Below are 57,671 nucleotides of genomic sequence, written 5' to 3' on the forward strand. Positions count from 1 at the left end.
GTTCTGCCGGAGCCGCCTGCTTCTCAAGAACGGGCGGGAGGCGAATCTCAAAGCTGGAGCGCTTCGTCTACCGGCCAGACGAGCTGGAAGGCATGTGGCGGGAGAAGAACCCGGGAATAACTTACGGCACGTCATCTATCCTGACGGCCGCCATCGCAAGACATAGACTCGACGAAGACACGTATCCGCTATTCATGGCGCTGTCTCGCGGGCTGGGTGCTGCTCACACAAACCACAGGATTGGCGGCGGAGATCAGGCGGAGTTCAAGCCGGACGCCGGGGAAGCCGACATAGCCAAGGACCTTTGTGGAAAGGGCAAGACTGACCCGATCAACGAGTATTCCTCTTCGTTTGACCCGTCGATTCTGACCTACCCCCCTAGACGCCAGCGCGGCAAGTCCGACCTCCTGCTTGACCTCACCGGGGTCGGGTTTGAGTATGTCGCGGCCAAGGCGGTCGAGGTCGTGATGTGGGGCACGGAGAATGCACTACGCCACGCGCCACAGGTCCGTTATGGGAAGTTCTACACCGTAGACCGCGATGAGATTGAACGCATCAATGGCGTGCGCAACCTGATGTTGTCCTACAAGAGGAATCCCAAAGACACAAACCCGCTGGCCATCGCTGTGTTCGGCCTGCCGGGTTCAGGCAAGTCGTTCGCGATAAAACAGTTGGCCCGAGGCATATTCGCCAATGACAGAAAGGCACTCAGCGGCGAGAGAAAGGTGTTCTTCGAGTACAATCTGTCACAGATGGCTGACGTAGGGGAACTGCACCGGGCCTTCCATCAGGTTCGTGATGCGTCAGTGCAAGGGCAGATTCCAATCGTCATCTGGGACGAGTTCGACTGCCGTGGTCTCGAATGGCTACAGTACTTCCTCGAACCGGTGCAGGATGCGCAGTTTCGTGCCGCCGGCGACGTCCACCCGTTCGGCAAAGCAGTGTTCGTTTTCGCAGGCGGTACATCTCGCTGCTTCGAGGACTTCGATCTCTCGAAGGGCGGGGAATCCGCCGCCAAGGTCAGGCACTTCAAAGACCAAAAAGGCCCGGACTTCGTCAGCCGCCTCCGCGGGTTTGTCAACATCAAGGGACCCGACAAGATCGTGCCTGACCGCAAACGGAAGCGACTGGGAAACAAGTCGAAAGCGGCCACCGACTCTGCGTATATCCTAAGGCGCGCCATCGTCCTGAGGGACAAGCTTGCCAAGTATCACCCCCAGCTGATCGATACGAAGGGCCGTGCGCTCGTCAGTCCGGGCATAATAAGCGCATTCCTGCGGGTCAAGAACTTCGAGCACGGAAACAGGTCGATAGACGCTCTGGTCAGTATGAGCTCTGTAGACCAGGAACGGCACTTCGGTCCGGCCCAATTGCCGTCCGAGGACCTGCTGAACCTACACGTCAAAGATGGGTTCCTCAAACAAGTGAGAAGATGTGAGTTCAGCGCTGACTCAATCGAAGCCCTTGCCCAAGCATGGCACGAGGCGTGGTGCAAGTGCAAGAGAGACATGGGCTACACGCCCGGGCCTGACGACGACGAGAAGAAAACCAACCACCTGCTCAAACCGTATGCGGACCTGACCGAGGATGAGAAGGAGGCCAACCGAACCACGGCGCGCGTCCTGCCTGCAAAACTGTTGGATGTTGGGCTGGAGCTGACCAGAAAGTCCGCGAAGAAACACCTCCGCCTGTTCACGCCCAGGGAACTCAAGAAGCTGGCACGGCTCGAGCATGATCGGTGGCTGAGGGAGAAACTGGTGAGCGGTTTCACATGGGCCAAAGACACCGAGAGAGAGCTACGGCTTCATCGTGACGTAACGCGGTTCAGCAAGGTGCCCAAGCAAGACCAGAAGCTCGATTACGAGACAACCAAGACCCTACCACAGAAGCTGTGGGACTTAGGCTACGTGTTGGCAAGGAAAAGGAAACGTACCACGAAGGCCGCCCGCACAACACCCAAGAAACGTATCAGAGCGCCAAGGGGCAAGCCTGCCCGCGCCGCCAACAGATAGCCGATGGCATCATTGCGCAAGGTCGGTGATCCTGCAACTGCAGCCGAGAGCACTCGCGGCACCAAGACCGTCGTCGTAGCGGGCGACCTAGTCTGGAACCACTACATTGTTCAACACGAATCCGCGCTCAGACCTCATCGGGAGACTCCCGCATCCACGGTTGTCCGACAACACTGTGGTGGTGCTTGGCATACAGCCGAGTTGGTATCGTTAGCCTGTAGCGATCTCAGAGAGGGAATCAGCATGCGGACTGCGCCGCACGACGGCAACTTTCGGCCCGCAGCAGACGCCTTGGTCAATGACGCGTACGAAGTGTGCGCGCAGTTCGCCAACGAGTCAGGCAACGCCAGAACAAGGTCCTGGCGGATCCGAGACTTCCTTGGTTGTTCGCTACCTGAGACGGCAGTTCGGCCACTGGCTGTAGACCAGGACACTCCGAACCCGGACGTGCTGGTCATTGATGACACAAACCTTGGTTTCAATGCGAAGGAAGACCTCTGGCCGCTTGCGCTGACAGACAAAGGCAACCCGAAGAGCATCGTGTACAAGACGTCGGCATTCCCGCATAGCCTGCTATGGAAGTTGCTACTCGGGCGGTTCGCCGACCGGATGACCGTCGTCCTGGCTGTGGAGACGCTACGGTCACAATCCGCCAGGATAGAGTGTGCCAAGTCCTGGGACCAGACCATCGAAGACGTGGTCTGCGAGTTCGATCACGGTGCCTGCACCGCAGAGCTTGGTCGTTGCCAACGGGTAATCGTCCACTTCGGTCCGGCTGGTGCCGCCTGCCTGAGCCGAGTTCCGCTCCACGGAGTACCCATTCAGCCACCAGACAGCACCAACGACGAGACAGGTCTCCGAACTGGCAACGTGAAGCTGGAGCGACTCATCTATCGACCCGACGAACTCGAGGGCGCATGGTATGGCCAACACCCGGGTCTGACATACGGTGTTACGCCTCTTGTAGCGGCCGCCATCGCGCGCCACGAACTCGCACGAGCGACCTACCCGCTGTTCATTGCGGTCTCGCGCGCGCTTGGCGCGGCCCGCAAGGACCACGAGATTGGCGGCGGCTCAGGACCCAGTTTCGAAGTAAGTGCCTCGATACCGGCTGTCGAGGAAGCCTATCATCCTCGGGCCTCGGTCGAGCGCCGGTTCATTCACACCGACCCTGCAGACGAATACTTCTCCTCCATCCCGCATGAACTGCTGTCCTGTCCACCTCTCAGAGACCAGCCAGCAAGCGAGTCAGATTTACTGCGCGACCTGACCGGCGCGACCGACGAGTACGTTGCGGCCAAGGCCATCGAGGTGGTGATGTGGGGTCCTGAGAGGGCACTCGACGCCGCGCCCAAAGCTAGGTACGGTGACTACCTGACCGTCGACCGCGATGAAATAGAGCGCATCAACGCTATCCGCAGCCTGGTCCTAGCATACCGCGACAAGAAAGAGGACAAGAAACCACTGTCCATCGCGGTCTTCGGCCCGCCCGGCTCGGGCAAGTCATTCGCTGTCAGGGAGCTTGCCCGTGAGCTACTCGGTTACAAGCAGCGGGTGCTGGAGTTCAACCTCTCACAGCTCAATACCATCGTCGACCTCCACCATGCGCTGCACGAGGTCAGCGATGCAACCGTAAGAAGCGAGATGCCGCTCGTCTTCTGGGATGAGTTCGATGCCACGCTCAACGACGAGAAGTTATTCTGGCTTCGACATTTCCTTGAGCCGATGCAGGACGGCAGCTTCCGCTTGGATGGCGTCTCACACCCGTTAGGCAAAGCCATCTTCGTCTTCGCCGGTGGCACGTGTCACAACTACTAGGAGTTCACCGTCGGCAGCAGAGCGGCGCAACACGATACCAAAGAAGAGGCGAACTTCGTGGTGCGCAAGGGGCCCGACTTCGTCAGTCGCCTGCGTGGGTACGTCAATATCAAAGGCCCAAACCGAGACGAGGCCGACCCGGACGGCGACGCGGAGTTCCTCATCCGACGAGCACTGCTTCTCAGGGCACAGCTACAGCGACACCACAAGCACCTTCTGAAGAAGCAGCCGGCCCAGATAAGCCCCGGCGTCATCAGCGCTTTCCTGCGAGTCGCGAAATACCGCCACGGCGCGCGGTCGCTCGAAGCCATCGTCAGCATGAGCCCGGTGGGCACTGACCGCTTCTACGGTCCAGCCCACATGCCGCCGACGCACATCCTTGATATGCACATCGAAGGCAATTTCATGGGATTGGTAGGCAAGGGTGAATCGAGCAGTGACCTGTTGGACAAACTAGCCCGCGTGCTTCACGCGGCATACACCGAGTCCACCGGTGCCAGGCCTGGCGATTACGACACGCTCAGCAGCGAGGAGATGGACAACAACCTTGGCGCCGCCAGGCTCACCCGTGCCAAGCTCCTTGACGTCGGCATCCGTATAGAGCCACGACTTGCCAGCGGGCCCGCGCAGAAGTTCTCTTTCACGGAATCAGAACTAGACCGGCTTGCTAGAGTCGAGCACGACCGGTGGCTACGTGAGAAACTGCTCAGAGGATTCGCCTATGCCCCAGAGAGCGACAAGAGGCTGAAGCTGAACCTTTGTGCGGTTCCATTTGACAGAGTTCCCGCCGAGATGCGGCGAATCGACTACGATATGACCAGGGCGCTACCAGTTGGGCTGTGGGAGCTAGGCTACACGCTCGTGCGGGTGAAAAGCCTCCGACCTCGCTCCCCGGCCCTCTCCGAGGCGCCCGTCGAGCAGCCATTGGAAACAAACAGAACCCGAACAGTCAAAGCAGCGGCACGCAGCGCTTTCATTAGCTACCGTAGAGACACGAGCATTGAAGCGGCCCGCCTCATCCGTGAGAGGCTGCGTGGGCTCGGGTATCGAGTCTTCCTTGACGTCGACGACCTAGGATCCCACTACTTCGACGAGAGGCTGCTGGCCGCCATAGAGAGGGCCCCCAACTTCATCGTGGTTCTCGTGCCGGGAAGCCTGAACCGCTGCAGCGACGCTGAAGATTGGCTGAGGCGAGAAATCGTGCATGCCATCAAGACTGGACGTAACATCGTTCCGGTGCTGAAAGACGGGTTTCGCTTCCCAAGAGCCGACGGACTCCCGGCCGACATGCGAGACCTACTGAGGCATAACGGAGTCGTTTACGACCCCGTGTACTTTGATGCTGTACTGAACAAGCTGATTGACTTCCTGTGCACCGAGGAAGAACTGAAGCAAAGACAATCCAAGGTTCAATGACCCAGTGCCTGAGTCTCGGCGCCCACGAAACTCCGCTGGTCGCCATCGCTGCCCTAGGCGTGAGCGCGACCGGGTTGGACCCGGGCAGGTCCTGCAAGGCAGCACTCGCCGTGGTCCGCGCCGCCCTCAACAAATCCCCAGGCAGAGGCAGGTTCAGATCGGCAATGACGAGCATCCACTGAAACTGGTTCCCCCACTGCGTGGTCAGGAACGCGCGATGATGGACTCGCCCTCCCTGCCCGTCGACGCGGGTCGAGCCGTCCAGCGTGACAAGACACCGAGCAACTCACAACCCGACCACGCACACGTCGGGCTCTCAGCCAGTCGCTCGATGCGCCCAGCGGGAGCGGGACGCGCTATTTTGCCGGAACGTCGAGTGGAATCGCTGCGAGGCAAGGAAAGTGGTCGGAGTCCTCGATTCTATGCTCAACAAGGCCACGCTCAACGGCCTGCTGTGCGATGACGGGGTTGAACGAAATGAACTTCGGCCCGGCGAAGATATAGTCAAGCGTTGTCGTGGCCACAGACCCGACGCCGCGCGACTTTGTACCGCCGTGCTTGTCCGGTATGGCATCCAGGAAGTTCATCCTTCCAATCCACTCATACTCCTCTGATGACTCGGTGAAATTGAAGTCGCCCACCAGTATCCACACTGGATTACACCTGTTGAGAGTCTCGTGACGTTCGGGCCGGCGTTTCTTCCCACGGTCCGTGAATCCCTCGCGCGCCCATGTGTTGTACCTCGAAACGATGCCGTCGAAGACAACTCTGAGTTGCGCCAGTCGGATCTGGGACGCTCTTACGTCGATTTCGGGTATGCCCTCCCGTTCCATAGTTAGTGTCGTGAGGTGAAGATTGACGACAAACACGTCCAGCGGCTTGCCCCCGCAGCCGGTTGAGTCAAGGATGAAGTGCGCGACTAGCGCCGCCCGCGGTTCGGTGTCACGTGTCCCGAAGTACAGCCCAGACTGCAAATCGACCTGCTCGATGTAATGGCGTGGGCGTTCTGGGCCGTCTGCCCTCCTTGGCCACCGCCCGGGTCTTGATAGATCCCACACTGGGCAATGAGGCGTGTCGTTCCTGACTAGGAAGGCGTTGCCCTGTGCGAAATACGTCCCCTTGCGCCAGCCGCCGAGTTTCTGGACCTTGTTCCATTTTCCCTTTGATGACAGTCGGTCGCTGTCTATCAGGGGAAAAGGGTAGTAGTTGTATCTAGGAAACAACTTCGTGTCTATGAGATCCACCAGCTCCATGCCAGGTTCTCTGTACTGCACTATCTCCTGTAGTGCGATCACGTGCGGAAGGCCATGGTGGCCTCGTTCCTCGCTATGTATTAGACTCTGGAGATCCTGATTCAGATGGCGACGCACGTCGTCACGATCGTCGGCCTTCTCCAGATACCGTGCTCCACCGATGTTCCAGTCGATAATCGAGAACCTGTTCATCAAGCCTCCGTCTGAAGCGGCAGATTCACTAGCTCGTGCCCCTTCCGTCTTATCTTGAACCTGATGCTGTGGAAATGGCCATTCGTGACTAGGTCTTTCTGAGCGTCGTCCAAACATTTTGTCTCCTTTCCGAAGACAAGCACGCCTCCACCTCCACCAGCCCCCAGGGGGAACCCCGTACAGCCGTGATGCTCGGCGCACCCCACGATCTGGGTCGAGCCCTCCATGTAGGCGGGACAGATCCGGGTGCGCACGCTCCGATAGCGAGTAATGGCATCGTGCACCTGATCCCAATCCCGCCTTCTGATGCCTTCCCTGTATTGATAGGCTATCTCAAGTTTCGTTCGGTGATGCGCATACCCGTCTGATGTGGCAAGTGCCTTCCGCCATTCGCTGTTCACCGACGAACTGGCTCTCTCTTTCCCGGAGTGGAATACGACCATCCTCTGCTCGAGATCCTCGTAGAACTCCGGAGGCAGCAGTTCAAACCGGAGCGACTCGCCGTAGCCGCCCTCCCGCCACCCCGGAATCCCCCAAGGGAACCAGACGTAGTCCCGTACGCCACCAAAGACCACGTTGGATTGCTCTTGGGTCCCTGTGATGCTCACGCCCAGATCCTGCTCGAGCAATGACGCCATCGCCACGAGCTGCGCATCGGAGAATGGTCGCCCTGCGAGCTCGTTCGCCAGGATGCAAACACCGGTAGCGGCCGTGGCGGAACCGCCAAGCCCGGCGGAGTGGGTGCCAGCGTGCAAATTGTGCAGGTCGAACATCACGCCAGACAATCCGAACAGGTCCACGATCTTGAGCAACCAGTTGCCCTTGGTAGGAGGAATCGCGCCGGGCTCTCCGTCGGTTTCTTCTGCCAAGTACTCAGCCGAACGGACACCAATTCTGCCTGGCCCCTCAGGATGCGGCTTTGCGTCGACGCGGGTACCGGTGCTTATTGTGATACCGACGGTCCTCGGCAGGTTCTTGCTCCAAGTGGCCGCTGGATCCTCCCTCAGATTACGCGGTATGAAAGGAAGCCTCCAGAAGGCCTCTTGGAACTCACGCAGATCCAAACTCGAGCCGGGGCCGTCGATCCGGTTGTACGCGACCACGCCCGGAAGCGCATTGCGTCTTGATGCCTCGGACAGCCGTTCAAATAGCGACATGATTCCTCCAGTGGGATGCAGAGCGGCCGCCGGAGTTGTCCACCGAGTGGCCGTACCCGGTCTGGAGTCCGACTGCCACCTGCCCCGGTCCAAATGTATGTCAAATGCAGTCCGGAGTCAAGTCCGCGGCCCTCGGTGGGCAACCCACACCGAAGTGACGGGAGCAAGTTCCTGGTTGACTAGCCTTGGACATTGGATAGCCTTACAGCATAGCCACTGTGCAGAATCCATGACTACCATCGACGTCTTTGTCAGTCATGCTAGCGAAGATTCCAGTACTGCCATACAGCTAGCTTCGCACCTTGAGAGCAGCGGCTATCGCACATGGTACTATGAGCGGGACGCGGTCGCCGGAGTATCCCCACTGCTGCAGATCAGATGGGCAATCATCAACTGTCACGTGGTCGTGGTAGTCGTTTCGCCGAGCACGGTTCGCTCCCACTACGTTGTAAGAGAAGTCGTCCGGGCTATGGAGTTGGGCAAGGATTTCATCCCGTTCCTTGTTGGTTTGACTCGTAACGATTTGGATCAGCGGCAGGAACTGGTATATGAGGCCTTGGTACTGGCAACAGCAATCGAAGTTGAGCCCTCGAACGCCGCATCTGCCTTCCCGAAGGTGCTTGGCGGCCTAGCGCTGCTCAACATCCTGCCGGCTACTGGCGGCAGCACACGTCCAGTTGGCCAACCACACGCAATCACGCCGATCGGTCCTCCCTCGAACCAAGCACCCGTAGAAACTGGTCCGAAACACACCAAGGCCCAACCTCCACGGCATACCAGCGTCAAAGGGGACGGGTCTTCGAGGGCGGCCACGAGGAACCGACACGAGAGCATCTCGGACCTCCGTGCACGCGAAAGGTCATGCCGAGAGAACGGCAACATCCATGAACTGAAGCACGTGCTCATCGATCTGGCGCGAGCGCTCCGAGAGAGAGGCGATGCAGAGCGCGCATTGCCTCACCTAGAAGAAGCCGAGCGTCACTCTCGAGACACGGAGGATGGGGCCAGTCTGTCGGCATCTCTGAGTGAGCAGGCCTCAGCCTATGTCGACCTCGACGTCGTACCCGCAGCGATGTCGAAACTGAAGGAGCACCAAAGGGTATGCTTGGAACTTGGAATCGACAGTGCGCTGCAGTGGAACCTCGGCATGCAGGGTCTCCTCTTCCATGACCACGGTGATTTGTACCGAGCCTGGGAGTACTACGCTCGGCAGGAACGAATCTGCCGCGTCATGGGCGACCACCGCGGATTGACAGTGTCCCTAGTGAGCCGGGCGGTCTTGCTTGCTGAGTCTGCCAATCGACTTGAGGACGCGGTCCGTCTTGCTCAAGAGGCCAGAACCGAGGTCGCTCAGCACAGACTCAGCGACGTTGCGGATTGGGTTGAGGAGGTTCTAGCATCAGTCGCTACCGTCCAAACAAGCGAACGCATGAGTCCCATGTGCCGACCGCCTATTGTCGACGATGCTCCCGTAGACTGAAAGGTGCCGCATTCACGGCAACGACACAGACGGCGTTCCCTGCCGCTTGCCGACGAGCCGTACGGGCTCACATCGGAACACGGCCACGCGCCGCTTGTCCAGCAATTCAGAGGAATTCTGGACTCCATTCTAGCAAAGCGGATCTGACGCATGACAGCCGGAGCTGACCGTGGCCAGAGAACGAGCCGTCCGCGTGTTCATCTCCTCGACATTCCGCGACTGTTCCGGGAGCGGGATATCCTGGTCAAGCGCATCTTCTCGCAGTCGCGCAAGATGTGCGAAGAACGCGGAGTGTCGTGGGGCGAGGTGGACCTGCGCTGGGGCGTCACAGAGAAACACTACGGCTGGGCAAGCCCCGGAAACGCTGAAAGCGATTCACGACGCACGGGGCCTCGGCGAGTGGCGTCTACCTCGTATGGGAAGCGTCTGGCGTGAAGCGTGAGGCGTGACACGTCACCAAGATCGTGATGGCGCGGGAGATTGAAGTAGCCGCAGGGCAAGTAGGCCCGGACGTCAGTGCAAGACGCCCGGACTGGCCGTCTTCCGAGTGCGAGATCTGGTGGCACAAGCCGTGAAGGACAGTCGCAGAGCCGGGACGATCCCGAACTGACCTAAATGGCCGAAATATAATCTGTTAGGCACGTCAATCCTCGCCAAGAACGACACCCAGCGAACCACAGGGGGAACCGTTCCCGGAACGGTTCCCGGGGCGATTCCCAAAGGGAGTCTCGCCAGGGTTTGCGGATGGGTCTTCCCAGCGATTCCGCGGCCGACCTGCACCGTGACGCCCGGGCTCTCTTGGATGGTGACTCGCAGGCGGACTCTTGCGGCGACCTGGAATCCGACTCTCCGGCCGGTTCGCATCGAGACTCGACGACCGGTTCGCGGAGTAATTTGCAGAGGGACTTTCGGGGGGACCTCCGCCGCGGTTTGGACCACGACTCGTAGCCCGAGGCTCAGGCTTCGATAGACACCGAGTACGCGGTTGAAGAGGTGATGGACGTCTGGATGCGCGAGTAACGGGATCACGAGATCTGTGCCAGAAGCCGCCACTCCGAGTTCTACGTCAGGCGTCAGGACTACTGCCACCGGCTCGACGAAGCGCCGGCGGAAACCTGGTCCGGCTAGCGACATGTCTTGTCGGGCTTGGTCGGCGCTGCGACGGTAATCCCAGCGGTTAGAACCTGGCCGGACGCGTAGTACGACACCGGGACCATGTACGAGAGTTCGGCGCGGAATTCCACCGGGCATGCGTTGTACCCGATGAACGCGACCGGCCCGGCGTCATACTCGCTGGCACGTCCGCCGAATGAGAAGTTCAGCCCTCGCGCGTGGTATCCGTTCCCCACAAGCATCGACACTTGCCCCAGCGGAGTTACGTCCGCGCCGGGCTTGTGTTCGTCGTCGAAGTAGACATCAAGCAGATAGAGGCTCGGGCGAAACATCACGCTTATCTTCCGGTCATCGTATCCGAGGCCGAACTCGCCTCCGAACAAGGCGGAGAATCCCCCCGCAGTCTTCATGGCGGAAGTCAATCCCAGTTCGGCGTTCAGTCGCTTGCGGTCCATGCCCACGCGGACGCCCGGGGTGAGGTAGCCGACGTTGAAGCGTGAACTGGTAGACTGCGTACCAAGGAAGTCGAAGGAATCGGCACCGAAAGTGGAGAGGTGCTGATATCCCACCCGCCACTCGATTCCTCTCGGGGCCAGAGACCAGGCCGGCAGTCCGTCGTGAAAAGCGGCCGGCGGCACGCAGGCGGCTCCTGCCAGTAATGCAGCCCCAACGAGTAACAGAGGAAGACGGGCGCCCCGGCGAGATTCCAGAACTGACGTCGTCACAGCGAGGTCCGAGGCAACTCCGCTAGATTCTTCGCCGACTCGCCACGTGTATCGCGTGGATGACGACCACCGAGCAAAGGACGAGCAGCGCCATCGGGTTCGGGACCTCCGGGTTTATCCGGACGCCATACGTGTCGCGTATCGCCCAGAGCGTGCGCGATATGTCCGCAATCTCCTTGCCATCCTGCACGATGCCGTAGGTCAGTCCTATCAGGTCGCCCTGCACCTCAAACAGCCGCGTGCCGTCAGGCTTTTCGAACCAGTAGCTCGGCCCGACCGAAATTATCCTCTTCACCAGCGCGCCCTCGTAGGCGGCGTTGTCCGGCTGGTCGTTGTCGTTGCCCGTGTAGAACTTGTACGTGGGCCGGACCGCCAGGAGTTTCTGCTGTACAATCATCTCGTTTAGCAGTCCCCGGTTGTAGAGGCAATAGAGCGCCGGGATGCTGAGCAGCTTCCTCTGGAAGAACCCCACTGTATCCTGGTTCAAGGGGTTCATGATCTCCACCTTGTCCTGAATCGAGAGGAACTTCTCGCGCACCAGGAAATCGCGCTGGGTCGCCAGTAGCAGCTCATTCATCGGGGAATCTCGGGGACAGTCTACTGAACTCCGTGACGGTCCAGGGCAGAGGTGGGATGCCCGCGGCTGGTGCTTGCATCAAAGGCGTGATGAATATCGGTTCCACAGTGGTGGAATTCTAATACCCGTCAGGGCCTTGTCAAACTGCAGAGCGTGGCGTCATTCGCTGCGTCAAAGCAGGGGGCAACGGACTGGGGATTAGGTGGATTGGACGTGTGCAGTTTGAGAGCCGCAGCTTCATGCGCCAGCGTTGGGAAGGAGTGACGATGTTGACCGTGCAGGGATTGGACCAGTCGCCGTACCTGGTTTCGGTCACGAACCAGTCCATGTGTTCCCGCATGTACTCAAACCGGCACTTCACCACGTACCTGCCCACGCCCGAGTACACATGTTCGCAAGGGGAGCCTACGGAGTACGCACCGTTTACGCTGTTGTCGCCCCAGTCAAAGTAGGCCACTGCCTCAATGTCGGGGTTCTGTAACACCGGCTGTGTTGCCTGAAACGCGGTCGGCTGACCCGTCCAACCCGTGTCCGGGCCAATAAGGGTCGGAGTCGGCGGCTCGGGCAGGGAATTGCAGCCCGGCAGCGCGGTCAGCAGTAGACCGGCCAATACCAAGAAGCGCGTCCTCATTTCCGATATGCAGGCCGGCGCGGGCGCGGCGTCAAACCAGCGGACAGGGTCGGTGCGTGGCTCGACGTCTTTGACTTCGTTGCCGGATGGAGATCCACTCCTTCCATCCAGCTACCAAAGCGAAGGTGCTTCTTCACACCACGGACTCCAAGGGCCGGGGAGTCCCAGGAACGGACTGCGCCACCTGACCCATACCGGAGGCAGAGGCAGGCGTTCATACCAAAGCCAGCGCCCCTCTTCGTACGAGAGCGCAGCGACGTTCCGTGGGTATCTCAAGACGAAAACTCTCACCAGCGAGTCGGCGGTCTGGCGCATTTGGTTCAACTCGTACATGCGCGGGAGGTACCCGCCGAGGTCCTCAGCGAGCGTCCCGGGAGGATGACGAGCGATGATGGACTCGCAGATGGCGGGGGCCTCAGTCCAGTGACCTCCGTACTCTGCAAGGTCGGCCAACTGATAGCCGACGGTGAGCAGGGCGGAATCCGCATCAACCGGCAGGGACTGCATGGCTGTCAGCAGGGTCTCGCCGGCCGCCTTCTTTTGTTTCCAATCTGCCCGGGTTCGACTTCTGTAGAACCACCTATCCAGGAGGCCTTGGTAGGCTCCAAGATATCCCGGACCTGAGTCCGACACGATGGACACGGGAATCGACTCCGATGGCATGAACGGCATTCTTGCCCACGTGCTGTCTTTGAGTACCCAAAACTGCCATGCTCCTCCGATGAGGCGGTAAGACCCCGCACATAACATGGACATGGTTGTGTCGCTGCGGTGAAAGAAACGCCGCGGCCACAGCGCGCAGTGCTCGTAGACGCTGTCGTGAGGCCTGACTCCAAAAAACGGGGGCGGTCCGCCTACGCCCCAGCGGCCTTCGACCCAGTCATAGGGTCGGTAATCCCATGTGTCGCCTCTGAGCCCGACCAGCTGGAATCCTGAAAGGGCCACGTAGCCCCAGATGCAAACGGTGTCCGTCGTATTGTGCATGGCTACAGTGACCAGGAAGGGCTCGCCTGCTCGCACCAGCTGCTTCTGGATGCTCATTGAGAGTCGGAGCTCAGTAGGCCCCGACGTCGGCGGAAACATGTGTTCGGACTTTTCGTAATGGAGCGTGCAGCCGGACACAGCAAGGCACAGCACGGCCGTGAGTGCCGCACATCCTGAGCGAAGCAGCCTCTGCCCAAGCTGTACTGCTGCTCTGGAAACTGCCTGACAGTCAAGGTGAAATCGGGGCGCGGCCCGATGCCATTGCCGCGCCTCGGGTTTGGATGAGAGTGCCATCGAAACTCCACGACACGTCGGTCCCGGGTAACTCGGACACACCTTACTTTGTTCCGTGGCCGTCAAGGGGAGATGCCGCGTTCTTGCTCGGAGTCTCCGTCAATACGGTGGGGGAGTCAAATCCCACGCTGGAATTCTAGACTGGCCTTGCTCCTGTGTCAAGTCAGGACTCGTCGCGGCAGGTGCGGACGAGGCGTCCAGGCCCGAGAGTCCCCTGAAGAAGATCCCTTCGGAGACGCAGATGGATGGTCAGCCAGAGGCCCGGCCAGAGACTCGGGGAGAGGTTTGTACGGGGTTTTCGCGTCGGTCGTCGTCGCAGCATGTGGTGGTGGCACAGGCCGGAACTCAATCCGCGGGTAAGGTCCGAGACGCGAGCTGCGGGTTAGAGGATGCGGCTCGGGCTCCAGGTCTGGCCCGCGTCGGCGGTGAAGAGGAGCGTTTGTTCGTCGCCGGCGATGATGCCGTTCCGGCCGTCGGCGAAGAAGCGGATGCTGAACAGGTCGGCGGTCGTGTCGACGTTCAGGCGCTGCCAGGTTTCGCCGCCGTCATTGGTATGCAGCAGCGTTCCCTGCGCGCCGCCTACGAAACCCTCCATTGTATCGGACCGGAAGTCAAGGGAGTAGAGGGCGGGTGGCATGAAGTCGAACTTGAGAGGCCGCCATTCTTCACCGCCGTCGGGCGTGAACAGGACCCCGGCGTTGGCAGTTGTTGCGAACCCGACCGAGTCCCCGTTCGGAAAGAAGACCGCGGTGATATTGGTCGAGGGCATCGCCCCCTGGAGGTTGCCGGCCTGGGAGAACCAGACACGGCCCCCGGTGGTGGTTTTGAGAATGGTGCCGTTAGGACCGACTGCGTAGCCGGTCGTCTCGTCCGATGGGAAGTCCATGTCCATGATTTTCTGGTCCGTGGCGGTAACGAGCTTGACCCAGGTCTCGCCCGCGTCGACCGTGCGCAAGACCGTGCCTGCGTCACCCGCGACAAAGCCCGTCTGCGGGCTGAGCCGGAATTTGATGACTCGCAGATCTACGTGGACGCCGGTATCGAGCAGACGCCAGGTATTGCCTCCGTTCTCGGATTTGAGCACGGCGCCGAGGTCGCCGCAGGCGTAGCCTATGTCCCCCTGGCCGGGGAAGGAGATGGTGTACAGGTTGCCGCAGTGCGGGAGCACGAGCTTGCGCCACGTCGCGCCGCCGTCCTCGGACGCCAGGGCGAGGCCGTGGTCGCCGACCGCGTAGGCGAGGAATGTGTCCTCAACGGTAAAGATGGAGTTGATACGATTTGCCACGTCGGTTGTTTGTATCTTGCCTTACGGCCGGCCGAAGTCAAGCGGGGCGACCACGGGCCGGCCGAAGACGAGGCGGGTTTGTCGAGCGGGCGGCGTTTGACTTCGCTTCGTTTTCGTATAGAACTTGAGACACGTGATTGGCGCGCTGATATCGAGTCTGAGGCCCAAGCAGTGGCCGAAGAACCTGCTTGTGTTCGCCGGGCTGGTCTTTTCGCTTCACCTCTTCAACCTGACTTACCTGCTGCTTTCGGTCGGCGGGTTTGTTGTATTCTGCCTGCTGGCCGGTGCCGTCTACCTGGTAAACGACCTGGTGGACGTGGAGCACGACCGGCTGCATCCGAGGAAGCGGCTCCGGCCGATCGCATCCGGTCGCCTCAAGCCCGGCGTTGCCAAGGTGGCGGCGGTCGTGGCTGCGCTGGTCGGCCTCGGCGGCAGCTTCGCGCTCAAGTGGCAGTTCGGAATTGTCGGCCTGGCCTACCTACTGCTCGAACTTGCCTATTCCTTCTACCTCAAGCGTCTGGTGGTGCTGGACGTGATGACGGTCGCGGCCGGGTTCGCGCTGCGCGCCATCGCGGGTACGGTGCTGGTCCACGTCACGCTCTCGTCGTGGCTATTTGTCTGTACTATCCTCTTCGCCCTGTTCATATCTCTGGCCAAGCGCAGACACGAACTGGTCACGCTGGAGGACGGCGGAGCAGGCCACCGAGCCGTGCTCGAGAATTACTCCGAGGCACTGCTCGACCAGATGACGGCGGTCGCGACTTCGGCGACCGTCATAGCCTACTGCCTGTACACGATTGCGCCGGAGACCATCTCGAAATTCGGCACGCATAACCTGATGCTCACCGTGCCGTTCGTGCTATACGGAGTCTACCGTTACCTGTATCTCGTCTACCGGAAAGACATGGGGGGAGCGCCGGAGCAGGCGCTGCTGACTGATATCCCACTGCTGGTCGACGTGCTGCTCTGGATGGCCAGCATCGTCGTCGTTATCTACTTCAAAATCTAGGCGGGCAGGGGCGAGCACTCGGCAAGTTTCGACTTGCCGCAGGCAGCTTTGCTGCCGAAAGGCCCTTTGCGGATGGCGCAGAGTTCGGCCTGCGACTCAGTGATGACCTTCACGGCCTCCGGGCTCAGGCCCACGACTTGAGCCGCGGCGTGTGCGCCCGCGACTCGGCCCTCCAGCATGGCGGTCGATGCCTCTTCAATACCGGATACGTCACCGGCGAGATAGATGCTGCAGATGCTGGTCTGCATGTTGTCGTTGTGCCAGGCCACATGTCCGCCCAGCTCCGGGACATAGACCATCCTGCACCCGGACTGCCAGAGTAGCTCTGAGAGTGGTGTGAGGCCAACGGCGAGGCAGATGGTGTCGACCTTCAACCTGCGAGTTGTTCGAGGAACGGGCTGAAACTTCTTGTCCACGCGGCAGATAACAGCACCATCGACTTCTTCCTCGCCGAGAGCCGAGAGCACCGTGTGCGATGTGAGAATCGGAACGCCGAGACGCGCCAGCTTCGCAGAATGTACGTGATAGCCGCCGATTCTCGGTAGGGCCTCGACCACTGCCGCGACTTCGATGCCGGCTTGGATGAGCTGATACGATACGATCAACCCGATGTTGCCCGAGCCAACCATGAGGACCCGACTGCCGGGCCTGACTCCGTGCACGTTCATCAAGGTTTGAACCGCGCCGGCGCCGTAGACGCCGGGCAGGTCGTTGTTCTGGAACAGCAGGTTGTTCTCGGCCGCGCCGGTCGCTACTATCAGACACTTGAACTCGAGCTTGGTCAACCGCTCGCGGCTCGCCAATCCAAGTACTTTCCCACCGTACAAACCTACGACCGAGGTCCCGGGCAGGACTTCCGCCGGCAGGGCACGGAGTTCCTGTTCGAGAATCGTCGCTATGTCCATGCCGCGCGTGCCACAATAGTGGGCCTTGGAACCGAAGAATTTGTGGGTCTGCTTGACAAGCTGGCCGCCGAGCCGGTCGTTGTCCTCGATGAGCACGACCTTGGCGCCGAGCCTGGCCGCGACCACGGCGGCAGAAAGCCCGGCGGGACCTCCGCCGACGATGGCAATATCAGTCTGTTTCATGACAGTTCAGAGTCCAGAATCCAGGGTCTAGAGTTATCGGACTCTCTGAATTCTGGTTTCTGAGTTCTTGATTCTGCATTGTCCGATGCCTACGTTAGTTTCCCTCTGCCACTCTGACGTTCGACCTTCACGCCTTCGCGCAGCGGTTCCATGCAAACCATGGTGTTGGGTTGGCCATCGACGACCATCAGGCAAGAAGAGCACTTTCCGACTGCGCAGAAGAAGCCGCGGGGCCGGCCGGTCTTCTCGGCGTGGCGGAACAGCCTGATGCCGTTCGCCGCAAGCGCGGCCGCAATGGTCTCGCCCTGACGGCCGGTCATTGTTCGGCCATCGAAGATGAAGTTGACCGGGCCGCGGTCCTCGAACGTGAGGATCGGATGCCGTTCAATTCGCCGGCCCGGAGAAAGCGACGAGCGACGAGCGCCGAACGACGAATTCCGGAATTCGGAATTCGGACTTCGAACTTCGGACTTTCGCCTAGAGGTTCTTGCGCGCATATTCCACCGCGTTCCGGAATATTGCAATGCCGTCCGGTTCGTCAATTCGTTCCCGATGCCAGCGGGGATGCTGTTCGCGCCGCACGAATCGCTCCGGGTGCGGCATCAGACCAAAGACGCGGCCGGTCCGGTCGCAGATGCCGGCGATGTTGTCTTCGGAGCCGTTGGGATTGTCCGGGAAAGTCACCGGCTCGTCCGTCAGTGTGGTGTAGCGCAGGCAGACCTGACGGTTGTCGTTGAGGCAGCGCAGGACTCTTGCTGACTTCGCTAGAAACTTGCCCTCGGCGTGCGCCACCGGCAGGTAGATGGGTGACTCGATGTTGCGGGTGAAGATGCCGGGAGAGTCTTCGACCTTGAGATAGACCCAGCGGTCTTCGTATCGGCCGGTGTCGTTGGTGTCGAGCGTCACCGTTTGCGGTTCAAAGGGCCGCTCGAAGGCAGGTAGGAGACCGCACTTGACCAGTACCTGGAATCCGTTGCAGATGCCGAGCACGAGCTTGCCGTCGCTGATGAATTGCTCGATCTGGTCGCGCAGAAAGTGCTTGAGCTCGTTGGCGAAGATACGGCCGGAGGCAATGTAGTCACCGTAAGAGAAACCTCCCGGTATCAACAGAATCTGAAAGTCCTTCAGCTTCTGCTCACCGGACCGGAACCGGTTTACGTGGACGACCTCGGAAACAGCGCCTACCAGTCCCAGGGCATAGGCCGATTCCTGGTCGCAGTTGGTGCCGGCAGCGAAGAGAACGCATGCTTTGACCACGGGAGGTGAGGATAGCCGGGGCTATCCGTCTGTCAAGCATCGGGAGTCCAGGACTTCGGACAGGTCACAAGCCTGAATGCAGATACCAGAATGGGCAGAATTGGCGTGATCAAACGACCCGATGCTCGTTTCCTGGTCCTTGCGGAGCTGATAGCCTGCGGCGCTTGACACGAGAAGGGACGCCGCTAGAACTTCCGGGTGCGCTTCAGATTCGGATTGCGCCTCGCTCAGTTTCTCGCAGTCGGTTTCCTGGTCGCGGCCGGATGCGGGCCGACAGTTCGGCCGGTCAACGGAGACGGCGGCGCCGGGGCCGTCGTGCAAGACTTCTACGGTCGGTTCGGCCGGCAGAAGGGGCTTGCATTCCTCAGTCTGTTTACGGACAGCGCCTGCTTCGATATCAAAGGCCTTGGCGTGAGCTTCGTCGACCGCGCTGACCTTGTGCGACTGGCTGACTATGGAGCGGCCGTGCATTCGCGGCTGGCAGGACGTGAGCTCGAAGTGAGTAAGGACACGGTTCGGTGCCGGTTCGATGAGACGAACGACTGGCTGGAATTGCTCGGTGTCAAGTGCGCTTCGTATGACGGCTGGTTCCTGGTTTCCGGAGCAAGGATTGCGGAGGCGCGGGTAAGTCTGACACCGCAGAGCAGCGACGAGTTGGGCGGCAAGATGGCGGGTTTCGTGACATGGCTTCGGAATCAAGACCCCAAAGCCCTGCAACGGCTGTTTCCCGGCGGCAGGCCGGCGTATGACCGCAACGTCGTGCCCGAGTTGATTTCCATGCTCCGGCAGTGGCAGTCGCGGGCGCGATAGGGCGCAGCCTTCAGGCGAAGTCAGAATCCAGAAGCGTGAGTGCGGAACGCAGGATTTCGGAGCGCTCCGCTTCTTGCAGACTCCCTTTCGGCTTGTGCTTTCGCTCGACCTCAAGGTCAACGTGCCTTTGTGGCGAACTCCTGTCTGTTCCTGGGCGGACCGTCGCCTTGTTGACTTTGGCTCTTGCTAACCTACAATTGCCTCTGATGAAAGTCGGCATTCCCAGGGCCCTGCTGTATCACCGCTATGGACGGTTTTGGGAGAAGTTCCTGACCGGCCTTGGCGTCGAGGTAGTGGTCAGCCGCAGGACCGACAAGGTCCTGCTTCAGAATGGGTTGGGATACGTGTCGAGCGAGGTCTGCCTGCCGATAAAGATAATGGCCGGTCATATTGAGGAGCTTGCCGGGCAGATTGACGTGCTGTTTCTCCCCCGGCTGATGTGGCTTGAGGACAAGCTTTACGCGTGCCCGAAGATGATCGGCATCGTAGACATTGCCCGGATGATGTTGGCCGCAACGGCCCCTGTCGGACAGCAGGCCGCAACGGCCCCTGTCGGACAGCGGGCGGACCGCGTACGGATTGTGGCCCCGAAGATACAAGGCAGTCTGTGGCTGCCACACTTCAGCGCCGGAATGGAGTTGTGCCATGACCCGGTACGCGTGGTGCGGGCTTTAGCCGCGGCAGGCCGGTACTTGCCGACCCACGGCGAGGTCCCGGAATTCCCGGCAGGCGAGAAACGGATTGCGCTTGTCGGCCACTTCTACAACCTCGGCGATGACTTCATCTCACGGCCGATGGTCGACACGTTCACCAGCCACGGCTATCGAATCTGTACCAAGGATGAACTGCCGGAGACGGTGCTGCGCAGCCGCTTGGGCTTTGCCCGTAAGATACGCTGGGTCTACGAGCGAGAGTTATACAACGCGTTCCAGTTCCTGGTCGACAAGGTCAGCGGGGTGTGCATGATTGTTTCAATGGGGTGCGGTCCGGACTCGCTCGTGGCCGAGTTCATGCGCGAGGAGGCACAAGAGCGGGACATCCCGTTTCTGCAACTGGTCATCGACGAGCACACCGGCACGGCCGGAATCGTGACGAGGATTGAGGCATTCCTGGAACTGGCGGAGCGGAGGCAGGCCAGCGTACGCAAGACCCCGGATTCTAGACTGAAGACTGGTAGACAAGTAAGAGCAGCCTGACCCGTCTGCCCGCAGATGAAAGCATCGTTCCCCAACCTCGGCTATGACACTTTCGCGCTGAAGACGTTGCTCGAGGACCTCGGGGCAGAGGTAATCCTGGCCCCGCCCAACTCCCGTCGGACAATCGAACTGGGTTCGCTCAATTCGCCCGAGCTGATATGCATGCCGTACAAGATCACGCTCGGGAACATGATCGAGGCCTTGGATCTCGGGGCGGACACGTTATTCATGGCTGCGGGCGCGCGCAAGTGCCGGTTCGGCTACTACCACTACCTGCACGAACGTGCTCTCAAGAACCTCGGTAAGGAGTGCCGGTTCATTGCGGTGACCCAATACTCGCCGTTCGACTTCGTCTTCAAAGTGATGCCCGACATATTCGGGGTGTCATCGTTCCGGGTTATGCGTGCGGTCGCGAAGATGCTGGCCAAGAGTCGTCTGACCCAGGAATTCCGGCAGTACCTGAACCGGAAGCGGGCGCTTGACTTCGACGCCGCAGAGCAGGCGAAGCCGAAGGCGCTGTCGGTCATCGAGCGGGCACACACGTTGAAGGAGATTCAGGCGGCCCGCGGCGAGGTCTTGCGAATGTTCAACTTGAACGGGACCGAGCCGCAGATTCGGCTGGGGCTGGTGGGGGAGATCTACTTCATGATCGAGCAGTTCGCCAGCCAGGAGATAGAAAAGGAGCTGGGCAAGATGGGTGCCGAGGTTGTGTTCGAGCGGAGCCTGTACCGGCACATCCGTCACCTGTTGTTCTCGGACCCGGCGTTTGCGCGTTCGGGCCATCTGGCGCGCCGCTATTTGCGGGAGTCGCCCGGCGGCGAGGCGATTCGCACCGTGGGCGAGGCGGTTCACTTCCAGCAGCAGGGGTTGGACGGTATCGTGCACATCTTTCCGTTCACCTGCATGCCGGAGAATATTGCGCTTGAGGCTCTGCAGAAGCTATCCGAAGAGACCGGCCTGCCGGTCCTGTCGCTGTCATTTGATGAGCATACGTCGAGGACTGGTTTGCTCACACGGCTCGAGGCATTTGTTGACCTGGTGAAGAGGAGAAAGCTTGGCCGAAGGCTACATCGGAATTGACGTCGGTTCGATTTCAACCAAGGGCGTGGTCGTTGACCGTGAGTTCAACGTGCTCGCCAGCCAGTATCTGCGTACGCAGGGCAACCCGATTGACTCCATCCGCCGGTTGCTGGCGGATTTGGGCGCGCAGGTCGGCTCGAGCGTGAAGGTACTGGGAGCGGGAACAACCGGATCGGCTCGCCGGCTGGCCGGAGTGATGGTGCAGGCCGACATCGTGAAGAACGAGATAATCACCCACGCGGTTGCGGCCAGCCACTTTCACCCCGAGGTCAGGACCGTCATCGAGATCGGGGGACAGGACTCGAAGATAATCATCCTGCGCGATGCTATCCCGGTCGACTTCGCGATGAACACGGTCTGCGCCGCCGGTACCGGCAGCTTCCTCGACCACCAGGCGACCCGGCTCGGCCGCCCGATTGAGGAGTTCGGCGGCCTTGCGCTGCGAGCCAAGAACCGTGTCAACATCGCGGGTCGCTGTACGGTGTTCGCCGAGAGCGACATGATTCACAAGGCCCAGCTCGGAATGTCGACCGAGGACATCGTAGCCGGGCTCTGCGACGCCATCGTCCGCAATTACATGAATACCGTGGCCAAGGGCAAAGAGATACACCCTTTGATACTGTTCCAAGGCGGGGTTGCGGCCAACGTCGGCGTCAAGAAGGCGTTCGAGCTTATGCTCGGGCACGAGGTGTTGGTGCCCGAGCACTTCCTCGTAATGGGCGCGGTCGGCGCCGCGATCGTTGCCTCGGAGGAGACCGACGGCAAGGGGACCCGCTTCGCCGGCTTCGATGTTGCCGACACCGCGTTCGAGACGCGGGCGTTCGAATGCGAGGGCTGCCCCAACCGATGCGAGGTGATTGAGACCCTGCGGGAGTCGGCGGTGATTGACCGCTACGGCGACCGGTGCGGGAAGTGGTCCAAGCTTTAGAGAATGACGAGTGACGAATTGCGGACGGGAGCTTAGGTTGATTACGATAGGTGCGATGGTGTTTGCATGTTTGGTGTGCGCACAGCCAAAGGAGAGTGCGATGGTAAGACAACCGGCGGTCGCAGGCCAGTTCTACCCGGACGACGCCAAGACTCTGGCCATGATGGTCGACTCGTTTGTGGCGCAGGCCCAGGAGCCGGCGATTCCGGGCCGGCTGATCGGACTTCAGGTTCCCCATGCGGGCTATCCCTTCTCCGGTCCAACTGCGGCGCACGCGTTCAAATTACTCAAGGGCATGGATTCGGTAACGGTGGTGATGCTGGGAACCAGCCACCACGTCATGCTGGATCATGCCGCGGTGTATCCGCGCGGGTCGTGGCATACCCCGCTGGGCAACGTGGCGATCGACGAGGCGCTGGCCAAGGCGATTATGGCACAGGACGATTTCTTTGCCGACATGCCCGAGGCGCACGCGCAGGAACACTCGATTGAAGTCGAGGTGCCGTTCCTGCAGCGGGTCCTTGGCAGGTTCAAGATTGTCCCAATCATGCTGCTCGAACCGACCTACGAGCAGTGCGAGCGGGTCGGCAAAGCCATCGCCAAGGTGGCGCGAGGCAAGAGGGTGCTGCTGCTCGCGTCCTCTGACCTGTTCCACGGTTACTCGTACACCGAGGCCAATCACGTCGACAGCACAACGTTCGGTTTGATGGCGAAGTTCGCCCCGAAAGCGTTCCATGATGCGCTGGACCGAGGCGATGCCCAGGCGTGCGGGGGCAATGCGATTACGGCCATGATGATCGCTGCACGCGAGTTGGGCGCTGACACGGCGGTAGTGCTGGCCACGACCAACTCGAACGATGTGGTCGGTGAAAAGGGCGGGTACGTTGTCGGCTACAGCGCGGTCGCGTTTACCGGAAAGAACCCGCAGACGGCGCCCATCACGGTTAACGACGGCCGGAAATCAGGCGATCCGTCGGATTCGTCCGAGCTGACCGAACTGGAACAGAAGAGCCTGCTACAGATCGCCCGGAGCACGCTGGAAAGCCACATCCGTTCCGGCAAGACTCCGGAGGCAAAGCCGCTTACGCCGCGGCTCGCCGAAAGCCGCGGACTGTTCGTGACCCTGAGCGAGCAAGGAGAACTGCGCGGGTGCATCGGCTACGTGGAACCGGTGAAACCGCTCTACCAGGCGGTGAGCGACATGGCGGTTGCGGCTTCGACCGAGGACCCCAGGTTCCCGCCGGTCGAGGTCGGCGAGTTGGGCAAGATCGACATTGAGATAACCGTGCTGAGCCCGCTGCGACCTTTGCCGAGCCTGGATTCCGTCATTGTCGGCAAGCACGGTCTGGTCATACGCAAGGGCTTCCGTTCCGGTCTGCTCCTGCCCCAGGTCCCGGTCGAACAGGGTTGGAACCGAGAGCAGTTCCTCTGCAATACCTGCCTGAAAGCCGGTCTGCCCCCGAGCGCCTACAAAGACAAAGACGCGCAGCTCTTCTGCTTCACCGGTCAGGTATTCAACGAGAAGGAACTGGGCCGGCAGCAGTAGCCGGCGGCCGGCAACGTCCGCCAGCCCTTGAACCGAGCCGCGGCGCGTGTCGCGGCTCTCCTCGTAGCTCTCCAAGGAACTCCGCTCGTTGGTTAGAAGGTTACCCGCAGAGTAATCCGGGAAGGAACTCTGACGGGAAAGCCGACTGTAACTCGGCAAGGAACCCCGGATTGAACCCGACCTGTTACCCGGCAAGGAACCGGACGAGGAACTCTACTCGTTGCTCGCGAAGTAGCGGAAGAAGTAACGCTGGAAGTAGCCGAACAAGTAGCCTTCATCGTTACTCGGCAAGTTGCTCGGATTGCGACTTCGGAAGCTATGAGGATAGCTACGGGGCAGGCATAGGAGGGGTCGGAAAGGGAATAGGGGCTAGTGGTTTGGAATTAGGGAGGTTAGCACGCGGACTGGCGGTCGGCGGAGTGTGCGCTATAATACACAAAAGGAGGTCTGGCCATGAGCGACGAGAGAGACGCTTCCGCGTGACCAAGGAGCTTAGCTTGAGGCTCAGAAGTCTGCGCAAAACTGCAATCCACAATCTGAAATACCGAATGGCCGTTAGCCATACGCTGTCAGTCGCAGGCCATCCTCGCCTCGACCGACAACTCAGCCGCAAGCAGCTCATTTGTGGATTGCGGCAGCATAGCGGGAGCTTCGCTCCCGCACTCCAAGGCCCGTCGCCTGAACCTTGACAAGACGAGAGAGAAGCCGATAATCAGTCGTCTCGGAGGTACAATGAAGTACGTTGCCAGTCTGGTCCCACTGCTGGCCGCGTTCGCTCTTGGCCAGTCGTGGGTGGTCGAGCAGGTAGATTCTACTGCCGCAGCCGGGTCGCCGGTCGAGTTGGTGAAGGCGGCTGACGGCAGGCTGTGGGCAGGCTACGGGACAAGGAGCGGGGCCGCCCGGGTCGCCTGCCTCGGTGACTCCGGCTGGAGCTTCACCGACGTGTGTTCTTCGGCTGCGCTTCCCGGGACCAGCTATCGTCCGTTCCTGGCTGCCAGTCACCACGGTGAGCTCTGCCTGGCGTGCTACGATTCGACAGCCGGCAACAACCGTCTGTACCGGATGGTTGGCGATACGTGGCGCTCCGAGCCCAGCCCTTTCAACTTTGATTCTCTCCTCACCAACACGGTCGCGTATGACACTTCCGGACGGCTGTACGTTGTCTTCGAGCCTAGGCTGGCGGAATTCTGGGTCGGGCATGAAACCGACTCCGGGTGGACAAAGAGCTTCGTGGTGCAGTTGCCTGTGCGCCTTTATAACGAGGGTCCTGTTGGCTACCTTGCAGCCGCCGCCGATGGCAGTCCCTGGTTCTTCGGCTTCTGCGGTTATGACGATGGACCCTTGCCGGCCCATGGAACCGACCTGCTCCACTTCACAGGAGATTCGTGGGTGAGCGCGTGGCATGTCTACTCCAGCGAATTCGCTCCGATACCTCTCGCGCTCGCCCCACATGGCAACGGCGTGGGGAATCTGACTTGGTATGGCGGTTTCATCCAGTACGATAGTGAGCGAGTCGCGCCGTTCTACTACTCAACACAGGTTGCCGGTCTGACATACACAACTGACGATGTGCCGCTCGTGGCGTGCGCACCCAGCTATGGGGCGGCACGCCCGTTCTTCGCGTTCAAGACCAACCGTTGGCACACTGAGAGCATTCCTGGACCTGCGGGCATTGGTGGCATCGACATAGAGGTCGACACGTTAGGGCAGGTGATTATCGTGTACAGCACGCAGGACAGCGGGCTGTGGTGTGCCAGAGCAATGGTTTCGGATGTGGTTGGGGTGAAGGAGAGCTCCAAGCCGAAAGCCGCAAGCGTCAAGCCGGTGCCGACTATCGTCCGCGGAGTGCTGATGCTCGGCGCAGTAGACAGTAGACAGCAGACAGTAGGCAGGGGAGCACCGTCTGACGGGGGCCGCCGCGGCCAACTTCTGGATGCAGCAGGGCGGAGTGTTGTGGAACTGTATTCCGGCGCTAATGACGTGAGTAGGCTGGCACCGGGCGTGTACTTTGTGAGAGAAGCACAAGCGCAAGCTGGCCGCAACGCGGCGGCCGTCACCAAGGTTGTTATTACGAAGTAAGGAGGAACACTCATGCGCAGGCTGTTGGTTCTGTGCCTTGCGGTGGGACTCGCACATGCCGGCCGCGAGCAGTGGGTTGGGCACGGCCCCTGCGGGTGCCGTCCGAATCCCAATCCTCGGCTGGGGGGTCTCTCGTCCCCGTCAGTGCTGTTCCCCGCCGCGACCGACATGACCGACGTCATGTGCTATGACACCGGTGAAGCGGTCAATTTCTGGTTCTGGTTCCGGGCAGGAAACGGCTGGGGCATGAAGTTCATCAGCCCAAAAGACAGCATCACGCTCGCCGGCGCGTTGTTATACGTGGACTCGATGGGGGCGAACAAAGAGGTGATCGTGAAGGTGTACGCGGATGACGGGGCGCATGGTTCACCCGGGACTTTGATAGCGACGGATACCGCCTCGGATACCTCCACCCTCAAGACCGGCCACTGGAGTCTGGTGCCGATTTGGAAACCGATAGTCGGGCGCAACTTCTACATATTCTATGTCCAGGCAGTTGACTCGATATTCGGTCTGTCGCTCGGTGAGGACGGCGACGAATACGCGCCCGGGCACCGGCAGTGGAAACTGTACAACGGCAAGCTCTCCGAGGACCATAATGCTCCTTTCAGTAACTGGATGATACGCGCCGTGCTCGATTGGACACCGCAGGACACGAACGCAGCAAGCGTCCGGTTCGCGACCGACATGCCTGACGATACTATTTCAAATGTCAACTTCCCAATACGGACGACGATCAGGAACATGGGCAGCGACACGCTGCCGGTCGGCACGCCGGTGCGGCTGCACATCACCGGGCCGCGCGACTACGTGTTCGACGAGTCTACCGCGACGGCGGCAAGATTGCCCCACGGCGCGACGGAGCAGATGAACTTCTTGCCGGTCTGGCACATCCCGAAGCGGCCGGGCTACTACTCCATCAGAGTAGCAACCGAGGCCGCGGGTGAAAAGTGGCCGGCCGACGACACAATCGCGTGGGACATGTTTGCCGGCGGCTGGTGTGAGTACATTCGCGAATCGCCGACGGATTCGTTGACTTGGGCGGGTCCGGAGCGGGCTGTGAAGTTCGACCCGACAACCTTCCTTCTGCAGTACCCGGTTGGGATAGCGGGCTTGAGGGCCGACTTCTGTTCCGACAGTCTGCATCCATGGGATGATTCGTCGTTCACATTCAAGGTCTACGGCGGCGATGGCCAGACCTTGCTGTACCAAAGCGAGACCTTGGAGGCGACACCGGGCAGTCCGACTGTCGCCAGCCTGGACTCGATGGTCGTCATCGATTCAGGCGACTTCTACGTTGCGGTCGTACCGGTCAGTTCGACTGGCTTCCCATCGACGGCGGGTGACAGCATGGTCGGTGGCCATAGCTACCATGGCAGCCCGGGCGATTGGATTCTGTGGCCCTCGCCGGCGCGCGCGGGCGAGTGGGACATCGCGACCGCGGTCGAAGATCGCTTGGGGATCGCGGAGAGCCACTGGTCTGAAGTCTCAATTTCCAAACCGGCGCCAACCATCGTCCGCGGCATGCTGAGATTGGCGTCTGGCGAAGGGCGAATGGCGAGCTGCTGGATATCTCCGGCCGCAAGGTCCTGACCCTCCATCCCGGTGCGAATGACGTGCGGGCGCTGGCACCGGGCGTGTACTTTGTGAGAGACACCCAAGCGCAAGCCCAAGCACAAGCTGTCCGTAAGGTTGTGATTCAGAAATAGAGGAGCGCGATGAAGCTCTGCGTACTGGCCTCTGCGTTCTGCCTTCTGACTTCGATCGCCCTTGGCGCTGACGTTGGCATTGACACTATTGTCAGTCCTACCGGCACGGTAGACAGTGGAGTGCCGCTTGTCCCCAAGTGCGCGGTACATGCCTATACCGGCACCGGTCAGGTAGACGTCCACTTCGTGATACCTGAAGCCGGGTATCACGATAGCCTGACCCTGCCCCCGCTCCCGCCCGGTCTGGTGGATTCCGCGACGTTCAAGCCATGGGCTCCGAACGCACGGGACAGCATGACAGCGGTGGCGTGGGTGCATTGTAGCGGCGACACGTACCCGCAGAATGACACCTTCCGACTCAGGTTCTTCGTCGATGTGTTGTCCGGCATCGAGGAATCGCCAAGGGTCGGAGTCCGCACGATGAGGCCGGTTCTCACTATGGCGCGCGGCATGCTGTTTCTCCCGAGCAGCACAAGCTCAAGCCTAAGCTGCCTGCTGGACGTAAGCGGGCGGAAGGTGATGGGGCTGCATCCCGGCGCGAATGGCGTGAGCCGTCTGGCTCCCGGTGTCTACTTCGAGCGGTCGGCGGCTAGCGGCGAGCCGTCGGCCGTCTCTGTCCGCAAGGTCATTATCACAAGGTAGGAGGAGTCCATGAAAGCAGGACTATTCGCAGTCTGTTTGAGTCTGTTGCTGGTCTGCATCGCGTATGCTGACTCACTCAACGTCCGGCGCATCGGTAGTTGTCCCACACCGGGTTGGGCACTCGGCGTAAAGGTGAAGGGGGACTACGCGTACGTCGCGGATCACCTTCATGGCCTGCGGGTCATTTCAATCAAAGACCCCGCACACCCGAGCGAGGTCGGACACTGTGGCACGCCGGACGACGTCAGCAACGCGGGACGCCCCCACGTCTTGGGCCGTGCCTACAACCTGGCCGTCGTAGGTGACCTCGCCTACGTTGCCGCCCACAGTCGAGGCTTGCGCATCGTCTCTATTTCCAACCCGGCGAGTCCGGTTGAGGTGGGCTGTTGCAGCCTGCCATCCTTTACGTACAAAGCGGCGGTGGCCGGAGACCTCGCCTACGTCGCGGACGGCGATTCCGGCCTGCGCATTGTCTCAGTCGCTGACCCGGCACATCCGGCTGTGGTCGGATGCTGCAAGACGCCGAGCAGAGCCTGGGGCATCGCGCTCAGTGGCAGCTATGCCTACGTCGCGGACGGGGATTCGGGATTGCGGGTCATCGCAGTGTCTGATTTCGCGCATCCGACCGAGGTCGGCCACTGCGGAATCTCGGGTGATGCCCTGGATGTGACGATGGTTGGGAGTTACGCATATGTGGCGGATGGCATCGGAGGGCTGCGTATTATCTCGATAGCTGACCCGACGAAGCCAGTTGAAGTCGGGCACTGCGCTGGACCGGGCAGCGCCTACGGCGTAGCAGTTGATGGGAACTATGCCTACGTCGCAGATTGGGGCGGCGGGTTACGGGTCGTATCGGTTTCAGACCCGGTTCATCCGACCGAGGTCGGATACTACAACCTGCCGGACTCGGCCTGGGACGTCGCCGTGGCTGGAGGCCAGGCATACGTCGCTGATTATGCCGCAGGGCTGCAGATACTTCAGTTCCACGCCGGAGGCACGAAGAGATAAGGCGGGCGGTACGCTCAAGGACAGGCCGTCCCGAAGGTCCTGATTCTGAGGTAAGGAGACATTGTGAAGCACGTGGCTGTGTCGGTACTTCTGCTGGCTGCGTTGGCGATAGCGCAGTCGTGGCAGGTTGAGCTGGTGGACACGTCATGCCGGCCAACGGATGTCTTCGTCAAACGGGACAGCGGCCGGACCTACGTCGCCTATGTGACCGGCGAAGGCAGTATTCGCATCGCCTCCAAAGATGCGATCTGGCGCTACCAGACGCTCGATACCAGTCTCGTACGGCCGGACGCCGGAATCCACTTTGCGGCGGGCCCCGGCGGACGTATGGCTGTCTCGGGTGTGGATGATTCGACGCGGCCGGTTGTGCTGGAGAGGGTGGATTCCGGATGGGTTCGTGTCTGGACTCACACGGTGCTGGACCCCGCCGCTCCGTTGGCTCGCGCTGTCTACGGTGCTGATTCGATTCCCATTGTCATCTACGCTGTCAACAACTACACGTCGGCTTCGTATGTGATCGCCGAGACCTGGGTGGACTCGGTCTGGCAGGTTGATACTGCCGCTAGTTTTGTCCCGCCGCATGACTATGGATGCGAGCTGACTCTGTACGACGCGGACTGCAGTCCCGATGCCGGACCGTGCTTCATGACCCGATTTGCCTACTGGTTTCCGCCCAGCATGTTGCCCCCAACGTATGAAGTCGGGAAAGACTTTCGTGCTGGCAGTGGCTGGAGGTACGTCGGGCTTGGGGGTGGGTTCCAGGCTGCCGTCGACGGATACGATATCGTGGCAGGCGGGCCCGACACCGCATCAGCGGCCGTGTATTCCGGCGGCCGCTTGAAGTTCGATCAGGATTCGGTGTGGCCTGCCGAGGTGAGGGACGCCGCCGTTCAGGTGGACAGCGCGGGCCGGGAACAGATCGCTTTTGTTTCGCCGGACAGCGTCTTGAGGTTTGCATACAAAGATACGCGCTGGCATTTCCGGCAAGTCCCCGGCGTGACCACGGCGACGTGTTGCGACCTGGCGCTCGATGAGACAGGTCAGCCAGTGATTGCCTTTGAGGATACCGGTGGGCTTTGGCTTGCACACGGCGCGGACATGCTTGGGGCCGGTGAGAGCCCCAAGTCGCAGGCCTCGCGCCACAAACTGGCGGCAACGGTCGTGCGCGGAGTGCTGATGCTCGGCGCAGCAGACAGTAGACAGCAGACAGAAGGCAGGGGAGCACTTCTGGATGCAGCAGGGCGGCGCGTGATGGAACTGCACGCGGGCGCGAATGATGTGAGCCGTCTGGCACGGGGAGTGTACTTCGTGCGAGAGGTGCAAGCACAAGCTCAAGCCCAGGCCGTCCGAAAGGTCGTCGTCACGCAGTAGGAGGCGTCAATGAGAGCGTTAGCTTTGGCAATCAGCTTGGGCCTGCCGCTGGTCGGCGTGGCGCCGGCCGCGGATTCGCTCAATGTCCGCCTTGTCGGGACGGCCGGTCCCTACGGGTACCTGTACGCCGTGGCCGTCGACTCCGCGCGGAACCTGGCATTCGTCGGCTCGGACGCAGGAATCGGCGTGTTGGATGTCAGTAATCAGGCCCTGCCGGTGAGGCTGTCGGAAACGAACGACTGGAAGATTGCTTACGACCTCTGCTATGGTGGGAACGGCCTGCTCTACGTTGCGGGCGGGCCGATGGGCTTTCGCGTGATCTACGTTGACGACCCGGCGCAGCCGGTTGAGATCGGTTCCTGCCAGACGCCGGGCAATGCCGTGGGCGTTACCTTGAACTCGTGCTTTGCCTATGTCGCGGACGAGGAGGGCGGATTGCGCATTATCTCCGTCGCCGACCCGATGCGTCCGGTTGAAGTCGGCCACTATGACGCGCCGAGCCCTGTCCAAGGCTTGGCGGTGAGCGGGGCGTATGCCTATGTCGCAGATACGTCTGGGTTGCGGGTGGTCGAAGTCGCCAACCCGGCGCATCCGATCGAGGTTGGCAGCTACGACACGCCGCTCCATCCCCGGGGCGTGGCGGTGAGCGGCGACTATGCCTATGTCGCGACTGAGGTTGCCGGCTTGAGGGTAGTATCAGTGGCCGACCCGACCAATCCCATGAGGGTCGGATACTGCGCGACGCCGGGCTACTCCGTTGGCGTCACACTTAGAGGGCAGCGGGCCTATGTCGCCGGTGTCAATTGGTTCCATGTCATCTCGCTTCTCGACCCGACGAAGCCGGTTGAGGTCGGCGACTACAGCTTCTCCGGCGATGCACGAGCCGTCACCGCCGCCGGTGGCTATGCCTACGTCGCGGCCCAATTCGCCGGCCTTCAGATACTTGAGTTCTTCGGCGACAATCAGCCGCCGGTCGCCAGGGGCGTTCTGTGGGTTCCGCCTGCCGGGCAGCCTCAGACTGCGAGTCTGCTGAACGTAGTGGGGCGCAAGGTGGCGGACTTGCGAGCCGGCCAGAATGACGTGTCGCGGCTGGCAACGGGAGTGTACTTCGTGAGGGAAGCGCAAGCTGTCCGTAAGGTCGTCATCCGGCACTGAGCAGCTCAAGCTCAAGCTCTGGCCCGAATCCGAAACATCTGCGCCATCTGCGTAATCTGCGGTTACTCGTCCCTTCGTCCATCGTCTATCGTTGTCTGCGCACTTGCTGCCTTGGCCGCCTATCTGTGTCCATCTGTGTTCATCCGTGGTTGTTGGCGAGAGGCACTCCGTTCTTGAACGGCGGGCGATTTCCAATAGTCTTGGCACGTGATTTCCCTTTCCAATGTCACGATGGAGTTTGGTACGCAGGAACTCTATCGCGACGTGAATCTGTTCGTCGGTCCTGAGGACCGCATCGGACTGGCCGGCGCCAACGGGTCGGGCAAGTCCACAATCCTGAAACTGATGTCGGGCGAGCTTGAGCCGACGCGCGGGTCGGTTGACAAGCGGCGTGGCACGTGTATCGGGTATCTGCCTCAGACCGGCGCGGTCGTGGGCGAGCGGACCGTGCTGGAAGAGGCAATGACCGCCTTCAAGCATCTGGACGACGTTCAGACGGAGATGATTGAGCTCGAGCATCGGATGAAGGACGCGAACATGCCTGCGGATGAGCTGCAGGAAGTGTTGGACCGTTATTCGGTGCTGCAGCACCACTTCGGGCATGATGCATATGACCGCCAGCCCCGAGCCGAGAAGATTCTCATGAGCCTCGGGTTCGCCGAAGAGGATTTCCACAAGCAGTGCCGGACCCAGAGCGGCGGGTTCCAGGTGCGACTGGCTCTGGCGCGGATGCTCTTAGAGGAGCCGGACGTTCTGCTGCTGGACGAGCCGACCAACTACCTCGACATCCGTTCCATCGAGTGGCTGCAGGAGTATCTGACTGCGTTCAAGGGCGCGGTGGTGATGATTGCGCACGACCGCTATCTTCTCGACGCGCTGGTGCAGAAGATATGGGCAATCGAGTCGCACAAGGTGTTCATTTTCCCCGGGAACTACTCGAAGTACCTGAGCGACAAGGTGCAGCGGGATGAACGGCAGCTCAAGAAGTATGAGGAGCAGGTGCAGTTCATCAAGCGCACCGAGCAGTTCATCGCCCAGTACAAGGGGCGCAAGGATACCGCGCCGCGGGCGATGAGCAGGCAGAAGATGCTCGACCGGCTGGAGCGCATCACTCCGCCCGAGACCGCGCCCGTAATCCGCATCCGGTTCCCGGAGTCGGAAGAGGTCTACGGCAAGGCGATTGACCTGCGTTCGGTGTCCAAGAGCTTCGGCCCGAAGCGCGTGCTGCAGGATGTGAGCTTGGTGGTGGGCGGCGGCGAGAAGATCGGCCTGTTCGGCGCGAACGGACAGGGCAAGACAACGTTGCTACGCATGATTGCCGGCAAGCTGACGCCGGATTCGGGCGAGGCGTGGACCAGCCAGAAGACGCAGATTGCATACTATGAGCAGGGCGCGGAGGAGACTATCAACCCCGAGATGACCGTGCTTGAGGCAGCAGCCGATGCGGGCGCCGGATTCACCGAGAATGAACTCAAGGGGATTCTCGGCACGTTTCTGTTTTCGGGAGACGCGATAGACAAGAAGGTTGGCGTGCTGTCCGGAGGAGAGCGGAGCCGGCTGGCGATTATCCGGGCGCTGCTGACGCCGTCGAATCTCCTGATTCTCGACGAGCCGACCAACCATCTTGATATCCAGTCGCGGGAAATCCTGTTTGAGGCCATCCGCCGGTACAAACGGACCGTGGTATTCGCCGCGCACGACCGGTTCATGCTCGACGAACTGGCGGACAAGACAGTGAGGATTGACGGCGGCAGGGCAGTGCTCTTCCCGGGGAATTACAGCTACGCTGCGGGCCGCGTGGTGAAGCACGGGGCCGCAAGTCCGAAGTCTGAAGCACAAAGGACAAAGCAAGGCGGGCAACGGGCAAAGCCCGAATTCCAAAGTCCAAAGCCCGTGGTCCATGGTCCGAAGTCCAAAGTCCATGGTCCAAAGTCGCCTCATCACCAATCCGGCGACCCGGTCCGGGACATCGAACTGCGGCTCAGGCAGGTCGAGTCCGAGTACGAGGCGGCGCGGCAGGCGATGAACTACAATCGCGTGCGGGAGCTTGCTGACGAGCGGAAGTACCTCGAAGCCGAGCTTCAGGCTCGCAAGGCCGACCAGGTCGAGGGCGGCGCGGGACATGACCGAAATGTCTGACATTTCGGATCGTGTCCCAAGCGCGGCAAGGACCTCTGGATGATGGGATCGGGTCCGAGTTCGGACAAGGAAGCGGCGCTTGTCGCGCGACTGGCAGGTCTCGGCGTGAAACCGGAGGACCTGGTTGAGAAGTTCATCCGGGCCGCTGGCCCCGGCGGGCAGAACGTCAATAAGACCTCGACGGCGGTCTACCTCAAGCACTTGCCATCGGGCATCGAGGTCAAGATGCAACAGGAGCGTTCACAGGCCCTGAACCGGTTCCTAGCAAGAAGGTTGCTGGCGGACAAGCTCGAGGCCCGGCTGCGGGGCGAGCAAAGCGCAGAGGCCGCCCGCGTTGCGAAACTGAGACGGCAGAAGCGCAAACGGTCCCGGCGGGCGAAGGAGAAGGTGCTCGCGGCCAAGGCGCTTCAAGCGATCAAGAAGGCTGCACGCGGCGTCCCGCCTGACGAGTCGTGACCGGCGACTGCGACGCCAATTGTCTTGACTTCACGTACCTTCGGCATAGAATTGTTCATCGTGAGTGAGGGCATTTTCCGTTCCGCATTCGAGAGTGTGAAATCAGAAAATCTGGTCGTTGACAGATAGCGACGCTGGACAATGATACCTAGTCGTAAGTCTAAGGCAGTCGGCCTGTTCTCAGGCGGGCTCGACAGCATTCTGGCGACGAAGCTTATTACCGAGCAGGGCGTCACTGTCGTGGCGCTCCACTATCGGTTGCCGTTTGGCGTGCCCGGACGCGAGCCGAATGATGAGAAACTGTCGAAGCTGGCGAGCCTGGTTGGCGCAAGCCTGATGACGCTGGAAGCCGACGATTCCTACCTGCAACTAGTCAAGTCCCCGCAGTTCGGACATGTGAAACAGCTGGCGCCGTGCATCGACTGCCTCGTCATGATGCTCGCCAAGGCAAAGGAACTGGCCAGGGAGATCAAGGCCGACTTCGTGTTTACCGGTGAGGTAGTCGGACAACGGGCAGTTTGCCAGAACAAGCGTTCACTGAAGCAGATTGAGAAGACGGTAGGGCTCGAGGGCAGGCTGCTGCGTCCGCTGTCGGCCAAGCTGTTGGAGCCCACGATACCGGAGCTGACCGGCCTCGTGCGTCGGGAACGTCTGCTGGACCTGAAGGGCCGCAGCCGACGACGGCAGATACGGCTGGCACACGAATTCGGCATATTTGACTATCCGATCCCTGGAACCGGGTGCATGCTCCTCGACAAGAACTTCGCGGCCCGAGCGCGTGATGCCGTACAGCAGGATCAGTTGGCGCTGGCCGAGATTGAGCTGCTGAAGTACGGTCGTCACTTCCGGCTCGACAGCGGTGCGAAGGTGGTTGTGGGTCGGAATGAAGCCGAAAACAAGCGACTGGAGGAGCTGGCGCGGGATGACGACGTTCTGTGCAAGCCGGTCGAGGTCATGGGCCCGGTGGCGATTCTGCGGTCCCAGAAGAAAACCAAGAAAGACACCGAGATCGCGGCCCGGATCACTGCGCGCTATTCGGACGCGCCGGCCGGCAAATCCATAAAGCTCGACTGCGCAGGGAAGACTTTGTCGGTGAAGCCTTACAAGGACGAGGACTTCGCGGCCTGGCGCGTGCAGCCACAGGAGAGCAAGACGGCGGAACCAGCGTCCGGGGCCGGGGCAGAAACGCCCAAGCAGCAGCGCCGCAAGGCGGCTGAATGATCGGGATTACCGCGGCGCGTATGTCTAGTCAGACGCTTCGAGTATCACATGGGAAGTGACAGATGAGCATGACAGATGAGACCAAAGCCAAGATCCGTGAGGTATTGGACAAGGAGATACGACCGAACCTGCAGGCCGACGGCGGTGACGTCGAGCTGGTTGCCGTCGGTGACGATGGCGTGGTCCAGCTCAGGCTGACGGGTGCATGTTCCGGTTGCCCGTTCTCGGCGATGACGCTGGCGATTGGCGTCGAGCAGCGGCTGAAGGCCGCAGTGCCCGAGGTCGTCAAAGTCCAGCCCGTGCCCTGAGCACCGCGCTCCGAGCGCGTAAGTGCGAAGTCCGGAGTGCAATTGACCAGTTCCGGACGGTCTGTACGAGTCCGCAATCAATAATCTAGAATCTGAAATCGGTCAGGGCCAGGGCAGTCCTTCAAGAAAGCTCTGGCGGTAGGCCGCGCTGTAGGGCAGTAGGTAGACGGCCGTCGTAAAGACCCCGACCCGGCGGGGCCGCCTTATCATCCGGTCGGCGATTGTCTCAATCGAGTAGAACCGATTCTTCAGCCAGGCCGGTTCGCGGCTGGTGATCATCGGTCGGTAAACAACTCGCGCCAGGCTGCCGTCCGGGCCCAGGAACCGCGGCTCAATGAAATCGACATCTATCTGTCTGAGCACCGATGAGATTTTCTCGTAGTCAGTCGGTGTTGCCGGTGCTGTTGGAATTGCCAGTCGCGCGCCGACAAGCATCTTGCTTGCCTGGAGCGACTTGACCCGACGGTAGAGCCGGTGCACCGCCTGGTGGCTGCTCGCGGCACGGTTGAGACTGTCGAGCAGAAAAGACTCGTTGAGATAGACCAGCTTGGTGCCGGCCTTTGACAGGATGCGAACAAGTCGGGGATGTTCGAACAGCCGGTCTGATGCGTTGACGACCCATTGCCGGTGATAGTTCCGGAGCCGGCTGAAGAGTTCGAGGTAGTAGTCAGGCAGGGCAGCGACGTCATCGTCCAGAAGATGGATGCGTTTGCCCGGCAGCGTGATGACCTCGCCAATGACCTCGTCGGGCGTCCGCACCAGTGTGTTGGTTCCGTAATAAAGGTGCTCGGAGCAGAACTGTTTCACCGGTTCCGGACAGGAGCATCCGCGCACGAACTGTATCGTCTGGCGGTCAGAGTTCAACTCGGGATTCAACTGGAGCGGAGATAGCCCCTGGGGGTCCCGCAGTGCCCCGCGAAAGACCAGTCCCCGTTTCGTGACTTGCCGCGGCGCGATGTAGCCGGGGTGGTCCGATGCGCGGTATAGCGGCTGCAGGCGTCCGGATTCTGCGTCGGCTCGCAGCTCCGGCCAGACGTTTGTTATGTCGCCGACCACTCGGGGTTGGCACCAATCGGGTTGCGAGTCGCGCCACGATGTCACCTGCGGTCCGAAGAACACCGGCGCGCACCCGCTGTCGGCCCAGGCATGCGCCAGTTCCCGCGCCCGGTGGTCCTGGCCCAGCCCGATGTGGATGAGGCAGATGGTCGGTTCATACCCCGCGCCGGGCGCCGCACCTTCGGTGTTCGGCGTCCGGTAGTCTTCGAGAGATTCAACTCGCTCGTCGACGTATCGCAGGTCGTCACCGGGGCGCAACAGCGCTGCGACGCGCAGAATCTCGACGTTGGGCTGCAGGAATAGCCGAGATCCCCTTGGCGGGTAGCCCTTTGTGAAGCGCTGGGATTCGTCGGCCAGCGCGACGGCCAGGACGTTCACTTCTGGATCAGTTTCATCACGTCGTTGAAGATGGTGAAGAGTACCAGCGCACCGATCATCGCCCAGCCGACGCCGGCAGCCCAATCCATTTCCTTCTCGGTCAGGTTGCGTCGACGGATGCCGGCGATGCAGTCGAGAACAATCCGGCCGCCGTCGAGCACCGGCACAGGCAGGAGGTTAACGACAAACAGGTTAATTGAGAGGATTCCGAACAGCAGCAGAAAGTAATCCCAGCCCCAGTTCGCCCCTTCGTAGGCAATCCGCGCAACCATGATCGGACCGCCGAGCGCCTGCTTGGCGAAGTGCTTGACCGTAAACGCCTTGTAGAGCACGACGTAGGTCTGCGCGGTCACGGCGACTGCCCTCCCGGTTGCCTCGCCGATGGCCCTGGGCAGACTCAGCGTGCGATGCGGCACCTGGGCGGAGATCCCGATGCCACTGCCTAGTTGCTCGATGACTTCGTCCCGGCTCTTCACGACGTCGACTACGCCCTGCATCTTCCGACCTGCGTGTTGCCAGACGATGGGCACGCTCTGGCCGCCCTTGGAGTAGATCTGATCTTCGAAGTCGGACCACTCCTTGATCGGAAGCCCCGCCAGCTCCAGGAGTGTGTCGCCGGGGCGGAGACCAAGTTTGCTTGCCGGACCGCCTTTGCGGACGTTGCCCACTACTGCCGCAATCCGCGGCGCGAGGTACCAGTCGGTGTCGGCCATGATGCCGATCTTGTTTACTTTGTGGCCGGTCGCCGGGTCGATTGCCAGAGAGTCCCTCACGGTATCAGTCTCGACTACCCCTGCGTGCCGCCAGGATAGGCCGTAGCTGCCAGCTGTCTGTTGGCGCACAAGCTCGGTGAATTGCCTCCAGGTTGATACTGGTACGCCGGCTACCGCGACAATAGTGTCCCCGTTTTGGATGGCGGTGGCAGAGGCGGGCGTGCCCGACACGACGCGGCCGACCACCGGCGGGGCCAGGGAATCGACGTACGCCAGCGGTACGGTCATCGAGACTTCGATTCGCCGGCCATCCCGCGCGGCCTCGACGTTGACGCGCTTCCCGGCGAGTTTCTCAAGCTTCGGTTCGAGGTCGGTGAAGGAAGGTATAGTCTCACCGTTGACCGCGACAATCGTGTCGCCTGACCGGAGGCCGGCGACGTACGCAGCCGATTTCTCACTTACCGAGATAACCGGCGTCGTGTATTGTTGGCCGAACATGGCGAACTCCACAAACAAGATGACGATTCCCAGGATGAAGTTCGAGACCGGACCTGCGGCGCTGACCGCGACCCTGACGCCAAGCGGCTTGTCCATGTAGCCTCCGGTTGGAGCAGGGACGGGCTGCTCAGGCTTGGGGCCGGCCTTTTCCTCTTCACCCACCATCTTGATGAACCCGCCGAGCGGTATGGCCGAAAGTCGATACTCAGTGTCGCCGATCTTCCTTTTCAGGATTATCGGCCCGAAGCCGACTGAGAAGACCTCCACCGGTATTCCCGAGAGCCGGGCAGCTATCAGGTGGCCGAACTCGTGGAATATGACAAGGATGCCGATGAACAGGAGAACCAGGATGACTGACGAGAACATGCTATTCCTTTCGACGCAGCGTTCGGCCCGCGAGTGCGGTGACGACCTCTTTGGCCAGTGCGGTGGCCCACAATTCCGTGCGTATCAGCTTCGCAATAGGTTGGGGATGAGTTACCGGAGACGAGTTGCGAGGAACGGCGGCAAGCGTCCGAGCGATGACCTCGGGGATGCCGCCGAATGCGATTCTGCCGGCGATAAACGCGTCGACGGCGACCTGGTTGGCCGCGTTCAGGGCGCAGGTAGCAGCCGGGCCCGCCTTCAGCGCCCGATACGCTAGCTGGAGGCACGGGAAGCGGTTGCGGTCAACCGCGAAGAACTCGAGTCGGCCGACCCTGGCCAGGTCGAGAGCACGGGCCAGTGAAGGGGAGCGGCCGGGCCAGGTCAGACAGTACTGGAGCGGCAGACGCATGTCAGGCGATGACAGTTGTGCAAGGACAGAACCGTCGTTGAACTCCACCATTGAGTGGACGATCGACTGCGGGTGGATGACCGGCACGACCTGCTCCGGCTTGAGGCCGAAGAGCCGGCAAGTCTCGATGACCTCGAGTCCTTTGTTCATGAGCGTGGCCGAGTCGACCGTTATCTTGCGGCCCATCGACCACGTCGGATGCTTCAGGACGTCGGTGAGCCGCGCCCGCTGAGGGAGACCGGTCCTCCAGAACGGTCCGCCTGATGCCGTCAGGATAACGCGCCGCACGTCGGACGTGTCCGGGTCCGCACCCTGTCCTTTGTCCTTTGTCCTTGGTCCTTTCCCGGAGAGGCACTGATGCACGGCGGACAACTCCGAATCAATCGGCAGCACAGCGCCGCCGTACCTGTGCGCCAGCCGCATGACCGGCTCGCCGTAGCCGACCAGAATCTCCTTGGTGGCAAGCGCCACCTTCTTGCCGCGTTCGAGCGCCCCGACAACCGCCAGGAGGCCGGCCGTGCCCGACATGGCCATGATCACGACGTCGGTCGAACGGTCGGTCGCCGCGTCAATCAGGGCGGCCGGACCCCACTTTACATCAACCTGAGAGCCGAGCGTCCGGCGAGCGGCCTCACAGGCATGGTGGTCGCTCAAGACTACTTGCTTCACACCAAACTCCCTGGCTTGGTCGCAGATGCGCCGGGCCGACCGGTCAGCCGCGAGCACGCTCACCTCGAACCGGTCCGGAAGGTGGCGGATGACGTCCAGAGCCGAGCGGCCGATCGAGCCGGTCGACCCGAACAGCGCGATGCGCTGTCGCCTCATATGAGGGCCTCAAGCAGGGCGAGGTCTTCCGGCGCGGTGAGCTTGATGTTCGTCCGGGGACCGTGAATCCAGATGGGGTGGACACCGATACGCTCGATCATTTCGCAGTCGTCGGTCACGGTCAATCGTGCCTTGCGGGCGGCGTCGTGGGCCCGGCGCAGCAGTTCGAGGCTGAAGAACTGCGGGGTCTGAACCGCAAGCAGCCGGCTGCGGTCAACGGTGGAAATGACCTCGCGGCCGGTGACTTGCTTCAACGTGTCGGTCACGGGATGGCCGAACGTCGCCGCCCCGACCTTCCTGCAGGCACGCAGGCCCTTTGACAGCATGCCCGGATGGATGAGCGGGCGAACCGCGTCGTGGACCGCAACAAAGCCATGTGCCGGCAGTGCCGCGAGACCGGCCCGCACTGACTCGGCCCGCGTCTCACCGCCGCGCACGACGGCAATCAGCTTGTGAACGCCATGGCTGCGGAGCGTCTTCCGGACGAGCGCCATGCGCCGCGGCGGGCCGACAACCACGAAACCGGATATCATCGGGCAGCGTTCGAAAGCCTTGACGCTATGGATCATGACCGGTGTGCCGGCCAGCGGCACGAACTGCTTGTAGCCACCGTACCGGTTCCCCTGACCGGCAGCTACAATCAGGCCGTAGTTGGTCGGTACCCAGGACGACTTCGGGCGGCTCGACGTACCGGCGGTTCGTGACGCCCCGGATCGGACTTTGGTCGGATTGATGTCTGTCTTCCTCAGGCTAGCGCTTGAAGTAGTCGATCTTCATCGCCTCGCGCACCAGCGCCATGGTCGCGGCGGCTACTTCGTATGCGTGGGACGTGCCCTTGCTCAGGATGTCCCAGACCATGTCCGGGTCTTTCTCATAGACGGACCGGCGCTCGCGGATCGGGGCGAGGAAGCGGTTGAGCACCTCGACCAGCATCTTCTTGCAGGGGACGCAGCCGATGGTGCCGGCCTTGCAGCGCTCCTCGATGTCTGGCCGGGCCTCGGGATTGAACACCTTGTGGTACGCATAGACGACGCAGACGTCGGGGTGGCCATGGTCGGTCGGGTGGATGCGCGCCGGGTCGGTCAGCGCGGTCGAGACCCGGCGCTTCACTTCCTCAGGTGGGTCCGATAGATAGATGGCATTACCCAGGCTCTTCGACATCTTCGCGTTTCCGTCCAGGCCGACAAGTTTGGGCTGGAGCAGGCCCTCGGGTTCCACCAGCACCTCGGCGTAGGTGGCGTTGAACTTGCGGACAATCTTCCGTGTCTGTTCGATATGGGGCGCCTGGTCCTCGCCGACCGGGACGAGGTGGGCGCGACAGAAAGTGATGTCCGCGGCCTGGCTGACCGGATAGCCGAGGAACCCGTAAGGCATCGACTCGCCGAAATTGTACTGGGCCGCCTCGGACTTGATAGTCGGATTGTGCGACAACTGCTGGACCGTCACCAGGTTCGAATAGATGACGGTAAGCTCGGCTATCTGCGGGATCATAGACTGGATGAACAGGGTCGCCTTGGACGGATCAACGCCGCAGGCGAGGTTGTCCATCGCCACGTTGAGCACGTTCTGGCGCAGCATTTCAGGATGGTCGAAGTGGGTCGTTAGCGTCTGCACGTCGGCGATGATGACGAAAGTGTCATACTCGTCTTGCAGCCGGGCGCGGTTGGCCACCGACCCGATATAGTGACCAAGATGCAGTGCGCCGGTCGGGCGGTCGCCGGTCAGAATCCGTTTCTTCAACATCGGCGGATTATACCGACCGCTGAAGGCCAATCAAGCGGGGCTGGCTCGCCCAGAACCGATATTGAGGCCACGAAAGCCTCAGAGAAACTCGAAGTTCGAAGTCCGTGCTGTCCGACGGTGCGGGTTTTGTCATTCGGGTTTGTCCTCCGAGGTTCCTGTCTTACAGTGCGCGTCTTCGTGGCTACCGTATCTATCTCAGACGTCGTCGTCGGGAGGAGGGGAGAAGTCGGGGTCGGGTTCGTAGCAAGTCTTGGACGCAACCTGAGCCTCAACCCCGCCGAGTCCGACCCATTTCAGATTCAGGATTGGTGATTTCAGGTTGCCGGGTTGGAGTCCGATTCACGTGCGCCGTTTCCGATTGGGAGCGGAGCGGGCGCGCCTGTGTCGTTTCCGATGACTTCTGCTCGGCCGGTATCGCAGGCCGAGCCGTTCGGCTTGACAGCGAGTCGGTTTCATATAATGTGGCTTCAAGTTCGAACCGAAAAGGAGCCAACATGAACCGTAAGATTGGAGTTGTCGGCGCCGGCACAATGGGCAACGGCATTGCCCAGGTATTCGCCATGGCCGGGTACGATGTCACCCTGAATGACATTGACCAGAAGTTCGTCGACAATGGCCTGAGCGCGGTCAAGAAGTCGCTGGCCCGGATGGTCGAGAAGGCCAAGTTGACCCAGGAGGCTGCGGACGCAGTGATGTCCCGCATCAAGCCCAGTCTCGACCTCGCCTTACTCAAGGATTGCGGCCTCGTGGTTGAGGCAGCGACCGAGAATCAGAAGCTGAAGCTGGAGCTCTTCGCCAGGCTCGACAGTTTGTGCGGGCCGGACACGATCCTCGCCACGAATACTTCGACAATCTCAGTGACAGCCATCGCCGGCGCGACCAGGCGGCCGGGCAAGGTCATCGGCATGCACTTCATGAACCCGGTGCCGGTGATGCAACTGGTCGAGGTCGTGCGCGGCCTCGGAACTCTGGCTGAAGTTACCGATGCAGTTGTGTCACTGTCGAGGGAGTTGGGCAAGACGCCGGTAGTCGTGAACGATTCGCCGGGATTCGTGTCCAACCGGGTCCTTTTGCCGATGATAAACGAGGCGGTGTTCTGTCTCGAATCCGGCGTGGCCGACAAGGAGGCCATCGACACGGTGATGAAGCTCGGAATGAACCATCCCATCGGGCCACTGGCTCTGGCGGACCTGATTGGTCTTGATGTATGCCTTGCCATCATGAACGTGCTGTACAACGACCTCGGTGATTCCAAGTACCGGCCCTGCCCGCTGCTGAAGCGGATGGTGGCGGCCGGGTACCTCGGGCGGAAGACGGGCAGAGGGTTCTACGAGTACACGAAGTAGGGAGGAGGGAGAAAGAGAGCAAGGGAGGGACGGAGGCAGGAATTCCGAAACTGCTCTCTTCCTGACTCCTCTCTGACTCCCTCGTCTATGGAAGCCGCGGCTGCGCGTAAGGTACTCTCCGTATCTCAGGTCAACCAACTGGTTGCCGGGATGCTGGGCGAGTACTTTTCCGACGTGTGGATAGAAGGAGAAGTGTCCAACTTCAAGGCATACCCATCAGGTCACTTCTACTTCGCCCTGAAGGATGAGGGTTCTCAGTTGTCGGCCGTCTGTTTTCGCCACTCGGCCCAGCGCCTGAAGTTTGAGCTGGAGGATGGGATGCAGGTGGTGGCACACGGCCGGCTTGAGGTCTATCAGCCTACCGGCAGATACCAGGTAATCCTCGACACGATTGAACCCAAGGGCCTGGGTGCTCTGCAGAAGGCGTTCGAGCAACTCAAGCGCAGGCTGGAAAGGGAAGGGTCGTTCGCGCCCGAACGGAAGCGGCCGCTCCCCGCGCTGGCGCGGACGGTCGGTATCGTCACGTCGCCTTCCGGCGCGGCAATCCATGACATGCTGAGGACGCTGCGCGTGCACAAGGCGCAGGTCTTTGTTCTGCTGTACCCGGCCCAGGTGCAGGGTGAAGGGGCGGCTGAGCAGATAGCCGAAGGCGTGGCCGCGCTATGCGCCCGGCCCGAGGTCGACGTCATCATCGTCGGCAGGGGAGGAGGTTCGATTGAGGACCTCTGGCCGTTCAATGAGGAGGTCGTGGCAAGGGCAATTGCGTCCTCGCGCGTGCCGGTGATATCCGGGGTCGGGCATGAGACGGATTTCACTATCGCCGACTTCGTGGCCGATGTCCGCGCGGCAACTCCAACCGCCGCCGCCCAACTCGTGGCGAGGCCATGGGAGGAGCTTGAGACCCGGCTCAAAGATCTCGCGGGGCAACTGCTTGAAGCAACCGAGCAGGTCCTGTTCGAGAAGCAGCAGGCGATCGATGAGTTGGTCAGGCATCGGGCGTTCGATCTGATGGCCGCGCATCTGGCTGAGCTCAACCATCGGGTCGAGCGGATGGCGGGTGCTGCCGAAGGAGCCGCTCGCGCAAGACTGAGAGATGCTGTGGCGGCCCTGACCGCGCTGGACCGGAGCCTTAACGGCCTGAATCCGGTGGCAAGGATCCTGCGCCAGAGGGTCACGTTGCAGGCTCTTATTGCCAGGCTGGAGAAGCCGACGCTGGCGTTCATGTCCCGACAGAACGTTCGGCTCGGTCAGGCGGGGGCCAGACTCGACGCGCTGAGTCCGCTGGCGAGCCTTGGACGGGGCTACTCAATCTGTCTTAAGCCCGACGGTTCGATTGTGAGCCGAATCGGACAGGTCGAAGCGGGCGATGGCGTTCGTCTCAGGGTATCTGATGGTTCCATTGACTGCCGGGTAGAGAGAACCGGCGAAACCGGTGCCGGAGGTAACTAGACTATGGCAAAGAACGAGAAGCCGAACGAGGCCGTCGATTTTGAGAAGGCGCTGGACGAGTTGGAGAGCATCGTCAAGCAGTTGGAGGCAGGGAACCTGGCGCTCGACAAGTCGCTGGCGCTGTTCGAGCGCGGCGTGCAGCTTGCCCGGGCATGCAAGGAGAGGCTGGCCGAGGCCGAACTGAAGGTCAGCCAACTGGTTAAGGACAAGCAGGGGCTGTTCGCGGAAGAGCCGTTCAAGGAAGAACACTAGGACGAGAATTCCCAATTGCCAATTACTAATGACCAACGGACCGAGACAAGCATGCGGCTCTGTTCACTGGTCACTTGTACCTGGAATCTGGTAACTCTCACCGATTCAGCTTGACACCGGGGTGGAATCGGGTAGAAGTATACCGAGCAACACGCCGTGCCGGCAAAGGAGACATGAATGCGCTGTGAGATTGACCGTGGCATCTTCGCGGAGTTGCTCGCCGGCGTAACCAACGCGCTGCCGAGCAAGTCCGCCTATCCGGTTCTGAACAACATCACGCTGGAGGTAAGCAGCGGCAAGCTGGCGCTCGCCGGGACCGACCTCGATACATACGTGCGCCGGACATTCAAGCTTGAAGGCGCGTCGGAAGACGGCACCGTCGTCGTCCTGGGCCGGAAGCTGGCTGAAATTGTCCGCGAGATAAGCGCACCGACCGTCACGCTGTCCAGCAAGGAGCGGAGCCTCAGCCTCGAAGCCGGCAAGGTGAGGGCGTCGCTCGTCAGTCTTGACCCATCCGAATTCCCAGAGGTCCCGAAGCTGCCAGAAGGCGTGACGATGGAGTTCCCGCTTTCGACCTGGTTCGAGCTTTTCGAGACTGTGTCGTTCGCGGCGTCCAAAGATGAGTCGCGGCCGGCCATGACCGGCATCAACTGGGAGGTCTCCAAGACCGAGAGCCGGATGGTCGGCACCGACGGGCACCGTCTGGCATATGTCTGCCGGAAGGGCAAGTTCGCGGGCAAGCTGAAGGTCATCGTCTCGCCCAAGTTGTTTCCCCTGTTCCCGCGCGGCGAGGAGAACTTCACCGTGCATATGGACCCAGCCAAGATCGGGTTCGTATTCCAGAACGCGACTATCATCACGCGACAGATTGAGGGGCCTTTCCCGGATTACGAGCGAGTGATACCCAAGGGCTATCCGGCCCGGGCACTCATGGATCACGACGTCTTTTCGGCCGCCCTGCGCCGGGCCGCGGTTTTCGCGCATCCCGTCGGCCGGCTGGTCGCGCTCGACTTCTCAAAGGGCAAGCTCGGTCTGAAAGCCGAGACCCCGGACGTGGGCCGCAGCGAGGAGGAAGCGGAGTGCAGCTACACGGGCGAGCCGGTGCGCATCGGCTTCAATGCCAGCTACATGCTGGAGATTCTCCGCCGGCTGCAGTCGGACAAGGTCGCGGTCGAGCTCTCCAACCCGCTGTCGGCCGGGCTGTTCAAGCCGGTTGATGAGAAGCCGGAGACCGAACAGACGTTCCTGTTGATGCCCATCCGACTTGACTAGGGCCTCGCACACTGACGCCGGGTGGGTTCCGGCCCGGACATGATGAGGCTGGGGTTTCTCATTCTGTCGTGCGCCGTTGTGCTGCTCGCCTGCCACGACAACGAGAGCGGCGTCAATCCCAACTACAAGGAGCCGACCATCTGGGGCTTCCTGGTACGGGCTCAGGACTACGACAGCACCGACGTCGAGGTAATCGACTGCGACGGATTGCGGATGGTACCGACCGTACTTCTCAATGGCAGGCGGGTTGAGGCCTACTCTTACACACCCAATGAGTACCAATATGGCGACGACAGCGTGCTTGGCTCATGCCAGAAGTACGAACTCAATGTCAAACACTACTGGGGCACGGGCTTCTGCCACGTGGTAATGCCCGGCGACTTCCGTGTCACCCGTCCGACCGGTAACTACTTACTTCGCAAGGACTCGACGTTGGTGGCGACCTGGAGCGCATCACAGGGAGCTGAGTGGTATTGGCTGAGTATCTACGTTGACTACGCCTACTATGATACGACCGGCGATACCATGGACGAGTACGAATTCCAATTCGAACTCGACACGCTCGTCTGCAGTACCAGCATCGCGATGCTCCCCGACCGTCTGTTTCCACCGGTCGTGGGCGAAGTGCTCAATGGTGACGGCAGCGTGAGGGTGTGGTCCGGGTTTGGCCCTCCTCTCGAACCCGGTGATCTCGGTAACGTCCGCGGCAACGCGGTCGGATTTGTTAATGCCTGGAACGAGCCCCCCGAGCGAGACTTCTATATCGGCTCGCCCACCTTGACCCGGCGACTACCCGACAACCGGGAGATGCTTGAACGACTGAAGGCCAGGCTCCGCGCAGCCAGGAGTCGTTAGGCCGACCAACCCAATGGTAAAGACAACCGCCCGACGGACGATTCTGGGTCTGCTGCTTTTGCTGCCGCTGCTCGTGCTTGCGAAGTCCTACTACTACCCGGGAGTGACAACCGATATCAGACTGCAGTCCGACGGCAGCGCGCGAGTCCTGCAGGGACGGACCTACGCGTTCGAAGGCAGTTTTTCCTGGGCCGACCTCGACCTCAAGAAGCAGGGCGCGTCCGACATCCGCCTCAACCGGCTGGCCATGCAGACCGCAGCCGGCTGGCAGGAACTGGCACCCGAGGTGTCGAACACCAGCCGGTCGCTCTACCTGCGCTGGGGATACTCGGCTCAGGACGAAGAACGGACGTTCCTGATTGACTACACGGTCGGGGGCGCAGTGAGACGCTACGATGACGTAGCCGAGTTCTATTGGAAGGTGATAGAGGATGCCCACGAGCCGATTGGCCGCATACACGTCAGGGTTGTTCTCCCCGGTCCTTCGCCGAGCCTGTTCAAGGTCTATGTCCACTCCGCGGCGCGCCCGGGCAAGCTGAGTTTCTCTCCGGCGTTCGATACGGCATACATCGACCAGGAGGGGATACCCGGAAACACGTTTGTCGAGGTGCGGGTGCTTTCGAACCCGAACTTGTATCCGCAGACTACGCAGATTCCGCAGAAGAAGTATGAACAGCAACTGGCGGAAGAGAAGAAGAACTTCCTGGCCGCGACCTTTCGCAGTCACTTCTTCATCCCGCTTGGCCTGTTGCTGATTCTCTTGCCGGTGGCGCTGCTCATTGTCTTCTACTCCCGGTTCGGGCGGGAACCCAAGCTCGACTACCAGGCCATCTACGAGCACGAGCCGCCGCGCAAGGCCCCGCCGCTCACCGTGCCGTTCATCCTGCACCAGAGCCCGGCCAAGTCGCAAATGACTCAGGAGCTGTTCGGCGGCCTCATGGCCACGCTGCTGGGCCTGGCCCGACAAGGAATCGTCTCGGTCAACGAGGTGAGACAGGGCCACAAGACCAGATACGAGTTCCACCTGGACAAACCCGACAAAGTCGAAGGGCTGTCCGAGTTCGACAAGATGGCGGCCGAGTACCTCTTCGGCGTGTTCGGGGGCGGCGGGAACGTGCTGACCGAAGACATGATAAGGGACTATGGCCGGTCCCATCCCACGACCATCAGTGGGATGCTATCGCGCCTGTTCGACTCCGGTCTCGACTGGTGGCATAAGCAGCTTGGCGTCGAATTCACCGAGGCCGCGAGCCGACGGGCCTACGCCCTGTTTGGCGTCCTTGCCGCGGTATTCCTCATCCCCGGTTCCTGGCTGCTGGTCGGCGGCCTGGCAACGGTCGCGCCGGGGTTGACTGGCGCGCGGTTCCCATTCACCATCGCGGCAGTTGTTGTCTGCGGCATGGTCTACCTTCTCGCCGGCCGCGTCATACTCCGCTGGGACCCGACCGCATACCTCGAACACAAGCGCTGGCAGAACTTCAAGAAGTTCCTCAAGGACTTCTCGGCCATCGAACAGGCGCCGGTCAACCTGCTCGCCATCTGGGAATACTACTACGTCTATGCCGTTGCTCTGGGCGTGGCCGAGGAATTCCTCAAACACGTGACCAGGCTGGCCGAGCAACGGGGAACCGGTCTCGCCCTGCCGCTCTGGTACATCGGAGCCAGCGGCATGCCCGGCGGCTCCCTGGCATCCTTGAGTGACGGCTTTGCCGGTTTTGGAGCCTTTGCCTCCAACATGAGCAGCATGATGACGTCGTTCTCAACCGCGTCGACGACCGGCGGTGGTTTCTCAGGCGGTGGCGGCGGGGGCGGTGGCGGCGGCAGTTCCGGGGCCGGTTGAGCCGGATTCCGGCACATCGCCACTGAGACACCAAAGCACAAAGAGGTTCCGGGATCCGAGCCACCGGGGAATCTGCGTGACCTGCGAATAGATCCGTTCCGGACCTTGGCGGTCCCATTCCGGGTTCCGGGACTGCGGTTTGGATTGACTATCGTCCGATTCCGGTATACAATGACGTGACAATCTGGAGTCGGAAAGGCTTTTCAGACGTAAGTCGGGGGCGATTGGCTTCGACGGAGTGCCTGAGGAGCCAGAGTGCATGGCGAGGTTCCTCGGTTACCTCGTAAATCCCGACCGGGGAAACACAGCTGCCAATAACAGCTACGCACTGGCTGCCTAACTAATGGAGCCCCTTGACCCGCGAGCTCACCCGGCGCGAAGTCAGGGTATATAAGGGTGATCTGGGTTCCGGTTGTGTCTCAGGGCCGGAATCCGAGAATCGCTGGGGCTGGGTTCACCGCGCCTGTCGGTCGGCTAACGGTGCGCCGAGAAATATCGACTGACTAACCATGTAGTTCGCTGGCGCCGAACTCTTCGGACGCGGGTTCAATTCCCGCCGCCTCCATGTCAGCAACGGGCGGTTGCCGCGAAGGCACCGCCTTTTGTTTAGGGGTAAGGGGCCGGGGGCAGGGACGAGGGACGACGGACGGCTATTCGAGCGAGATCACGCCGTAGGCTTCGTCGATAGCCCGCTTGATGCCTTCGAAGGTGAAGGACATGGCGGCCGTGGGGCCGACTTCGGCCAGTGCGTCCGGCACGATGCTTTCACGGTTTGTTCGGACCACCATCATCCGCTTGTCCATCGCGATGGCCGTCTTTATCTCCCACGCCACCCATTCGTTGGTGGCAGTGTTGTCGCCCACGACACAGAGGAATCCGGTCGCCGACTTTATCTTGCCGATAATCTGGTTCTTGAGCGACGTTGCCGCTTCGCTCTCCAGCGGCATGGCCGGGCGCTGGTCGTTGACAACGACGTGCGCGAAGTCGGGCATCTTCGCCCAGGTTTGCAGTATGTCCCGGTAGTAGCCGTCTTTGTCGTAGTCGTAGCTGACAAAGAGCACCTTGCCGCGGGGTTTCTCTTCTGCGGGCTTCGGGCGCATTGCCGGGCGCGGCCTGGCGAAGCTCGTGGCCGACGGCGCTTCCGGTCTCGGGCTGGGGCGCTGTTGAATGACTGCCTTCAGGTCTTCGTAGGCCTGATCCCAGCCGCGGCCGTGAAAATCGATGTACGGCTGGGATACCATGTCCGGCGGCAACGCGGAGCCGTCAACCCTCGCCGGGAGCACCCTGACGCGGCGGCCCCTGATGTCTCTGATCGAAACTGCGCCCAGTTCCTGTTTGACCCATCGCCAGGAGAGCGAAGAAGCGGAAATGAGCGGTATGACGAAGTCCACGGGTCGGACCGATTGGGCCAGCCGGTTGACGAGCAGTGCTCCCGCCGACATGTCGATCTCGTCGACCCATGGACTAATCCCATCCCGGCGCAAGGCGCCCGACAGCTTGCGGGCGAACCGGTGGTCTGCGTAGTTGAACGGAATAACGACATGGGGCTCGGCAGCGGCCGGCCGTACGATGCCCGCAGGATCAGCGTTCATCGGGACCCCGGTGCGGCCACTGCCTCTGGTCGCCCGGCTCGTGCCGGGTACCTTTGCCAATAGTCCGGCGCATTTGTCCACATGGTAGCAGACGGGATTCCCATGTCAAGCGGTCGGGCGGGATTGAGTGTCGGGTTCCGGGGCCGGCTCGTGCTCGGTAACGGTCCGGGCCGCGGCAAGCACGCCTGCAACGCTGCCTTTGGCGTCCCAGTATACGCTTGCGTTGAACAAAACGGCGGTGAGCCTGCCATCCCGGTGCTTGATGGTAAGCGGGTAGCCAGTTACCGAGCCTTCGGCGATGACCCGTTGATAGCCGGAACGGGCTTTGTCCGGTTCGGTGAAGTGGCCCGCAAAGTCGGTGCCGACGAGTTGTTCGCGCGGCACTCCGGTCGCCTTGACCGTAGCTTCGTTCACGTCGGTGATCTCGCCGTCCGCGTTGATTGCCATCAGGGGGTCGGGGGACAATTCAAGCAGGCTCCGCGCATATTGGGCGACTGCGGCCAGGCGCTCCTCGGCCTGCCTGCGTTCGGTGACGTCGATTACCGAAGTCATCATGTACAGCGGTCTTCCATCCGCGTCTCTTCGCAGCGAGGTAGCCATGTCACCCCAGACGACCGTGCCATCCTTGCGGATGAACCGCTTGACGATTCTTGCCGAGTCCTTTTCTCCGGAAAGCAATGGGTCGATAGCTCTCTGAGTCAGATCGATGTCTTCAGGGTGGGTGACGTCCTGCCACCTGAGTTGCTCCAGTTCCTCTTTCGTATACCCAAGCATCTCGACGAACGCCCAGTTCGGACGGAGCTCCCCGGATGGAAGAGTCAGGGACTTACCGATGGGTGAGTGGTCGAATGCAAGCCTGAACCTTTCCTCGCTCTCGGACAGCGCCTGCTCGGCCTGTTTGCGCTCGGTCACGTCGCGGAAGACCGCGAACGAACCGGCGAACCGTCCGTGGGCGTCGAGCCAGGGCGAGGCAGTGACGACCGTGATTCGCCTGGTCCCGTCCGGGCGGGTGATTTCGAGGTCGTAGGAATCGGTATGACCGGCGCCTCGCCGGGCGGTCTGCTGCCGCACTATCTCGGTCTGCTCGGCGTCGAGGAAGTCAAGCAGGTTACGGCCAATGAGACCGCCGCGCGGCACTCCGAACAGCTCATCCGCGGCGCGGTTCGCGAAGAAGAAACGCTCAGCCGCGTCGCTGATGCCGATGCCCTCGCCGATCTCGGACACCAACCGGCGATAGCGTTCTTCGCTTTCGGCCAGCGCGGTTTCGACCCGCTTGCGTCGGGTAATGTCTCGGACGAGTGCGGCGAGGCCGACCACCTTTCCGGCGGCGGATCGTATCGGGCTCCAGTCGAACTCGTACCATGTGTCGGTTCCGGGCTGGGGCTCGACCGTGGTGAAGCTCTCACCGGCCAGGGCCCGGTCGAAGCCGCGCCGCACCGCTTCCTTCACCGTCGGGATGTTGATGACGTCGAGCGGACACATGCCCCGTTTGATGTCGACGCCATAGAGTTTCTTCATCTCCAGTCGGTGGCTGGCGTTGAAGGACGTGTAGCGGTACTTGCGGTCAAGTGTGAGAATGTGGGTGTCGGTCGGGCTTTCAATCAACGCCTTCAGGATAGCGTCCTGCCGGCGCGCTCCGGCGTCGGTCCGCCTCGGCGTGGAACGTCGCTTCTTAACTGGCATGATTACTAACCTCCTGTCTGCCCGCCGGTGGAACGGCGGCAGCCGGCTCGGGCAGGCTCACGCTGGCCGTGCGCACTTCTTCGTTCACGGGTTGAACCCGAGTCGTTCTCGCTTGATGTCTTCGACCGCCTCTTTCCAGTCCTGCTGTTCGCCGTAGCGATAGCCGATGTACGCCCCGCGCAGAGTCCCGCCGAGGGAGAAGGCAATCAGCGGCAGGTCGAGGGTGAAGCCGTCGTGCCGGATGATGATGGTGTCCCATGCGTTCGGATGGAACACTATGCTCCGGACAATCGCGGTGGCGAGCAGGCCGACGCTGGTCCCGACCACCCAGCCTGAGGACACGCCGAGGAACGTGCACAGCGTCCGGTTGGAAGCCGGCATCCGCTGGCGGACCATGAGATCGGCAATCGGGTCGCCGAAGAAGTCGTATCCGGCGACGCCCTTCCGTTTTGCCGTCTCGGTCAGGCTGCGGTGTGCCTGGGAGTTGCCAAGCAGGATTCCGGTGCCGGCACCGACTGCGAGTCCGGCTCCGGCGTCGGCAGCATAGGTTCCCTGATTCACGTCGTAGATGTCAACCGAGTAGTGATACCAGTGCTTGGTGTCGGTCAGACAGTCCGATATCAGCAGCGACTCCGGCTTGCTTTCCACGAAGCTGATAGCGCTCATTGCCCCGATTGTGCCGCCGCATCCGAGGCCGCAGGCTACGCCGGTCAGTCCGTCCACGACGCGACTTGTCCATGCGGCCGGCGGCGGCGGGCTTACGGGATAGGCTTCGGTGGCCACGGGTCTTTGGCCGATTCCCTGCCAGAGGTCGAAGTACTTCGCCTGCCCGCCCGGCAATGCGGCGAGTTCGGGAACGATGTCCTCGAAATGGTCCACATAGTAACCGATGCGCCGGAATTGCTCTTGCGTGATAGGGTACTGCTGCGCGGCCTGAGCTGAGTCCGCGGTAATCTTCAGCAAGTACGTGCTGTCCGGCATCCTGAGAAAGACCGCGGATGTGAAGTCCTCGACCCCGGGGAACAGGTGGAACGAGCGGCTCGCCCGCGCGTGAATCTCGGTGCCGAGGCGCGGGCTTACGGCTACCACAACCGCGGTGTCATGAACCGGAGGTAAGGGTACTACCCCCGTATGATGACTGTCCCCAGGTTTGGTCGCGGTCAGGGCTGCCAGCAGAAGGATGAACATGGGTCAGAACCGGAGATCAACGAGGTTGGCGCGTACAACCGGCGACACCTGGCCTGAGGCCGTTCTGCCCGGCGCAAGGGCGACCGATGGCAGTCCAACCTGGACCGAAGCATAGTGGCGCGCGTTGGCCGGTTTGCTGTGCTCGTAGCCGAGTACCGCGCCGGTAGTCGTACCTGCAACCGAACCCACGGTCGTGAATAGACCGGCCGGCAAGCCGGAGTTGGACAGCAGCTCGTCCAGGCCGAACCCCACGGTGTACCCGGCGAGGTTGCCGACCAATGCCGCGCCCCATGCCTGCGACAGGCTGCCGCCCGGGCGCTCCTGTTCGCCGGCTGAATACGCGCCGTAGGCTGCCGCCGCCGGGGTGGCTACGACCAGCGATACGATGGCGGAGGTGAAAGCGATTGTGGTAGTGGTTCCCGAAACGGCGTCCGAGCCATGCACGGGTGTGAAAAGGTCAAGGCCAATCTGACCGAAGGTGTAGGCCATGAACGCATACAGCGGTACGATCCCAATAACGCCGCCGACCAGCGCGCCGCCGAGCGCGGCCCTAACCTCGCCACCCGAGCCCGCAACGTGCGGCCGGCCGCCGGCGGTTGTCGAACTCAGCACGGCGTGGTTGGCTGCAATCCATCCGGTCCGGCTGCCGGGCAGCGCGACCTCGTACCAGCCCTCGGACTGCTCGATAACATGGTAGGAATCGCCGGCCCCGGTGGCAAACAGGACAGTGGCAAACGGGTCGGGATGCTCGTAGACCCGACAAGCCTCGTCAATCACCCAGGCGGTGCGGGCAACGTGGGTTGTGTCAACGGTGTTTTGGGCGGAAAGGATGCCGGCGGCCAGGGTCAGGACAGCCGCCACCCGCACGGCAGTCGAACAGCACGCCCCGCCGCCGCGGATTCTGTCGCTCGCCCCGAACGTCCCAATGGGAAATGAGGCAGGTTTACCTGCATCATGTGCTTGCATAGACGTACTAACCAGCCCGGTCACTGTTCGATTGTAAACCCCGCGGGCCGGGATGTCAAGCGGTCGAGTTGAATCCGGTTCGCCGCGCCTCGACTACGGACATCCCTACTTTATGACGTACCGCGTGAGCACATAGGGGTCGGCCGTGTCCGCGGCTTCGCTTATCTCGACCCAACCGACTCCGGGCGCGTAGGAATACGTGGCCATGTCAGTGACCTCGACCTGAACACAGTGCTCGAAGGTGCCCGCCGGCACGGTCAGCGTGACGTCGTTGGCGGTGATTCTGAGCGTCTCCGACGAGTCGTCTGGTTGCACCGTCCACGACTTACCCACGTCGAACGGTTCCTTCAGCCACCGAGTATAGCTAGTGCTCGCCGTGTCAGGTGCGCTGTCGGACTGAGTGAAGTATATTCTCAGCTCGCCGTTCCGGTGCGTGAGCCAGTTCGCATAGTCGGGCTCCCCGGGTGTCGTTAACTTGTAGAACGTCATACCGCCAATGGCGCGTTTGTCACTCACTTCCAGGGTCATGGAATCGGAGGGTTGGCTTGCCCGACTCATGGACCATTGGTTCCCTACCGCCAGAGGGAAGTAGTTCTCGACCGTGCGGTCAGGACCGAACAGGTGACAGCCTGCCAGCAAAGCCACCGCCGATGACGCGGCTGCTGCCAGCTTCAGAAGCGGCCAACGAGAGCGTGTGTGCACGTTACTATTGATTTCCGTCTTACTGCTGGTCATCTCATCTCCTTGTTGCGCAACGCCGCTGCAGGCATTCACGGTTTCTCGAACCTCGTCGCACTGGGCACCGCGGGATTCTAGAACTTGCAGGCGGGGGTGTCAACGGAGAAGGTGCTGGGGGGCTGGTGGCTAGGGTTTAGGGATGAAGGCAGTCGCTGCCGGCGGTCGGCTGTTAGCCGTGGTCTCGCTTGATGTCCCGAAGCTTCCCGAAATACGGGGCCTGTCCCTAATTGTCCCCAGACACTCTGTCTGGCAGTAGCGCAGCTGCCGCCGCTGCCTGTAGGTGTAGCTCACTGAATATCAGGTCCGCGCCCCATGCCTGCGCCGCCGTGAAAGCCAGCCTCCTGTGCTGCTCGGCATTCAGTTCGCATTCGGGCTTGTATCCTAAGTCGTGATTCGCCTCGCTCCAAGCGTGCTGAAAAAGCGTCTTCACCTGGAGTTCGAAGAACGTCGGCAGCTCCGACCTCGGTTCAATGAGCACATCGTTGGGTAGGAACATGACGTAGTGCCTTCCGAAGTAGCCGAAACTGTACTCTGACTCCGGCGTGACGTCCCTGGCTTCCACATGCCTGAAGTACTTCTCTGCAGCGGCAGACACGCGAGGCACATCATCCGTGTAGAACGTTATTATCCTCGCGCCGATCTGGTCCTGGATCTGCTTCAGCGGGTCAGTGTACTTCAAGGCGCCCTTCTCCAATCTCGAGGCCTTCTCTAAGAAACGGCTAACTGACTTCGCTCGTGCCGAAATCCGGTCGATTCGGGGTTCGCCAGCGAGACAGCCCTTGATGAATTCCTCTAGTTGCCTGGCGACGGGAACGAGCAGCCGTTCGTATCGGTCACGATAGGCTTGCGCTAGTTCACTCATCTGGAGGCTACCCTTAGACGCTGGTCCACAACCCGGCCGCGAGTCGAGAACTCGTACTCGTCATCGGTTTCACTGATACGCCGCTTCGTGACGCAATCGTCGAACCTATCCATCGGTGCAATGATCGTGGCCCCACTGCTGATTGATAGCGAACGATACCGGACATGCTTGCCGTATTCCTCGTTAGAGAACTCGAACATGTCATTCTGGCATGTCGGACTTCTGAGGTGCTGGAGCAGCTCGCGGCGCGCGGCCTCCGAAAGGTTGTACTGTTCCATGAACCCAGCAATAGACGTCATTTGTCCGTGGAGAGTGCGAGCCAGTAGTGCGGCCCCCACCAGTTCCTCCTTCACATCGAGGTCGGTGGTCTTTTCAATCGCGTCCTTTATCGCCACGGCGAGCCGCCGCGTTCCAGTCGCCGACGTCGTTCTGAAATCTGACAACAGGAACTCCTTAATCCAGTAACCCGAGAGCGCAACCGGGCTGTTCTTGATCTGCCGGTCGATGGCTCTCCCGGCCCAGAAGTCAGCGTCGAGACTGGTGCCCTCATATACCACAGCCTTGTAGGTGGCGGCATTCTTCATGAAGACCTTCTCGATGAACTCCACGCGTAGAGCGTTCCGTTCCTCTTCCGCAATGATACCGAAGTCGGCAGGGAACCGCGCGATGCAGACGCGCTTGACCTGTCCCTCGCTGCCTACCATCACAAAGAGCAGGCCCAGATTTGACCTGTTCGTCGTGACTGCTTGCAGGCGCGCTGCGAGTGCGCGAGCCAGGTCAAGATGGTTCTGCCGGATGAGGGCGAGTATCTCATTCCGGCAAGCGTTGTTCTGCTTGTTACCGGAGGGAACGAATGCGATCTCTATGTCGCAGTCAGTGGGTGCTGACTGGAAGTGCTTGTCCAGCATGCCAAACAGGCTGCCGTTGAGGGGTATCAGAGTACCTCCAATCGGAGGTTGCACCTCAAGATGCTTGCCTGGATGCACCAGGAAACTGAACACTGCTTCTACGTTCATGTGCCTCCTATCTCACAACACCAAGCCGCGCCCATCTCGCTTTTAGACGGAGAGGTAGTTCCCCTCAGACACTCTTAGCGAGTGAAGTGGCATCTCTCAGTGACCTGATTCCGGGGACGTAATTAACAATTGCACTTCCGTCAAGGCCGGGCGGGGTTTGGGTTCCACAACAGGGCGAATGTTACTTCTGCGGGCCGGGAAGTCAAGGCTGCGGGATTTGACGGTGGATGCGGAGTGCATAAACTGACAGACGTTGGAATCTGAACGGACTGAAAGTCCAGGTAATCCGTTAGTCGTGCGTGGCGGTGTAGCTCATGCCTCCATGCCGGATTTCATAGCTCTCATGCGGGATGTGCTGGACAAGGGCCGGTCAGTGCGGTTTCAGGTGTGGGGTACGAGCATGACCCCGTTCATCAGGGACGGGGATGTAATTACCGTCGCACCGGTGTCGGCCGAGAGGGACATCGGACTGGGCGAGGTCGTCGCATACCTGCAGCCGTTGCCAACCGGTCAGTGGCTAGTGGTACATCGGGTAGTCGGTCGTCGCGGATCTAGCTTCCACATCCGAGCAGACTACGCGTTGGGTGTATACTGTCTACCGCCAGTTCGTCCCGAGCACATCCTTGGCCGAGTCGTGAGAATCGAGCGAGGCGGCAAGGACATCAGGTTCGGGCTCGGCCCGGAG

Annotated in this window: 50 protein-coding genes and 1 other RNA gene (1 of these 51 running past the window's edge); 29 read left to right on the forward strand and 22 right to left on the reverse strand. The window is 61.1% G+C overall.

The annotated features are described in order from the left end of the window. The 3 genes from VMH22_06920 to VMH22_06930 form a co-directional block, all read left to right on the forward strand. Nucleotides 1-2,012 (forward strand): RyR domain-containing protein (locus VMH22_06920; GenBank protein ID HTW91427.1); only part of this gene is annotated, 2,012 nt, incomplete at its 5' end. Between the two features lie 243 nt (nt 2,013-2,255). Continuing rightward, nucleotides 2,256-3,830, forward strand: a complete 1,575-nt coding sequence (locus tag VMH22_06925) for an ATP-binding protein (protein ID HTW91428.1) — start codon at nt 2,256-2,258, stop codon at nt 3,828-3,830. 57 nt (nt 3,831-3,887) lie between these two features. After that, complete coding sequence (locus VMH22_06930) at nt 3,888-5,246, forward strand: TIR domain-containing protein (protein HTW91429.1); 1,359 nt, start codon at nt 3,888-3,890, stop codon at nt 5,244-5,246. Between the two features lie 356 nt (nt 5,247-5,602). Here VMH22_06930 and VMH22_06935 read toward each other — a convergent pair whose 3' ends face one another. Beyond that, on the reverse strand, nt 5,603-6,691 hold the full coding sequence (locus VMH22_06935) for an endonuclease/exonuclease/phosphatase family protein (GenBank protein ID HTW91430.1): 1,089 nt from the start codon (nt 6,689-6,691) through the stop codon (nt 5,603-5,605). Further along, nucleotides 6,691-7,794 (reverse strand): GHMP kinase, encoded by a 1,104-nt coding sequence (locus VMH22_06940; protein HTW91431.1) that lies wholly within the window; start codon nt 7,792-7,794, stop codon nt 6,691-6,693. Before VMH22_06940 ends, VMH22_06935 begins: the two co-directional genes overlap by 1 nt. Nucleotides 7,795-8,077: 283 nt before the next feature. On the opposite strand from VMH22_06940, the gene VMH22_06945 reads away from it, so the two are divergent. Then, nucleotides 8,078-9,328 (forward strand): TIR domain-containing protein, encoded by a 1,251-nt coding sequence (locus VMH22_06945; protein HTW91432.1) that lies wholly within the window; start codon nt 8,078-8,080, stop codon nt 9,326-9,328. 150 nt (nt 9,329-9,478) lie between these two features. Beyond that, a complete protein-coding gene (locus VMH22_06950; GenBank protein HTW91433.1) occupies nt 9,479-9,763 on the forward strand; it encodes a hypothetical protein in 285 nt (94 codons plus the stop codon). A 689-nt stretch (nt 9,764-10,452) separates the two neighbouring features. On the opposite strand, the gene VMH22_06955 is transcribed toward VMH22_06950, so the two are convergent. The 5 genes from VMH22_06955 to VMH22_06975 form a co-directional block, all read right to left on the reverse strand. Continuing rightward, nucleotides 10,453-11,079 (reverse strand): hypothetical protein, encoded by a 627-nt coding sequence (locus tag VMH22_06955; GenBank protein ID HTW91434.1) that lies wholly within the window; start codon nt 11,077-11,079, stop codon nt 10,453-10,455. Nucleotides 11,080-11,188: 109 nt separating this feature from the next. Further along, entirely contained in the window at nt 11,189-11,743 is a 555-nt protein-coding gene (locus VMH22_06960) for a hypothetical protein (protein ID HTW91435.1), read from the reverse strand. A 139-nt stretch (nt 11,744-11,882) separates the two neighbouring features. Beyond that, nucleotides 11,883-12,374: a hypothetical protein gene (locus tag VMH22_06965; GenBank protein HTW91436.1), complete on the reverse strand. Its 492-nt coding sequence runs from the start codon at nt 12,372-12,374 to the stop codon at nt 11,883-11,885. Nucleotides 12,375-12,485: 111 nt separating this feature from the next. Beyond that, nucleotides 12,486-13,415 carry a hypothetical protein gene (locus tag VMH22_06970; GenBank protein HTW91437.1) on the reverse strand — a complete coding sequence of 310 codons (930 nt, stop codon included), beginning with the start codon at nt 13,413-13,415 and terminating at the stop codon, nt 12,486-12,488. 619 nt (nt 13,416-14,034) lie between these two features. Next, nucleotides 14,035-14,937, reverse strand: a complete 903-nt coding sequence (locus VMH22_06975; protein ID HTW91438.1) for a YCF48-related protein — start codon at nt 14,935-14,937, stop codon at nt 14,035-14,037. Nucleotides 14,938-15,070: 133 nt separating this feature from the next. Between VMH22_06975 and VMH22_06980 the strand changes: the two genes are divergently transcribed. Beyond that, nucleotides 15,071-15,946: a decaprenyl-phosphate phosphoribosyltransferase gene (locus tag VMH22_06980; protein HTW91439.1), complete on the forward strand. Its 876-nt coding sequence runs from the start codon at nt 15,071-15,073 to the stop codon at nt 15,944-15,946. Here the strand turns inward: VMH22_06980 and VMH22_06985 are convergent. From VMH22_06985 to purQ, 3 genes are all read right to left on the reverse strand, one after another. Then, nucleotides 15,943-17,034, reverse strand: coding sequence for an NAD(P)/FAD-dependent oxidoreductase (locus tag VMH22_06985; GenBank protein ID HTW91440.1), 1,092 nt, complete (start codon nt 17,032-17,034; stop codon nt 15,943-15,945). The two genes, VMH22_06980 and VMH22_06985, sit on opposite strands and share 4 nt — an antisense overlap. An 89-nt stretch (nt 17,035-17,123) precedes the next feature. Further along, a complete protein-coding gene (locus VMH22_06990) occupies nt 17,124-17,531 on the reverse strand; it encodes a (2Fe-2S)-binding protein (protein ID HTW91441.1) in 408 nt (135 codons plus the stop codon). Further along, nucleotides 17,512-18,291 (reverse strand): phosphoribosylformylglycinamidine synthase I, encoded by a 780-nt coding sequence (gene purQ / locus VMH22_06995; protein HTW91442.1) that lies wholly within the window; start codon nt 18,289-18,291, stop codon nt 17,512-17,514. Before purQ ends, VMH22_06990 begins: the two co-directional genes overlap by 20 nt. A 198-nt stretch (nt 18,292-18,489) precedes the next feature. On the opposite strand from purQ, the gene VMH22_07000 reads away from it, so the two are divergent. From VMH22_07000 to VMH22_07070, 15 genes are all read left to right on the forward strand, one after another. After that, nucleotides 18,490-19,101, forward strand: coding sequence for a hypothetical protein (locus tag VMH22_07000; GenBank protein HTW91443.1), 612 nt, complete (start codon nt 18,490-18,492; stop codon nt 19,099-19,101). A 206-nt stretch (nt 19,102-19,307) separates the two neighbouring features. Beyond that, on the forward strand, nt 19,308-20,297 hold the full coding sequence (locus VMH22_07005) for an acyl-CoA dehydratase activase-related protein (protein ID HTW91444.1): 990 nt from the start codon (nt 19,308-19,310) through the stop codon (nt 20,295-20,297). Nucleotides 20,298-20,312: 15 nt separating this feature from the next. Further along, a complete protein-coding gene (locus tag VMH22_07010; GenBank protein HTW91445.1) occupies nt 20,313-21,377 on the forward strand; it encodes a hypothetical protein in 1,065 nt (354 codons plus the stop codon). After that, nucleotides 21,352-22,305, forward strand: coding sequence for an acyl-CoA dehydratase activase (locus tag VMH22_07015; GenBank protein ID HTW91446.1), 954 nt, complete (start codon nt 21,352-21,354; stop codon nt 22,303-22,305). The genes VMH22_07010 and VMH22_07015 overlap by 26 nt, the downstream gene beginning before the upstream one ends. Before the next feature lie 100 nt (nt 22,306-22,405). Next, nucleotides 22,406-23,851 carry an AmmeMemoRadiSam system protein B gene (amrB, locus tag VMH22_07020; protein ID HTW91447.1) on the forward strand — a complete coding sequence of 482 codons (1,446 nt, stop codon included), beginning with the start codon at nt 22,406-22,408 and terminating at the stop codon, nt 23,849-23,851. Between the two features lie 732 nt (nt 23,852-24,583). Beyond that, on the forward strand, nt 24,584-25,930 hold the full coding sequence (locus VMH22_07025; protein HTW91448.1) for a hypothetical protein: 1,347 nt from the start codon (nt 24,584-24,586) through the stop codon (nt 25,928-25,930). A gap of 12 nt (nt 25,931-25,942) precedes the next feature. Then, the gene (locus tag VMH22_07030) at nt 25,943-27,523 is read left to right on the forward strand and encodes a hypothetical protein (GenBank protein HTW91449.1); all 1,581 of its coding nucleotides are present in this window, start codon (nt 25,943-25,945) and stop codon (nt 27,521-27,523) included. Nucleotides 27,524-27,648: 125 nt separating this feature from the next. After that, the gene (locus VMH22_07035) at nt 27,649-28,281 is read left to right on the forward strand and encodes a hypothetical protein (protein ID HTW91450.1); all 633 of its coding nucleotides are present in this window, start codon (nt 27,649-27,651) and stop codon (nt 28,279-28,281) included. A gap of 9 nt (nt 28,282-28,290) precedes the next feature. Next, on the forward strand, nt 28,291-29,289 hold the full coding sequence (locus VMH22_07040) for a hypothetical protein (protein ID HTW91451.1): 999 nt from the start codon (nt 28,291-28,293) through the stop codon (nt 29,287-29,289). Between the two features lie 63 nt (nt 29,290-29,352). Beyond that, nucleotides 29,353-30,660 carry a hypothetical protein gene (locus tag VMH22_07045; protein HTW91452.1) on the forward strand — a complete coding sequence of 436 codons (1,308 nt, stop codon included), beginning with the start codon at nt 29,353-29,355 and terminating at the stop codon, nt 30,658-30,660. Between the two features lie 9 nt (nt 30,661-30,669). After that, nucleotides 30,670-31,815: a hypothetical protein gene (locus VMH22_07050; protein ID HTW91453.1), complete on the forward strand. Its 1,146-nt coding sequence runs from the start codon at nt 30,670-30,672 to the stop codon at nt 31,813-31,815. Nucleotides 31,816-32,022: 207 nt separating this feature from the next. Then, nucleotides 32,023-33,954, forward strand: coding sequence for an ABC-F family ATP-binding cassette domain-containing protein (locus VMH22_07055; protein ID HTW91454.1), 1,932 nt, complete (start codon nt 32,023-32,025; stop codon nt 33,952-33,954). 39 nt (nt 33,955-33,993) lie between these two features. After that, nucleotides 33,994-34,410, forward strand: a complete 417-nt coding sequence (locus VMH22_07060) for a peptide chain release factor-like protein (protein HTW91455.1) — start codon at nt 33,994-33,996, stop codon at nt 34,408-34,410. 141 nt (nt 34,411-34,551) lie between these two features. Then, nucleotides 34,552-35,631, forward strand: a complete 1,080-nt coding sequence (locus VMH22_07065) for a tRNA 4-thiouridine(8) synthase ThiI (protein HTW91456.1) — start codon at nt 34,552-34,554, stop codon at nt 35,629-35,631. Between the two features lie 68 nt (nt 35,632-35,699). Continuing rightward, a complete protein-coding gene (locus tag VMH22_07070; protein ID HTW91457.1) occupies nt 35,700-35,939 on the forward strand; it encodes a NifU family protein in 240 nt (79 codons plus the stop codon). A 102-nt stretch (nt 35,940-36,041) separates the two neighbouring features. Here the strand turns inward: VMH22_07070 and VMH22_07075 are convergent, their stop codons facing one another. The 5 genes from VMH22_07075 to trpS are packed head-to-tail and all read right to left on the reverse strand — an operon-like array spanning nt 36,042 to nt 41,927. Beyond that, complete coding sequence (locus VMH22_07075) at nt 36,042-37,373, reverse strand: hypothetical protein (protein ID HTW91458.1); 1,332 nt, start codon at nt 37,371-37,373, stop codon at nt 36,042-36,044. Then, nucleotides 37,370-38,950: an RIP metalloprotease RseP gene (gene rseP / locus VMH22_07080; protein HTW91459.1), complete on the reverse strand. Its 1,581-nt coding sequence runs from the start codon at nt 38,948-38,950 to the stop codon at nt 37,370-37,372. The genes VMH22_07075 and rseP overlap by 4 nt, the downstream gene beginning before the upstream one ends. A gap of 1 nt (nt 38,951) precedes the next feature. Then, nucleotides 38,952-40,184 (reverse strand): 1-deoxy-D-xylulose-5-phosphate reductoisomerase, encoded by a 1,233-nt coding sequence (gene dxr / locus VMH22_07085; protein HTW91460.1) that lies wholly within the window; start codon nt 40,182-40,184, stop codon nt 38,952-38,954. Continuing rightward, nucleotides 40,181-40,933, reverse strand: coding sequence for a 2-C-methyl-D-erythritol 4-phosphate cytidylyltransferase (gene ispD / locus VMH22_07090; GenBank protein HTW91461.1), 753 nt, complete (start codon nt 40,931-40,933; stop codon nt 40,181-40,183). The genes dxr and ispD overlap by 4 nt, the downstream gene beginning before the upstream one ends. A 1-nt stretch (nt 40,934) precedes the next feature. Beyond that, nucleotides 40,935-41,927 carry a tryptophan--tRNA ligase gene (gene trpS, locus VMH22_07095; GenBank protein HTW91462.1) on the reverse strand — a complete coding sequence of 331 codons (993 nt, stop codon included), beginning with the start codon at nt 41,925-41,927 and terminating at the stop codon, nt 40,935-40,937. 494 nt (nt 41,928-42,421) lie between these two features. On the opposite strand from trpS, the gene VMH22_07100 reads away from it, so the two are divergent. The 7 genes from VMH22_07100 to ssrA all read left to right on the forward strand — a co-directional run bounded on the left by VMH22_07100 (nt 42,422) and on the right by ssrA (nt 49,509). Further along, entirely contained in the window at nt 42,422-43,273 is an 852-nt protein-coding gene (locus VMH22_07100) for a 3-hydroxybutyryl-CoA dehydrogenase (protein ID HTW91463.1), read from the forward strand. Between the two features lie 87 nt (nt 43,274-43,360). Then, nucleotides 43,361-44,722 carry an exodeoxyribonuclease VII large subunit gene (gene xseA / locus VMH22_07105; GenBank protein HTW91464.1) on the forward strand — a complete coding sequence of 454 codons (1,362 nt, stop codon included), beginning with the start codon at nt 43,361-43,363 and terminating at the stop codon, nt 44,720-44,722. Nucleotides 44,723-44,725: 3 nt separating this feature from the next. Then, nucleotides 44,726-44,974 carry an exodeoxyribonuclease VII small subunit gene (locus tag VMH22_07110; protein HTW91465.1) on the forward strand — a complete coding sequence of 83 codons (249 nt, stop codon included), beginning with the start codon at nt 44,726-44,728 and terminating at the stop codon, nt 44,972-44,974. A 177-nt stretch (nt 44,975-45,151) separates the two neighbouring features. Next, nucleotides 45,152-46,246, forward strand: coding sequence for a DNA polymerase III subunit beta (gene dnaN / locus VMH22_07115; GenBank protein HTW91466.1), 1,095 nt, complete (start codon nt 45,152-45,154; stop codon nt 46,244-46,246). A 21-nt stretch (nt 46,247-46,267) separates the two neighbouring features. Next, complete coding sequence (locus VMH22_07120; GenBank protein ID HTW91467.1) at nt 46,268-47,101, forward strand: hypothetical protein; 834 nt, start codon at nt 46,268-46,270, stop codon at nt 47,099-47,101. A gap of 13 nt (nt 47,102-47,114) precedes the next feature. Continuing rightward, on the forward strand, nt 47,115-48,941 hold the full coding sequence (locus VMH22_07125; GenBank protein ID HTW91468.1) for a DUF2207 domain-containing protein: 1,827 nt from the start codon (nt 47,115-47,117) through the stop codon (nt 48,939-48,941). Nucleotides 48,942-49,157: 216 nt separating this feature from the next. After that, nucleotides 49,158-49,509, forward strand: a transfer-messenger RNA (tmRNA) gene (gene ssrA, locus VMH22_07130). Between the two features lie 82 nt (nt 49,510-49,591). Here the strand turns inward: ssrA and VMH22_07135 are convergent. From VMH22_07135 to VMH22_07165, 7 genes are all read right to left on the reverse strand, one after another. Further along, nucleotides 49,592-50,533, reverse strand: a complete 942-nt coding sequence (locus VMH22_07135) for a toll/interleukin-1 receptor domain-containing protein (protein HTW91469.1) — start codon at nt 50,531-50,533, stop codon at nt 49,592-49,594. Between the two features lie 105 nt (nt 50,534-50,638). Beyond that, on the reverse strand, nt 50,639-52,216 hold the full coding sequence (locus tag VMH22_07140) for a PAS domain S-box protein (GenBank protein HTW91470.1): 1,578 nt from the start codon (nt 52,214-52,216) through the stop codon (nt 50,639-50,641). 84 nt (nt 52,217-52,300) lie between these two features. Beyond that, entirely contained in the window at nt 52,301-53,404 is a 1,104-nt protein-coding gene (locus VMH22_07145) for a hypothetical protein (GenBank protein HTW91471.1), read from the reverse strand. A gap of 3 nt (nt 53,405-53,407) precedes the next feature. Further along, nucleotides 53,408-54,394 carry an SH3 domain-containing protein gene (locus VMH22_07150; GenBank protein HTW91472.1) on the reverse strand — a complete coding sequence of 329 codons (987 nt, stop codon included), beginning with the start codon at nt 54,392-54,394 and terminating at the stop codon, nt 53,408-53,410. 81 nt (nt 54,395-54,475) lie between these two features. After that, a complete protein-coding gene (locus VMH22_07155) occupies nt 54,476-55,105 on the reverse strand; it encodes a hypothetical protein (GenBank protein HTW91473.1) in 630 nt (209 codons plus the stop codon). A gap of 226 nt (nt 55,106-55,331) precedes the next feature. Further along, on the reverse strand, nt 55,332-55,970 hold the full coding sequence (locus VMH22_07160) for a hypothetical protein (protein HTW91474.1): 639 nt from the start codon (nt 55,968-55,970) through the stop codon (nt 55,332-55,334). Beyond that, nucleotides 55,967-56,986 (reverse strand): hypothetical protein, encoded by a 1,020-nt coding sequence (locus VMH22_07165; protein HTW91475.1) that lies wholly within the window; start codon nt 56,984-56,986, stop codon nt 55,967-55,969. The genes VMH22_07160 and VMH22_07165 overlap by 4 nt, the downstream gene beginning before the upstream one ends. Nucleotides 56,987-57,239: 253 nt before the next feature. Between VMH22_07165 and VMH22_07170 the strand changes: the two genes are divergently transcribed. After that, nucleotides 57,240-57,671, forward strand: the 5' portion of a protein-coding gene (locus tag VMH22_07170) for a S24/S26 family peptidase (protein ID HTW91476.1). Its footprint extends 72 nt past the window's final position; only the first 432 of its 504 coding nucleotides appear in the window; the start codon lies at nt 57,240-57,242; its stop codon lies beyond the right edge, outside the window.

The organism is bacterium, from assembly GCA_035505375.1.
In the GTDB taxonomy this organism is placed as follows: Bacteria; Hydrothermota; Tepidihabitantia; order Tepidihabitantales; family Tepidihabitantaceae; genus UBA2258.

What these genes read in the sequence shown, in the direction of transcription:
- VMH22_06965 (HTW91436.1), bottom strand. Translation starts at nt 12,374, where the DNA reads ATGAGGACGCGCTTCTTGGTATTGGCCGGTCTACTGCTGACCGCGCTG.
- VMH22_07140 (HTW91470.1), bottom strand. Translation starts at nt 52,216, where the DNA reads ATGCCAGTTAAGAAGCGACGTTCCACGCCGAGGCGGACCGACGCCGGA.
- VMH22_07125 (HTW91468.1), top strand. Translation starts at nt 47,115, where the DNA reads ATGGTAAAGACAACCGCCCGACGGACGATTCTGGGTCTGCTGCTTTTG.
- VMH22_07035 (HTW91450.1), top strand. Translation starts at nt 27,649, where the DNA reads ATGAAGCTCTGCGTACTGGCCTCTGCGTTCTGCCTTCTGACTTCGATC.
- VMH22_07030 (HTW91449.1), top strand. Translation starts at nt 25,943, where the DNA reads ATGCGCAGGCTGTTGGTTCTGTGCCTTGCGGTGGGACTCGCACATGCC.
- trpS (HTW91462.1), bottom strand. Translation starts at nt 41,927, where the DNA reads ATGTTGAAGAAACGGATTCTGACCGGCGACCGCCCGACCGGCGCACTG.
- VMH22_07025 (HTW91448.1), top strand. Translation starts at nt 24,584, where the DNA reads ATGAAGTACGTTGCCAGTCTGGTCCCACTGCTGGCCGCGTTCGCTCTT.
- amrB (HTW91447.1), top strand. Translation starts at nt 22,406, where the DNA reads ATGGTAAGACAACCGGCGGTCGCAGGCCAGTTCTACCCGGACGACGCC.
- VMH22_06990 (HTW91441.1), bottom strand. Translation starts at nt 17,531, where the DNA reads ATGCGCGCAAGAACCTCTAGGCGAAAGTCCGAAGTTCGAAGTCCGAAT.
- VMH22_07155 (HTW91473.1), bottom strand. Translation starts at nt 55,105, where the DNA reads ATGACCAGCAGTAAGACGGAAATCAATAGTAACGTGCACACACGCTCT.
- VMH22_07050 (HTW91453.1), top strand. Translation starts at nt 30,670, where the DNA reads ATGAGAGCGTTAGCTTTGGCAATCAGCTTGGGCCTGCCGCTGGTCGGC.
- VMH22_07110 (HTW91465.1), top strand. Translation starts at nt 44,726, where the DNA reads ATGGCAAAGAACGAGAAGCCGAACGAGGCCGTCGATTTTGAGAAGGCG.
- VMH22_07010 (HTW91445.1), top strand. Translation starts at nt 20,313, where the DNA reads ATGAAAGCATCGTTCCCCAACCTCGGCTATGACACTTTCGCGCTGAAG.
- VMH22_07005 (HTW91444.1), top strand. Translation starts at nt 19,308, where the DNA reads ATGAAAGTCGGCATTCCCAGGGCCCTGCTGTATCACCGCTATGGACGG.
- VMH22_07070 (HTW91457.1), top strand. Translation starts at nt 35,700, where the DNA reads ATGACAGATGAGACCAAAGCCAAGATCCGTGAGGTATTGGACAAGGAG.
- VMH22_07145 (HTW91471.1), bottom strand. Translation starts at nt 53,404, where the DNA reads ATGTTCATCCTTCTGCTGGCAGCCCTGACCGCGACCAAACCTGGGGAC.
- VMH22_06935 (HTW91430.1), bottom strand. Translation starts at nt 6,691, where the DNA reads ATGAACAGGTTCTCGATTATCGACTGGAACATCGGTGGAGCACGGTAT.
- VMH22_06985 (HTW91440.1), bottom strand. Translation starts at nt 17,034, where the DNA reads ATGAAACAGACTGATATTGCCATCGTCGGCGGAGGTCCCGCCGGGCTT.
- VMH22_07065 (HTW91456.1), top strand. Translation starts at nt 34,552, where the DNA reads ATGATACCTAGTCGTAAGTCTAAGGCAGTCGGCCTGTTCTCAGGCGGG.
- rseP (HTW91459.1), bottom strand. Translation starts at nt 38,950, where the DNA reads ATGTTCTCGTCAGTCATCCTGGTTCTCCTGTTCATCGGCATCCTTGTC.
- VMH22_06960 (HTW91435.1), bottom strand. Translation starts at nt 11,743, where the DNA reads ATGAATGAGCTGCTACTGGCGACCCAGCGCGATTTCCTGGTGCGCGAG.
- VMH22_07060 (HTW91455.1), top strand. Translation starts at nt 33,994, where the DNA reads ATGATGGGATCGGGTCCGAGTTCGGACAAGGAAGCGGCGCTTGTCGCG.
- VMH22_07100 (HTW91463.1), top strand. Translation starts at nt 42,422, where the DNA reads ATGAACCGTAAGATTGGAGTTGTCGGCGCCGGCACAATGGGCAACGGC.
- VMH22_06950 (HTW91433.1), top strand. Translation starts at nt 9,479, where the DNA reads ATGACAGCCGGAGCTGACCGTGGCCAGAGAACGAGCCGTCCGCGTGTT.
- VMH22_07135 (HTW91469.1), bottom strand. Translation starts at nt 50,533, where the DNA reads ATGAACGCTGATCCTGCGGGCATCGTACGGCCGGCCGCTGCCGAGCCC.
- dxr (HTW91460.1), bottom strand. Translation starts at nt 40,184, where the DNA reads ATGAGGCGACAGCGCATCGCGCTGTTCGGGTCGACCGGCTCGATCGGC.
- VMH22_06970 (HTW91437.1), bottom strand. Translation starts at nt 13,415, where the DNA reads ATGAGCATCCAGAAGCAGCTGGTGCGAGCAGGCGAGCCCTTCCTGGTC.
- VMH22_07160 (HTW91474.1), bottom strand. Translation starts at nt 55,970, where the DNA reads ATGAGTGAACTAGCGCAAGCCTATCGTGACCGATACGAACGGCTGCTC.
- VMH22_06925 (HTW91428.1), top strand. Translation starts at nt 2,256, where the DNA reads ATGCGGACTGCGCCGCACGACGGCAACTTTCGGCCCGCAGCAGACGCC.
- VMH22_07040 (HTW91451.1), top strand. Translation starts at nt 28,291, where the DNA reads ATGAAAGCAGGACTATTCGCAGTCTGTTTGAGTCTGTTGCTGGTCTGC.
- VMH22_07165 (HTW91475.1), bottom strand. Translation starts at nt 56,986, where the DNA reads ATGAACGTAGAAGCAGTGTTCAGTTTCCTGGTGCATCCAGGCAAGCAT.
- dnaN (HTW91466.1), top strand. Translation starts at nt 45,152, where the DNA reads ATGCGCTGTGAGATTGACCGTGGCATCTTCGCGGAGTTGCTCGCCGGC.
- xseA (HTW91464.1), top strand. Translation starts at nt 43,361, where the DNA reads ATGGAAGCCGCGGCTGCGCGTAAGGTACTCTCCGTATCTCAGGTCAAC.
- VMH22_06945 (HTW91432.1), top strand. Translation starts at nt 8,078, where the DNA reads ATGACTACCATCGACGTCTTTGTCAGTCATGCTAGCGAAGATTCCAGT.